Genomic DNA, 57418 nt, shown 5'->3' with positions numbered 1-57418 from the left:
TCATGCATAGCAAGGGCAGAAATGCGAAACGAGCGATCGCCCGACTGACATCAGCTTACCCTGTTCCCACAGGAGAAACGGAGTCCTGCCCAAAATCTCTCTCACAATGCTGTTATCTCCAGCAAAATATAGGCGAAGAGCTGATCGCTATCGCCTGGATCGAGGATGCAGATTGACCTAAGACAAAAACGCTTAGAAGCGCAGACCGACTCCGCCCTGGAGAGATGCAGCTGTGCCACCGCCTTCTTCATAGGCGTCAAACGCAATGATGGCATTACCAAAAAGCACTAAGCGGCTATAGGGCAAGCTGTAGTCTACGCCGGGCTGAATCACGAAGGCAGTTTGGTTGCCAATAGGGGATGTATCGCCATCGCTGCCGCCATCTTGGAAGGCAATGCCTGCACCAATATAGGCATCGGTCTGCCAGTTGAGGGGTATATCGTAGGAAACCGTCGGCACAATAGCGGTTGTGCTACCAAGGGTCAGCACCTGCCCGCGCACGGAGATGGGCAGCTCCAAAATGTTGTAGCGCACTGCAATCACGGCTGCCGATTCACGGCTCTCGTCAAAGACCGTAGTGTCGCCGTCCGTAAGACCAAAGGAGCCGCCAATACCCACGTAGCTGCCATAGGCAGGCTGGGCAGATGCTGGCTCAGCCATACCAATGGTCACCGCGATCGCCGCCGCACCAAGGGCGATCGCCCCTCCACGAGTTATCCCAGCTAGTTGTCTATTCATCCCCAATCCTCCTGTCGGTGTTGATCACCACCCCAGAGCATGACATCCAAGGGGTAGACCCATGGTCAAAAATTCTTCGTGCCTGTAATCCTAAACATTGATTGCCAAAACGACAACCTGATCGACTGTGCAACCAAGGACTAAATTCCTATAGTCCCCATCCACCATAGGCCCATACAAACATTGCCCGCCCTGACACAGATGTCGGGGCGGGTCATGATACTTGAGCACATTGATGCATCTAGGTTAACGTTAGCCTCCGTCCACATGGAGCATGGGCACCGGGTGAACCGCCAGGGTTCTACAAATTCAGAGGCTTAGTCCCTAGAACCGAGATTGACGGCGACGTTGCTTACGACGGGCCAGCGCCTTCCGCTTACGCTTTTCGATCGGTGTTTCAAAGTGACGATTCTTCCGCATATCTGGAAAAATGCCCGCTTGAGAAACCTTACGCTTGAAGCGTCGTAGCCCTGACTCTATACCTTCATTTTCGCCCAGAATTACTTGGGTCATACTATTTCCTCAATCAATACATCAACATCAAAGGTGCCAACCTGACGACCTATTGCAGGCTGCCAGATCGACCTAACTATACTTTAACGGTAGTCCACAACTGCAACCCATGCACTCCTAAATGGATTGGCTGAAAGACTCATCTGCTCTCACCAACCTGCGCATTTTTGTGAACTGACTTGCTTTGCAAACGTCTTGGAGTAACCGGCGTATAGCTCAGTGATGGGGAGCTATACTCGCCGCGTCTATCTAAACCCAAACCAAACTCACTGAATCAGACTAAACGTGAGAGCGCAGGGTAAAGTGTTGTGCTCTTGACCCTGCTGCTCATCACGATCAACGAATACTAGAGATTGCTTGTTGGCAATTCAGATGCGATTAGTAGCTACGGCTGTTGTTCCAGCCACCACGGCTTCCACCGCCGCCGCCACCACTGCGGTTATTTTCACGGGGCTTCGCCTTGTTGACCCGCAGATCGCGGTTCATCCATTCAGCGCCGTCCAAGTCTTCGATAGCAGCGTTTTCTTCTTCGTCTGTTCCCAGCTCGACAAAAGCAAAACCTCTAGGACGACCTGTCTCACGGTCGGTGGGCAGATGAACGCGCTTCACCGTCCCATATTCTGCAAAAATTTCAGACAGGTCTTCCTGTGTAACATCATAAGAGAGGTTACCAACGTAAATTGACATTCAGCATCTCCAAATCAAAGGTGTTTGTAGAGAATTAGATTCGGAGACAACAGCACGTAAACCAATGAGTTATACCCGAAAATAATTACCAAATTAACCCTAGCACACAACCCCCAAATCATGGTGATCTTTAGATCAATTACGCTGTTGGCATGACGTCAGAGGCGTGATCGATCCAAGACGGAACAGTGGTCAGCCTGAGTTCAGCGCCCTATCCAACCCGGACAATCACCCTAGGCTTAAACCACACCTGATGAGCAGCCCATCTAATGGATAGCTTTGATGCGTTACGCTATCTCACGCATCAAAGCCTGGCGAGACGGTGCGTTACGGCTGCGCCTAACAGCACCCTACTGGTACAACACTGCGGAGAAGAGAAGGTTTTAGGATGAACTCCCGCACCTTTGACCCACGAGGGATTAGGACTTGGACAGCTTGCTCTGCAGGGCTTCAATATAGTTGTCAATTTTATGGTCTTTGAAGCGTCGAGATAGAAACTGCCAGCCAAACCGAGATCCTAAACGGTACTCATGGTCTGTATGAACGTAGCCTTGCCAGGGTCTGGGTAGGGCTGGCACCATGTCCATGCCGTAGATAAACCGATAGCTTTGGGGTACTCGACGACTGAAGGACTCTTGAAAGTTGCGGTTACCGACGCGGGGCGCACCAAAGCTGTAGAGTTCAATGCTGCTTATCTTACTTTCGAAGTTATATTGAATATCGACAGCACAGAGCGTTGCGATCGCTCCCCCTAGGCTATGCCCGGTCACAATAACTCGGGGTGGGGCGGCGGTGATGTGGTCGTTGAGGTATTGGTGTATGGCCGGTCGGATCTTCTCAGCCATATAAGCCTTCACAAACCCAGAGTGCATCATCGACCCCGATGAACTGCCTTCTGCATAGGGATAGGTCTTCTCCTGTTCCTCCACAATTTCCCCTTGAATCACCTCTTGCTTGAACTCAGCAACGGTGGGACTGAAGCTGCGGTTGATGTCCCAGTCTTTTTCATGGGAGCTGCCGCGAAACACGATATGGATGGTTGAAGCATCTGAATCAACGATCACGGCTCCTTGGGTATCGGTGCTTGGATCGTCTAATACATAGTAGGGGTGAGTTTTCTCAAATCCATTGAGACGCGGGCTAGCAAAGTCTTCATAAATGTCTCTGGATAAGAGCGCACAGGTGACGGCTTGGGCATAGTCTAGGTCTACCATAGTCTCTAGCTCTTGATAGGGGGACAGCATGGGTATCGATGCAGAAGAAGATCCCTGAGTAGTTGCAGAACGCCGGGGGCGATATTAATCTCTCGTCAGAAAATATCTGAAGATATCTTGAGTTTCAACAGGATGGGGCGAGATTCCGGATGGCATAGGCCATGACAGAACATTGGAGATAGGGTTTGTGTTTGATTCCATCATCTGTTTCCCTTGAGCCATCCAGTCTATGACTGTGCAGGAATTCACGTCTCGTAGCTTTGTCTTTACTGCTCGACCTTGGTTGCTATGGATCTTGAGTGGTGCTTGGGTCACCATGGGCTTGATCATCATGGTGCTGTTAGGGCAATCATCACGGCTGATGTGCGATCGCACGGAACAAGGGGATGGCTTTTGCGCACTCACCCAGGCCAACCTACTCCGCTCCAGCACGATCTACTTCCCCGTGGATCACCTGCAAACGGTGCAGCTTTATCCACCCCAGGCCGTCTCAACCCCCAGTCATGCCATTTGGCTGCATATGGGCGATCGCTACCTTCCCATCCAGATCTACGCTACGCTCAACGACCGAGAACGACTGGCGATCGCCGGACGCATCCAGCGATTTCTCTACAATCCAGACCTGCGATCTTTAGAATGGGTCAGCGATAACCGCTGGTTTGCCTATGGCGTTGGCTGGGCCCTGGCCCTGATGGGCATTTCCCTGAGTGTGCTCTATGGCAAGGTAGTGACCGGCACCTTTGATAAGCAAACTGGGCAGTTTACCTTGCGCCAGCAGGGCGTATGGCAGAAACAGCAGCAAACCTATCCCCTGGCGGCGATCGCCGCCGTCCAGCTTGAAACCTCCGATGGCAGTGCTGGTTCAGTCTATCGAGTCTGTCTACGCTTTAAGTCCCAAGACCTACCGCCCGATGTGCCCACCTACCTGCCCCTCACCCCCTACTACGGCATTGGGCGAGCTGAACATGAAGGCTTGATGCAGCAGATCCAATCTTTTTTGAACCGCTCCTATTGATGCGATCGCGTCCCATACATCAATAGGGATTTCTGATTAATACAACCTATGGATTGTTTAAGGATTCGATCAATCCAGACGTTGGATGTTCATCTAGGATCAAACCATTAAATATTGAGTTTCTTGAAGCGTTACCGATATTTTAGGCACAGACTTAGACCTAAAAACGTTAGATTTTGTTGAAAGATATTAACTTTTACAAGCGTTGAACGATCTCGTTTAGATCCTGGATAGATCTCTAATCCTAGCTTAAGCGATTAAGGACGCGATCGCCACCCTTTAATCGATAGCCAGATCACAGGCTCATCAACGGTTTAGACGCTAACCTAATCCATTAAGAAACATAACTAATTTTCCACTCGATTTAGGTTGCGTTAGGCTTTAGAAGCAATTCAAAAACTCTTAATCATTATCATTTTTGGAGCACACTATGATGAGAGTGGGGTGATTAAGGATTGAGTTTATTCCGCCTCAAAAGACAAGTCCACAATCATCTCATCATCTGTTGTTAATAGGCTGTTATAAAAGCCAGAGGAATACACTTATGGTTAACCTACCATTCGCATCAAGAAGTGATTCCGGACATACCAAAGACAATGCATTGATTCTTTGGTTTGAAGAGGTTGGCATTGCAGATATTCCGTATGTAGGCGGGAAAAATGCCTCCCTAGGAGAGATGATCCAGCAGCTCATGCCCAAAGGGGTGAGTGTTCCCACAGGCTTTGCCACGACAGCCTATGCCTTCCGCTACTTCATTGAAAAAGCTGGGCTGAAGGAACAACTGCGATCGCTCTTTTCTGATCTCGATGTGGAAAACATGCCCAACCTGCGGGAACGCGGTCAGCAAGCCCGAGGTTTGATCTTAAATACGCCCTTTCCAAAGGATCTCGAAGAAGCGATCGCCCTTGCCTACCTGCGCCTCTGTGAACGCTATGGCGTCAATGGTGAATTGTGCGATCGCTTTGAAGGAGAAGAACGGGAAGCCTGCCGACGCTACAGCAGCGATGTAGACGTAGCAGTACGCTCCAGCGCCACCGCCGAAGACTTGCCCGATGCTAGTTTTGCTGGACAGCAAGAAACCTATCTGAATGTCCATGGCGTCAAGGGCGTGCTGGAATCCTGCCACAAGTGCTTTGCCTCTCTGTTTACCGATCGCGCCATTTCCTATCGCACCATCAAGGGATTTGACCACTTTGAAGTGGCGCTCTCCGTGGGCGTGCAAAAAATGGTGCGGTCTGACCTAGCCTCCTCGGGCGTGATGTTCTCCATCGATACCGAAACAGGTTTCAAGGATGCCGCTCTGGTGACCGCAGCCTACGGTCTGGGCGAAAACGTGGTGCAGGGTGCTGTCAACCCTGACGAATACTTTGTCTTCAAGCCCACCCTCAAGCAAGGCTTTAGACCCATTCTTGAAAAACGCTTGGGCAGCAAAGAAATCAAGATGGTTTATGACACGGGCGGCTCGAAGCTCACCAAAAATGTGACGGTGTCAGACAGTGAACGCTGTAAATATGCGATCACCGATGATGAAATTCTCAAGCTGGCTGAATGGGCCTGCATCATCGAAGATCACTACTCCAACGTCCGCGGCATGTATACGCCCATGGACATTGAATGGGCGAAAGATGGGATTACCGGCGAGCTGTTCATCGTGCAGGCCCGTCCAGAAACCGTACAGTCGCAAAAAGCTGGCAATGTTCTCCGCAGCTATCGCCTCCAGGGTACCAGCGATGTGTTGATCACCGGGCGAGCCGTGGGCGAAATGATTGGCCAGGGCGATGCCCGAGTGATTTTGGATGTCCATGGCATCGACCAGTTCAAGCCCGGTGAAGTCTTGGTGACCAACAAGACCGATCCCGACTGGGAACCGATTATGAAACGCGCCAGTGCGATCGTCACCAACCAAGGCGGACGCACCTGCCACGCCGCGATTATTGCTCGGGAAATGGGTATTCCAGCGATCGTCGGCTGCGGTAATGCCACCGGCGTCCTCAAAACTGGGCAAGCCGTGACCGTCTCCTGCTCGGAAGGGGAGGAAGGTCGAGTCTATGCCGGTCTCGTGCCCTTTGAGGTGCAGGAAACCCAGTTGGATAACCTCCCGCGCACCCGCACTCAGATTTTGATGAATGTGGGCAACCCGGATGAAGCCTTTGGGTTATCGTCCATTCCCTGTGATGGCGTTGGTCTAGCCCGCTTCGAGTTCATCATTGCCAACCACATCAAGGCCCATCCCTTAGCCCTGCTGCACTTTGATACCCTGGAAGATGAGGCTGCCAAACGCGACATTGCTGAGCTGACGGCACTCTATGACCACAAACCTGACTTCTTTGTCGATAAGCTGGCTCACGGCATCGGCATGATTGCGGCAGCCTTCTATCCCAAGCCGGTGGTCGTTCGCATGTCTGACTTCAAGAGCAATGAATATGCCAACTTGCTCGGTGGGCGGCAGTTTGAACCGTCGGAAGAAAATCCGATGATTGGCTGGCGGGGCGCATCACGCTACTACGACCCTAGCTATGCCGAAGCCTATGGGCTGGAATGTAAGGCTCTCAAACGAGTCCGGGATGACATGGGATTAACCAACGTGATTCCCATGATTCCCTTCTGCCGCACCCCAGATGAGGGTCGTAAGGTGTTGGCAGAAATGGAAAAACATGGACTCAAGCGGGGTGACAACGGTCTGCAAGTCTATGTGATGTGCGAAATTCCCAGCAATGTCATCCTCGCGGATGCCTTCAGTCAGGTGTTTGATGGATTCTCCATTGGCTCCAATGACCTGACCCAACTCACCCTTGGTCTCGATCGCGATTCATCCTTGGTGGCGCACATCTTTGATGAACGCAACGAGGCGGTGAAGCACATGGTGCGAATGGTGATTGAGGCGGCTAAACGCAACCATCGCAAGATTGGCATCTGCGGCCAGGCTCCCAGTGACTATCCAGAATTTGCTGAATTCTTGGTTGAGCAAGGCATTGACTCCATTAGCCTCAACCCAGACTCGGTGATGAAGACCCTGTTGGCGATCGCTAAGGTTGAGGAAACTCAGTCCTAGGGCCAGCATCTGGGATGGGGGCGATCGCTCCCATCCCAACTCCCTCCTCATAACATTCACAGTGGGTAAACACTATGTTTCAAAAAATTCTTGTCGCGGTTGATTGCTCTGAAATGGGGCGACATGTCTTTAACCACGCCCTATCCCTAGCGAAGCCTATCCAAGCCGAGCTACTCCTGCTGCATGTTTTAACAGCGGAGGAATCGGGTAGCCCTGATATGTTTGTCAGCCCAGGACTCAGCTACTATCCCGTGGTCAACGATGCCATGCTGAAGGTGTATCGAGAGCAATGGCAAGAATTTGAGGAACGGGGGCTGAATATGCTGCGATCGCTCTCCGATGTGGCCCAATCCCACGGCGTCACCACCACCTACCGACAAATTCCAGGTAGCCCAGGCCGGATCATCTGCTCCATGGCCGAGGAGACCGGCGTTGATCTGGTGATCATGGGACGACGAGGGCTGTCTGCCATTCGAGAAATGCTCATGGGCAGCGTCAGCAACTATGTGCTGCATCACGCACCTTGCTCCACGCTAACCATTCAAGTTCCTGAAGATGGAGCCGCAAAGCCCAGTGATGCCCAAGAAACGGCGGCCTCACGGTAGCTCTGGCTCTAGCAATACCTCCCACGGCACCATCGGATCTCGGGCGATCGCCTCCGACACGAGCACGGCACCCACTTGGTTAATGTGACTCGGATCGGCAAATAGGTCATTGCGCTGAAAGTCGGGCTGGTTTAGGTCCACGAGCGTAAACCCTTGGGCGATCGCCAACTGCCGTAGGTGTAGCTGAAACTGCTGTTCATAGCTCTGGCGCACCGGGTCAAGATAGTCTTGGCTCAGGGGCAGGTTGACGAGCACGAGGGGAATTCCTTGCTGGCGGGCATAGTTGACGATCGCCACCGAGGCTTGGGTCTGTTCTCCCTGCAGTTGGAACGGTACATAGCTACCGTCATACTGGCCTGAAACCCGGGGAAAGTCTTGATAGTAGACGGCTGGGTCAAAGCGATCGGCAATGGGTAAAAAGCCTTGAGGCGTGAGGTCAGTGGCCAGGGTTGGAGGGGCCACCGCTGCGCACCAGTCGATCGATACTTGCCAAGCATAGATTGCCTCTGAAGCCTCTGCCCCAGGGGGACAGACTTGATCTGCTTGCTCTACCGATCGCCGCAATAAGCGTGGCGATGACGGCAGCACGACACTTTGAATAGGGCGATCGCCCTCGGTGATGAGCCGCGCATAGGCCGGCGAGGCCTTGAGCCGCTCATAGGTGGCATCGGGGCGGCCGCTGTTAAACGCACGGGAACCATCCCCCCAAATCACCAAGCGCGGCAGATGCTCTGGATCCAGTACCTGCCGAAAAATCACGTCTACAACCTTGGCTGTAGCGCCGTTGATGCTGAAGTTGTAGACCGATACCTCGCCCCAGCCTTCATCCTGCAGCGTCGCCGCCAACACTTGGGGGTCAATTCCCTGCAGCGATCGCGAACTGCCCAGAATCAACACATCGGGCGGGCCATGGTCTGCTAGATAAGCGGTGTATTGGGCCAGTTGTTCATCCAGTCGCTGACTGTGGAAGCTAGGAAAGTCGTAGATATAGACCGTGCGCTGGCGGCGATCGCGCTGATCTGGGCCATCAATCCCCGGCTCTTGCTCCAAGCCATCTTGATCCAAGTCATCTCGATCTAAGATAGACGGAGCCGTGGAGGCAAGCGGAGTATTGAACTGAGCCGACCTTGCCAACACAGGAACACGGCTGAGCCGACCTTCACTGCCCATCATCACCAGGGCAGCGATCGCGACTCCAGCCTTACCCATCCAATGTTGCCCAATATGCCACATAGCTCTATAACGTATACCCAAACGTATACCCAACCCTGTACCAACCATACCGACTGTTCGACGAACAGCCCGTTAAACCATGCTCTATCAGCAGCTTAACCTGTTGGACTGGTCTGGGCCATCCCCTGGATGGGGAAAGATTGCTGGCGTCGATGAAGTAGGACGCGGAGCCCTGTTTGGCCCAGTGGTTGCCGCTGCCGTCATGCTTCCTGAAGCTTGCTTCGACGACTTGATTCAGCAAGGCGTCACCGATAGTAAGCAGCTTTCTGCCTCCCAGCGCACCGCCTTGGATACCCAGATTCGCCGTGTGGCAATCGCCTGTACCGTGGGTCTAGCGTCGGTTCAGGAAATCGATCGCCTGAATATTCTCCAGGCCTCCCTGCTGGCCATGCAGCGGGCCATTATGCGCCTGTCCCCCACCCCTGAGCTATGCCTGATTGACGGCAACCGTAAAATTTCCACCCTCACCCTGCCGCAGCACACGATCATTCAAGGCGATCGCACCTGTCTAGCGATCGCCGCCGCTAGCATTGTCGCCAAAGTATGGCGAGATCAGCTGATCACCCGCCTTGACGCTCGATATCCAGGCTATGGTCTCGCCGCTCACAAAGGCTACGGCACCGCCAAGCATCGCCAAGCTATCCAGACCCTGGGCATTTCTCCCCAACACCGTCGATCCTTCCGCCCCTGCCAACCGCTCTCATCAGATGCTGGTTCTACATCGGGTCATCTAGAACCCAGCAGTAACCCATTAGAGATACTGCCGCCAAACCCCAACTAAAACACCCTGCAACTGTACAGCATCGGCGGGTACATGAATGGGCTTGTAGTTGTCGTTCGCTGCTTCTAGGGTGACGTGGTTATCGCGGCGATAAAAATGCTTGAGAGTGTTGCCAAAGCCTTCTACCCGAGCGGCCACAATGGTGCCATCTTTGATGCGATCGGGTTCAAACACTGGGCGCATGATCACGATATCTCCATCGGCGATCATGGCGTTGATCATACTGTCGCCCGTGACCCGCAGAGCGTAGTCTTTATGCTTGAGCTGAACGCCGGAAATGTCGAGATGTTCTGCTTCTGCGTCGTCGGTAACGGGTTCAATCAAGCCCCCAGCGGCGATCTCACCCATAATCGGCACGCCAGGATTCAGCGACTTGAGGATGCGAATTGTGCGGGCTTTGCCCTCCGTCCAGTCGATGTACCCTTTGTTGCGCAGGTGCTCTAGACGACTCTGGATAGGAGCGGGCGATCGCAGCCCCATGGCTCGCATCATCTGACGGATGGATGGGGAATGCTGGTTCTCGCGGATGTAGTCGATCAGCCAGTCGTATAACTGTTGTTGGACTTCTGTCAGGGCTTCCATGACCTTCTCAGCCTCTCAAAGGAATAGGGCGGACACTATGATCCATAAGAACAACTGTACCAACAAAACACCCGTATTGTCTAGGATTTTTCCTGAGGGCGAGGGAAGAAAGGGTTAGACGCAGGCACTGAGAAAGGTGGAATCGGCGGATGGGCTAAGGTCTCGGCAGATCGGAGCGACATCGTTTCAGAGCTGGGGTTAGCCGGTGGTGCAGATGGCGTCACAGATGGCGTCACAGATGGCGTCACAGGCGGTGTCACAGATGGCGTCACGGATGAAGACGAGGACAGCGTTGACCTGCGCTGGATATTGGAGGCGATCGCCAACAAAATGCCCCCAGCGATCGCCAACGGCAGCGGCAGCGAGACCTCTTTCACCATTTGGTACACCTGGGTAGCCAGGAAAAATATCAGAAAACAAACCGTCCAAATTTGCATGGAATTAACGAGGTAAGGCGAGCAACAGGTCTAGGAAACTGCCCGTGATGATACTGCAAGATCCATGAAATGTCTTCTCAGAACCCAGTCTTCTCGAAACGATGGGTTTCCAGACATCTGCTCAACTGCCTTGTCTAGCGGCCAACGTCCCGTTCATCTCAAGCTAATGCCTCCCGAGCCGCGATCGCTTCCCCAGGAGCATCACTAAACACAGCATCCACACCCAGCCGAAAAAACTGCTGATACTCCTGGCGAGGAGTGGCGTAGGCCGGATGGAGAAACTGCGGCTCGTTGCGAAAGGTGTAGGGATGAACCCAGAGGCCGCAGGCATGGGCGCGGTTTACGACGTCTGTGGGCGACAGCAGTTGACCAGCATCCGTGGGATGGCTGGGCACAATCCAGCGTTTATCGGGGCCAATCCCCTGGGCATACTGGGCGATCGCGGCCAATCCCTCCGGGGTCAGCAGGTCAGCATAGGGGCGATCGCTGTCTACCTGGATCTCCGTCGCTTGGCCAATGAGCTGAATCAGCGGCAACGCCGTCAGCGATCGCAGATCCTGTAAATTCTGGGTTTCAAAGGACTGAATGCAGATGCGATCGTCAGGATGTCCATAGCCATAGTGGGTCAGCCCTTGGAGGAGCGGAGCTTCGATAGGCAGACCCATGGATTGAAAATAGCTGGGATGCTTGGTTTCGGGATAGATGCCGATGGTGCGCCCGGTCGTTTGCTCTGCTTGGCGCACTAAGATTAGGATCTCCTCCCAGGTGGGAATCTGAAACTGATCGTTAAAGCTCTGATCCCGAAACGGGAGTCGTTCCCGCACCCGCAGGGTTTTCAGTTCCGCCAGGGTGAAATCTTCGGTGAACCAGCCCGAGCAGGTCTGGCCATCGATCTGTTTAGTGGTGTAGCGATCGCTAAACTCAGGGCGATCGCCAACGTCGGTGGTATCAATCAGGTTATTTTCATGGCGAGCCACCAACACCCCATCGCGGGTAGGCACCAGATCCGGCTCTACGTAATCTGCCCCCAGAGCGATCGCCAGCTCATAGGCCGCTAAGGTATGTTCGGGGCGATCGCCACTCGCACCTCGGTGGGCAATCACCAGCGGCGGTGTTCCGTTTAGGGTCATCCAAGCAGCCATGACAGACCTGACATCAACCTTGAGTCGTGGAAATCTACTAGAAATCTATCCCATCGGTGCAAAACTGGGGCATGATTCCGCTATGATTAAGTCTCAGCGCTAGACGTTAATTTAGCGTTAAGCTCAGGACAGCGATCGCCTTCCAACTTTGTCATTTCTTAGTCACAACTTTTATTTGACAAATGAGTTTGGAATCGGCATAATCAAGATCGCCCTTAAGAAAGAGCGACCCATATAGGGGACTGTAGTTCAATTGGTTAGAGCACCGCCCTGTCACGGCGGAAGTTGCGGGTTCGAGCCCCGTCAGTCCCGTTAAACTGAAGAAGAAAACCAAGAGAGCTAATTCTGGCTCTCTTCTTTATTGGTATATGAGAATTGGTATATGAGATCATCAGGGATCTTGAGAAAGATCTTGGGTGGGCTGCCGCTCAGCCCCTACTCCTGCTGATCTCTTGGGGGTGGGGATGGGCCAGCCGACGGTGTCTCCTGAGCGTTGAACGCGACGGTTCAACGCTGCGATCGCCCCCATATGGTATGAATTCAATGTTGTTCCACAAGTGGTTGGTGTATGACAGTTCGCGTTCGTATTGCCCCTAGTCCTACGGGAAATTTGCATATTGGTACGGCTCGCACGGCCGTTTTTAACTGGCTCTTTGCCCGCCACCACGGGGGGCAGTTCATCCTGCGTATTGAAGACACTGACCTAGAGCGATCGCGACCCGAATTTACCGAGAATATTCTGGAGGGTCTCGCCTGGCTAGGGATGACCTGGGATGAAGGCCCCTTTTACCAAAGCCAGCGGCTGGATCTCTACCGTCAAGCCATCCACAGCTTGTTAGACCAGGGATTGGCCTACCGCTGCTATTGCACCCCGGACGAACTCGATGAGATGCGGGCTAAGCAAAAGGCCCGAGGCGATGCCCCTCGCTACGATAACCGCCATCGCCACCTCACGCCTGAGCAGGAAGCAGCCTTCCTGGCCGAGGGTCGCCAGCCAGTGATTCGCTTCAAAATTGACGACGATCGCGAGATTGCCTGGACAGACTTGGTGCGGGGCACAGTGACCTGGAAAGGACGTGACCTCGGCGGCGATATGGTGATTGCCCGCGCGGCCTCCCAAGACGATATTGGTCAACCGCTGTACAACCTAGTAGTGGTGCTCGATGACATCGACATGGGCATCACCCACGTGATTCGCGGAGAAGACCACATTGGCAACACGCCCAAGCAAATTTTGCTCTACGAAGCCCTCGGCGCTACCGTGCCGGAGTTTGGCCATACACCCCTAATCTTGAACCAAGCGGGGGCAAAACTATCGAAGCGGGATGGCGTTACGTCTATCTCCGATTTTCAGGCCATGGGCTACACCGCCGAAGCCTTGGTGAACTACATGACCCTGCTCGGCTGGTCGCCGCCGGATGCCACCCAGGAACAGTTTCTCCTGGCAGAGGCCGCTCAGCAGTTTAGTTTTGACCGGGTCAACAAGGCCGGCGCAAAGTTTGACTGGGATAAGCTCAACTGGCTGAACAGTCAATATCTCCACGCCATGCCCAGTGAAGACTTGGTGCAGGGTTTGGTGCCCTACTGGCAACAGGCAGGCTACGCCGTTGATCTGGCAGGCGATCGCCCTTGGTTGGAGCAAGTCGCCACCCTAGTAGGGCAAAGCCTCGTCCGCCTCAGCGACGCCACCGACATGACCCGCTATCTGTTTGATGCCGACCTGCCCCACGACGAGGAAGCGATCGCCCAGCTCCAGCAGGCAGGCGTGGCCGATCTGCTAGCAGCGGTGCAAACCTTGCTGGCAGAGCAAACCGTACCCCTCACCGAAGACAGCGCCAAAGATATCGTCAAGCAAGCCACCAAGGCCGCTGGGGTGAAAAAAGGATTGGTGATGCGATCGCTGCGGGCGGCCCTCACCTGCGCCATGCATGGCCCCGACCTGATCCAGTCTTGGGTCTTGCTCCATGCCAAGGGTGTCGATCAAGCTCGGTTAACCGCAGCCCTAGGGATCGCCCAGGCTGGGTAGTCTAACGTCCACCTGCGGGTTGGCTAAGATAGCGGCATGGAACATTTCGGCAGGTCTGACCATCGTGGTCAAGGAGCCTCGTTCCAGCCCGTCGTCATTCTCCACCCGCCTATGCACCCCCGCCCTATCCTCACCTTCGGCGCGATCGCTGCCCTCATGCCCCTGTGGGTATCCTCAGGAGCGATCGCCCAAGCTCGCCCTAATCCTGTGGTCTACAGTTCCGGCGTCACCCTGTTTGAAGACATCACCCTCACCCCCAATTTCACCCCCAACCCCGCCACCGTTCGGGGGCTGAGCGGCGGTAATCAGGCCGCCAGTGATATGGTTCAAAGTACCCAAAGCTCCACGGGTCTATGCAACGGCTTCATCAACGACCAGCCCGACCACACCATGGTGCTCACCCAGCCATTTCCCTACCTCAGCCTGCAAGTGCAGAGCCGGCAAGACACGACCCTGATCGTCCGTGATCAAGATGGCAATACCTGGTGCAACGATAATTACCAAACCTTCAGCCCCGCCATCATTGGCGAATGGGCGGCAGGCACCTATCGCATCTGGGTAGGCGGCATCTCACCCCGTCAGTCTGCTCCCTACGTGATTACCTTGAGCGAAACACCGGAAACCGCCGCCAATCCTGTGAGCCCTTCCACGATCCCGCAACTCCAGCGCTAATCCCTACCGTCTTCCCGATGCTCACCTGCGGGTAACCTGAGTTCGGGATAAGCTGAAAGCCTTATTCTCTCGTGGACTGAGAGCTTGATTCTTTCGTCCAACAAGCTGGAAAATCCCCTTAACCCGAATTGACGTTGCGGGTAGAGCGCTGCTGCAAACACTCAAATCTGGCTGCCCAGCACCATCCCCGCCAGCAGCCAAAATCCCAGTCCCACATTTTGGCGGAACACCTGACCATAGAGGGACGGGTGGGGCTTCGTGCGGCGCAGTTCCCAATAGTGCCAAGCCCAAACCGGCAGGGTCAACACCCAGGTGATCCAGAACAGAATACCCAAAGACAGCATCCAGCCCGTGATCCCCAGCAGTATAGCCGCGCCAGCAAAAAAGATGCCCACCGCTGCCGCCGCCCGCGATCCAAAAAATAGGGCACTCGATCGCACCCCAATGCGCCGATCATCCTCCCGATCCGCCATGGCATAAACCGTATCAAAGCCCAGCGTCCACAGCACCGTAGCGCCCCAGAGCGGCCACACCGCTGGCTCTAGCCCCGCCGTCACCGCACTCCAGCTAATCAACACCGCAAAGCCCCAGGCAATGGACAACACCAATTGGGGAATAGGAAACACTCGCTTGGCGGAGGGGTAGAACAAAATGACCGGCACCGCCGCCACACAAAGCCAAAAGCTAAACGGATTGAGGTATAGCGATAGGCCCCAAGCGCAGACAAGCGACACCAGCAAGACCCCGATGCCGGTTTGAATCGACAGGGCACGGGACGCTAGGGGGCGATCGCGCGTTCGGCTCACCTTCGGGTCAATATTGCGATCCCAGAGATCATTGACCACACAGCCCGCCGCGCTGGTGGCCAAGCTACCTAGAATAATCACCCCCACCAAGGGCCAAGGCGGTAACTGTCCTGGAACTTGGCGATGGGCTGCCAGCACCACCGCCCACAGGGCAGGGATCATTAAGATCAAGCGGCCGGTGGGTTTATCCCAGCGCAGCAGCCGAAGGATGGCTTTCCACGTGGATTTATTCGACGGAGGTTGGTGGGGTTGCTGGGGTTGCTCGGTCAGCATAGGAGTTGATACAGGAACAATGGTGAATGATGCGGCCCGATCGAAAGGTCAAGGCAGCCAGCCCTACATTCCAGGGAGCGATCGCCCCCTAGGATATACGTTTAGGCTCACTGTCTAGCATATCGCTGCGTTCAAATCCTGTCTTGCCACCCTAAAATATTGCTGCTTAGGATACATTTTAGCTATTCCATCTATGTGAAATTATGGAAAAAACCAGCGATCGCCCCAGGCGAGTTGAGTAGAATGAGGGAGACTCCGGCTCAAGCAGTATAGACGGGTGTCACGGTGCAGGGGGTCGCGATCGCCAGATAGTCTTACCATCTAGGCTTCAAGAACCGGGTTAACCGTTGTTGTACAACAGGCAGCCCCAACCCCAGTGGTCATCCATACACATCATCGTCCAGCATGAGTCACCCAACAAACGCTGGCACGCCCGCCTTCAGATCTAGCTTTAGCACCTAAGCTACCCTTGAAACACTACAGAGGTAGCTAGGGTTGCGCCGCGTCCTCTTACGAAAACGCTTCCTCCTTGTGTTCTCTACCGAACGTTTCATTCTCAGCGTCGTACCATCCATCGGTCTTACTTGACTCTTGACGCGCAGCATTCCACCTGCTGGCATTAACTGATCCTGAGTCTGGCAACCTTGCTGACAATAAGAATGATTCCGCCTTCAGGTCTGCTGGCATGAGTGCTCATGCATCATCATGATCCAGCTATCTGAACCCATCATTCAGGGTGACCAACGTTTCTACATGTATTTGAACTATGGACGAAGCTAGGGGTCTTGCATCTTCGTGTTTTCAAACCCACCTTTATCACGAAAGCATTCCAGTGTTACCGCCAGTTGTCAACGAAGGGAAAATCTTCCCTTTCAAGTTTTGGTTTAACAGCACCGTTCAAGATGGCATGTACCATCAAAACGAGCTGTTCTATCGATTACACACCACGCCGCTCCATCTACGAGCCCAGCTCTATCACTATGCTTGTAGGTTAGGGCAGCGGGATAATGTCATGGTTACCGCATCCGATACCCATTGCAGTATTTGGGTGAGTTTGCGCAGCCCTAGCGTCACCGCGCTGACCCTGCGGCGGCAACCGTTACCAGCCTTCCTGCAGCCCGATAGCCAGCTAGACAGTTCATCCGAACGCATGGTCTAGTTCCTCTGGTCTACTTCCTCCAGCGTTTCTTGCTTCAAGAAGAGTACCTAGGATGTATCTTGCAATTCTTAAGCGTCTGCTTTAGTGTCAATTATGTTCGAATCCTTAGGAAACATGACCCTCGTCATTAGGTGAGTAGTTTGCTCCTGCCTGGTATATGCTCTAGCCAACATCGTTGAGTCTGGTGTTTTGAGGTGTCATGATGGATTTTGACGTTACACAAAAAGATAGGAGCTTGGAGACTATGGTGGAAGAAACAGAACAAACGACCGTTGATGTTGATGTTGACATCAATGGTGAGCAGTCGGGTGATTTGGCTCAGCTTACTGCTTCGGCGTCTAATGAGTCTCAAGAACAGTGGCAAGACATCGTTGACAAGGTGTCGGCATTTCTCGCAGATTTGCCCGCCTATTTGAGCGAATTTTTTGGGGAATACAAGCGCCCCATTATTACCGTAGGCATCATCACTGGCTCGATCGTTTCGGTCAAGCTGGTTCTAGCTGTGCTAGGTGCCATTAATGATATTCCTTTACTCTCCCCACTTTTTGAGTTGGTCGGGTTGGGATATTCCGCTTGGTTCGTCTACCGTTATTTGCTACAAGCCTCCAGCCGCAAAGAATTGGCGGAGGATTTCACCAGCTTAAAAGAGCAGGTGCTAGGACAAACCTCAATGAAGTGAGGGTGTCGAGATTGAATCCATGAGTTGCCTGCGTCGAGGGAAACAACTTCAGACAGGTAGCTCATCGTTTAACCATAATCGTTCAACAATCGTTCAACCCAAAAAGAGGGGTGTTGCAATGTAAGCAACATCCCTCTTTCCATGAGCAGATCCTACGAGCCAATATCCCATCGGCTAGAACATGTTGCCGGGGATCCGAGCATCTTCCGCTGTCACCATCGATGGGTACGCCGCCGGGAAGAGGACAAGGACGGCCTTGGCGATGATAAGAGCATGATCGGTAGCTGTTCTTCTAGGATGGCGATCGCCCCTAGTTGAACCTTTCTCATCAACCGCCGCTTTTTTTGGCGCGATAGCCTAGCTTACTCAAGGCCTGCAGCAGCATATCCCCATGATCCCCCTGGATTTCCAGGGTATTGTCTTTCACCGTTCCCCCCGCACCACATTGAGACTTCAGGGTTTTGAGCAGAGTGGCGAGGGTAGCAGGGCTGGATTGAAAGCCGCTGACGATGGTGACCGTTTTGCCCTTGCGGCCTTTGCGCGAAGCTTGGATGCGCAGATCTTGCTGCTGAGGGGGCAGATCGGGAACGGCGCGTTCCGTGGCGGCGGTGTATTGGCGATCGCCAAAATCGGAATAGACCAAGCGATCGCCCTTCGCGTTGATTGGAGTATTTTTTTGCTTGCCCATCGAAAACCTTGCCTATGACGACGCCTGTCCCTATCTAGATTAGCGCGTTGCCCATCCAGTTCAACCTCTCTTGATCAGCCCAGACCCGTTAGCGTTGCCAATGGATCTGTTTAGGGATCTGAATGGATTCCCTCGATGATGACCGACGGCAATACCTATCCCTATCTGGGTTAGCGCGTCACCAATCCTAATCATGCAACCTCTCGTGAATAGACCAAATCCGTCAGCGTTGCCAATGAGTCTGTTTAGGGATTCGAATTGATCTCCTAGGTCATTCAGGGGCGATCGCCGCTATGGTAGGGCTAGGGGGCAGCGATCGCCCCTTATGAAAGAGTCTTCCCAAGGTTAGAAAAACTTATGTTTAGGATCACTATAACTAATGTGACAAACTTTGTCGCATCATAGACATAGGTAAAAACTCTTATTCAAACCCTTAATGACAAGCTAGGAGGTTACAGATGGTCGCTGTAGTAAACCCAGTTCAAAAACGATTGACCACCCAGACCGCAGAGATTGCGCCCGATACCGTGACGATTCGCTCCTTAGACTGGGATCGCGATCGCTTTGATATTGAGTTTGGCTTACAAAACGGCACCACCTACAACTCATTCATCATCTACGGTGACAAGACCGCCCTGGTCGATACCTCCCACGAAAAGTTTCGGGATCTCTACCTCGATACCCTCAAGGGAGCTGTCGATCCATCCACCCTTGACTACCTGATTATTAGCCACACCGAGCCCGATCATAGCGGTTTGGTGCCCGATATTTTGGCCCTCGCCCCCGACATTACCGTGGTGGGTTCTAAGGTAGCGCTACAGTTTTTAGAAGGTCTGACCCATACACCGTTTAAGCAAAAGATTGTCAAAAACGGCGATACCCTAGACTTGGGTAAGGGGCATGAACTGCAGTTCGTTATGGCTCCCAACCTACACTGGCCCGACACCATCTTTACCTACGATGGCGGCACCCAAACGCTGTTCACCTGCGATGCCTTTGGGATGCATTTCTGCAGCGATGCTACCTATGACGAAAATCTAGCCACCATCGAAGCCGATTACCGGTTCTACTACGAATGCCTGATGGCCCCCAATGCTCGCTCGGTGCTGTCGGCGATGAAGCGCATGGCGGATCTGGGCGAGATTAAGCAAATTGCCACGGGGCACGGCCCGCTGCTCTACCACAACGTGCAGGAACTCACCCGTCGCTACAAGGAATGGAGCCAGGCCAAAACCAAGGCGGAGACCACCGCAGCGGTCTTCTACGTATCGGACTATGGCTATAGCGATCGCCTCTCCCAAGCGATCGCCCGGGGGATTACCAAAACCGGCGTGGCCGTAGACATGATGGATCTACGGGTAGCCGATCCCCAGGAAGTGAACGAGTTGGTGAGTATGGCATCTGCCTTGGTGATTGCCGCACCGCCTAGCTCTGGGCCCATGAGCGCCGTGGCCCGGGCGGCTATCAGCACCATCTTGGCGGCAGTTCACGATAAGCAAGTGGTGGGTTTGTTTGAATCCTACGGCGGTGATGACGAACCCGTGGATCCGCTCCTCAGCCGCTTTAAGGAACTGAATCTCACCGAGGCCTTCCCCGCCATTCGGGTGAAAGACGTGCCCTCCGAGCAAATCTACCAGCTCTGTGATGAAGCCGGTACTGACCTCGGACAGCTCCTCAGCCGCGATCGCAAAATCAAGAAAGTGAAAGCGATCGACAATGAGCTAGAAAAAGCCCTCGGTCGCATCAGCACCGGGCTATACATCATCACCGCCAGCAAGAGCGAAGTCAACGGGGCGATGCTGGCCTCCTGGGTCTCCCAAGCTAGCTTCCAACCCCTAGGCTTTACGGTGGCGGTCGCCAAGGATCGGGCGATTGAATCTCTGATGCAGGTGGGCGATCGCTTTGTGCTCAATATCTTGGCGGAAGACAACTACCAGGCGCTGATGAAGCACTTCCTCAAGCGATTTCCCCCCGGTGCCGATCGCTTTGCTGGTGTCAAAACCCGCACGGCGGAGAACGGTTCGCCGATCCTTGCCGATTCCCTAGCCTACCTGGAATGTGAAGTCTCCAGCCGCATGGAATGTAGCGACCACTGGATTGTCTACAGCACCGTTAATGCAGGCAAGGTGGCCACCCCCGATGCCCAAACCGCTGTTCACCATCGCAAAATTGGTAACTATTACTAAACCCTGCCCAGTCGGTAGTCGGTGGACATCCATCCATGGGCATCCACCGACTACAACCAACCACGACCCAGCCAACGGCCTAGACCAATCACGGGAGCTAGCTTATGCCTGAAACGGTATCTCAATCTGCGATCGCCACCCATCCGCCTCGGGATGTCCAAGTGTTGGCGATCGCTGATCACACCAAAGTGATGCGATCGCGCAGTTGGAGCCGTCTGCGCTTTGAAATTGAATACGCCCTAGAACGGGGCACCACGGCCAATTCCTACTTGATCACCGCCGACCAAAGCGCCTTGATCGATCCACCGGGAGAGTCGTTTACGGCCACCTTCCTTGATGCGTTGGAGCAACGGTTTGATCTACGCCAACTCGACTACATCATCCTTGGTCACATCAACCCCAACCGAGCCGCCACCCTCAAAGTGCTGCTAGAGCGCGCTCCCCAAGCCACTCTGGTTTGTTCTAATCCAGCCGCCGTAGCTCTGAAAAATCTGCTCAGCGACACACCCCCCAACCTGCGGGTGATCAAGGGCAATGTCGATGAGGTGCTAGACCTAGGACAAGGGCATCGCCTGCAGTTTGCGCCCATTCCCACGCCGCGCTACCCCGACGGGCTCTGCATGTACGATCCCCAAACCAAGATTCACTACACCGATAAGTTCTTCGGAGCCCACATCTGCGGTGACCAAATCTTTGATGAAGGTTGGACGGCCTTTTTAGAGGATCGGCGCTACTACTTCGACTGCCTCATGGCTCCCCATGCCCGTCAGGTGACCACCGCCCTCGACAAAATGGAAGCCCTCGCGCCGATGACCTTCTATGCACCGGCCCATGGCCCCTTGGTGCGCTATAGCGCGACGGAATTGCTGCAGTCCTATCGCCAGTGGCTAACCCAGCAGCGCAGCCAAGAGATGATGGTGGCGTTGCTCTATGCCTCCGCCTATGGCAACACAGCCACCGTAGCCCAAGCGATCGCCCGAGGCATGACCAAGGCGGGCGTAGCGGTGGAATCGGTGAACTGCGAAAGCACAGAACCGGATGAAATCAAAACCATCCTAGAAAAGTGCGATGGCTTTGTGATTGGCTCACCCACCCTCGGCGGCCATGCACCCACCCAGATCCAAACGGCGCTGGGGGTGGCCCTATCCACCGTTCCCAAGGATAAGCTCACCGGCGTCTTTGGCTCCTTTGGCTGGAGTGGAGAAGCCATTGATCTCCTAGAAAACAAACTACGGGATGCGGGCTATAGCTTTGGATTTGAAACCATGCGGGTGAAGTTCAAACCCACGGATGTGGTGATCAAAACCTGTGAAGAAGCCGGCACTGACTTTGTCCAAGCGCTGAAAAAGGCTAAAAAGCGGCGATCGCCCAAGGTCTCTGCCCTGCAAAGCAGCTCCACCGTCACCCCCACAGAGCAAGCCATGGGCCGGATGGTGGGCTCCCTCTGCGTCGTTACCACCCGCCAAGGCGACCTGTCCAGCGCCATGCTGGCCTCCTGGGTGGCCCAAGCCACCTTCAGCCCCCCAGGCTTTACCGTAGCTGTGGCCAAAGACCGAGCGATCGAGTCCTTGCTCTACCCCGATCGCCCCTTCGTCCTAAATATTTTGGCCGAGAACAACTACCTAGGGCTGATGAAGCATTTCCTCAAGCCCTTCTCGCCGGGCGAAGATCGGTTCAACTCCGTTGACATCACCGAATCAGACCATGGCTGCCCCATCTTAAAAGACGCCCTGGCCTACCTAGAATGCCGGGTCGCTAGCCGGATGGAATGCGGCGACCATTGGGTGGTCTATGCCGTTGTGGAGCAAGGGCAGGTGATGAATCCGGACGTGAAAACAGCCGTACACCACCGCAAATCTGGCAACCACTACTAGTCATAACGAGGCCAGGGAATATCCTGAGCCAAGTATCCCGAAAGCACCCAGGAGAGGACGAGACGACAGTCTACGCACCCCTCCTGGGTTTCGGTTTAGGCTTTGGGCTTCATAAAGACAATGGCATGACGGTAGATCACCGTCTGTTGGTTATAGTGGTCAACCAGACATACACAGTGGGGATCTTGCCAAAGAATTTTGCCCACCAATAGGTCATCGGTGACCATTTTCAGCTCAACTTCGCTGGAATCTTTAATAAGAGATTGAATTAGACGAATGCTGGGTAGGCCCGTATCCAGTTCGGTACTCATAGGTATAGAAAGAAAGTATCCATGATCAATGCAGCAGTCATGCTCGTCTACCCTAACACGGCATTGGGAAGACAGCGTTAAGACACCATGCTACTCCTACTAGGCAGGCTTAGGAGTGCTGGTTGATCGGCTCAGACCAACACCATGGCCCCTGCGGAACAGCCCCGGGGGCGATCGCAATTATTTCCGTAGTTATAGTTTGCGATCGCTTCTCCACATTTTGACCAGACAAGCCGTAAAATTTAATGTTTAGGCTGTCAAGTTGGGCGGCGTTGTCTTCCTTCATGTTCCATCCCGCATGTGAACTCTCGTTTCAGGTGGTCAAATGCGTTTCTCTTGCTCTTTCTGTGCCTCTTTAATGAGTAGGTAACCATGAATCAAACTCTGACCTAGCTACGCCCTAACATACGCTACAACTAGCTCAACGATTTAGCATACCTACACCATCGATAGCGCTATCTCGTTTATCTTCGACCTCTATCGCGGGTAAGTAAGCCTTTGCTTCATACCTACATGGCATAACCTCAAGATCAAGCATGCTCATGCTTTCAAGTCATGGCTAGAGCCAGACACAGCTCTTGATGCAAGCTTGTCGAACCATAGAGATTACGCCCTAATCCTACTCTACTTTCATCAATAAACCTCTAGGAACAACCTAGCGAGATGTGACTTGTCTATTGAACCTTTTTTACCTTACGCGTTCTATCCCATTGTTATGCCCACACTTCCTCCCTTCCGCAACATGCTTCTGTTCCAACAAGCCATGACCCACCGCTCCTATGTCAACGAGCATCCATCGGCAGGCTCCCATAATGAACGTCTAGAATTTTTGGGGGATGCCGTGCTCAACTTTCTGAGCGGCGACTTTTTGTATAAGCGCTATCCCGATAAGCCCGAAGGTGACTTGACCGCCCTCCGATCGGCGCTTGTCGATGAAACTCAGCTTGCACGGTTTGCCCTGGCTTTGGGGATGGATCAACCCAACATGATGCGGTTGGGGCGCGGGGCGGAACGAGATGGAGGGCGCAACAATCCCAACCTGCTGAGCAGCGCCTTTGAAGCCATGATTGGGGCCTATTTTATAGATTGTGATTCCAATGTTGAGGCAGTGCGGGCCTATCTTGAACCGTTATTTGCCGCTGAAGTGGAAGATTTAGCGATCGCTGCTCCCATGGGCAACATGAAAAGCCGCTTCCAGGAATGGGCCTTGGCGGAATATGGCAAAAATCCCAAATACACCATCGTGCATCAGTCTGGTCCCGACCACGCCCGGGAGTTCACCGCTGTGGTGCAGGTGGGCAGCCGCACCTTTGGGGAAGGCAAAGGACGGCGCAAGCAAGATGCCGAGAAAGCAGCAGCAGCAGCAGCCCTGCAACAACTGGGTCTGCTGCAAAAGGCCGGGGAATGAAGATATCCCTTCAGAGAGGAATCTAAGGAATCTAGGCAGCACCACCCATCCTGGCAGCTATCAAGCCATGTAGATCTAACCCAGCATAGTTGAGCAACAGGCTTGACGGGCCCAAGCCGATTGCACCAAAGACACCATCACGTCCCCATTCAGAGGTTTCACCAAAAATCCATCAAAGCCTGGATTTTCTTCCTGGGGCAACCAGCTAGGTGCATTGCAGTCAGTTAAGGCCACAATGGTGATGCTGCACTGTTGATGAATGCGCCGAAGATCGTTGACCAAATGCTCGGGCCAGGTCTGATGACTGCCCGCCAAAATGATCAAATAGGGTGGCGTTTCTAGCGCAGTGGCGATCGCCTGTTCGACTGATCGAACAATCACAACTGGGCATCTTAATCGTTTGAGAATCGAGCGTAACTGCTGGACATCATCCCGTTGATGATCCAGCACTAGAACATAGCTTTGTGAGAATTTCATGATCAACCCAGAATTCCAGCCGGAACTATTATCGTGTCGTCTTAAAGCTGGTTTGGTGAGTACAAGTCCCAGAGCAAGCGACTTTTTCGCTTCCTCAAAAGTAAGGCCTTTTTCCCGTTAAAAAGCTGAGACTTCACTCTTTCTTAGGTTTCATCAGCAAGGTGTTTCGCAATGTTTCTAGGAAGCGATCGCATTCACACCACCATGAAGCAGTTCAACGCATAAGTTGAAGAAAGTTCATTGAATACTAAAGACTTTCAAAATATAAAATGTCCAAGTATTACGCGATCGCTCTCCTGGCTCTTCGGATCGCAAGATAGACGAACAAAGACAGAAAAACGAAACGGAAGTCCAGGACGCATAAGGGTTTCCGCCTTAGGAAATCGGCGGGTTACGTCCGCATCAGAATACTGGCTACCGAACCAACCTCGAAGACCCTCCCCCCAGCCCCATCTTCCGGGGCGATCTATTAGTCCAAATGCTGGGGAGACAAGCCCTACAATTCTTGCCTAGTCTCCTTTCAGACATCGGTTAAATCCTTAATCAATCTAGCCGATGGAGAACCGCTAACGAAACATCAAGACCTTAGGGCATACAGATATGCAACCCGATCTTGTGCTCTGGATTGCTCCCGAATGGTCAGAAATTCGCCATCATAGAAACAGTGTGATTTAGTGGTGTGCGAGGTAGCAGCATGGCTGAGTTTCGGGTAACAGCTCCCTTTGAACCAACCGGTGATCAACCGAAAGCGATCGCTCAACTGGTGCAAGGGATTCAGGCAGGACATCGCTACCAAACCCTTCTGGGCGCAACGGGCACGGGCAAAACCCACACCATGGCCCGAGTAATCGAGCAACTGGGACGTCCAACCCTAGTGCTCGCCCACAACAAAACCCTCGCCGCCCAGCTTTGCAACGAGCTGCGAGACTTTTTCCCGGACAATGCCGTGGAATATTTCATTAGCTACTACGACTATTACCAACCCGAAGCCTACATTCCCGTCACCGATACCTACATCGCCAAAACAGCCTCCATCAACGAAGAAATTGATATGCTGCGCCACTCCGCAACGCGATCGCTCTTTGAGCGGCGGGATGTGATTGTCGTAGCCTCCATTAGCTGTATCTATGGTTTGGGTATTCCGTCGGAATATTTGAATGCCGCCCTACCATTTCGCGTGGGCATGGAGGTCAATCAACGGCAGATCCTACGGGATCTCGCTTCGGTGCAGTATGAGCGCAATGACTTAGATGTGGGGCGCGGTCGCTTTCGGGTGAAGGGCGATGTGCTGGAAATTGGCCCGGCCTACGAAGATCGGTTGATTCGCATTGAGTTCTTTGGCGACGAAATTGACGCCATTCGCTACATTGATCCACTCACGGGCGAAACCCTGCAGAGCTTGGAGTCTCTGAACGTCTACCCAGCTCGCCACTTTGTCACGCCTGACGATCGCCTCGATGAAGCCTGTGATGCCATTGAGCAAGAGCTTAAGATGCGGCTGGCGGAGCTAGAGTCTGAGAATAAGCTCCTAGAAGCCCAGCGCCTCGAACAGCGCACCCGCTATGACCTAGAAATGCTGCGAGAGGTGGGCTACTGCAACGGCGTGGAAAACTATGCCCGGCACCTAGCCGGCCGCATTGCCGGATCACCACCGGAATGTTTAATCGACTATTTTCCAGACGACTGGCTGTTGGTGATTGATGAGTCCCATGTGTCTATTCCCCAGATCCGAGGCATGTACAATGGCGATCGCTCTCGGAAAATGACCCTGGTAGACCATGGCTTCCGGCTGCCCAGCGCAGCGGATAACCGTCCTCTGAAGGCCGAGGAATTCTGGGACAAAGCCAAGCAATGTGTGTTTGTCTCAGCAACCCCAGGGGATTGGGAACTAGAAATCTCCGAGGGTCAGGTGGTGGAGCAAATTATCCGCCCCACTGGCGTCCTGGATCCAGAAATTTTTGTGCGCCCCACCGAAGGGCAGGTCGATGACCTTCTGGGAGAAATTCGGCTACGGGTGGAGCGACAGGAACGCACGCTGATCACCACGTTGACCAAACGTATGGCAGAAGACCTGACAGACTACTTTCAAGAGCGCGCCGTGCGGGTACGATACCTCCATTCAGAAATTAATTCTATTGAGCGCATTGAAATTCTTCAGGATTTACGCAACGGTCAGTTTGATGTATTAATCGGCGTCAACCTCCTGCGGGAAGGGCTGGATTTACCAGAAGTATCCCTAGTTGCCATTCTCGATGCAGATAAAGAAGGTTTCCTCAGAGCAGCGCGATCGCTCATCCAAACCATCGGTCGGGCAGCACGACATATTGACGGCAAAGCTATTCTCTACGCCGATAACTTAACCGATAGCATGGCCTATGCCATCAGCGAAACAGAACGCCGCCGCGCCATCCAACAAGCCTACAACGAAAAACACGGAATTACGCCCAAACCTATTATCAAAAAGCAAGGCAATTCTATCTTATCGTTCCTAGAAGTATCTCGACGCATCAACGCTCAAGACTTAGAAGAACTCTATGAGCAAGCCCATGATCTACCCCTAGAAGATATTCCCAGCCTCATTGTCAAACTAGAAACACAGATGAAAGAAGCAGCTAAAAATCTTGAGTTTGAAGAAGCAGCCAAGTTCCGCGATCGCATCCGTCAACTGCGAGATAAGCTAGTAGGACGGCGATCGCCCACCCAAGACTAAACCCCTCAGCCAGGAGACATCTCCCCCAGTCGGTAGCCTTTACCATAGACTGTATGAATAAGCTGTGGTTCACCATCATGCTCTATCTTGCGGCGCAGCAGACGAATTTGGGCAGCCAGGGCATTACTGCTCGGACGTTCATCGGCAGACCAAAGGTGTTGCTGAATCTGTTCATGGGTCAATACATCATTAGCATGACGCATGAGGTAGGCTAGAAGCTGACTTTCTTTTTCAGATAAATCAATAGAGCGATCGCCTCGATGAGCAACCTGGTTGGCTAGATTCAGCACCAGATCATCCACCTGCAACCGGGATGTAGGACTGGGCTCAAGGGTAGGCGGGCGGCGCAGCAGGGCCCGCACCCGCGCCAACAGTTCCCGCAGCTCAAAGGGCTTCACCAGATAGTCATCCGCCCCAGCATCCAACCCCTCCACCCGATCATCCAAGGTATCTTTCGCCGTCAGAAACAGCACCGGCGTCGTATCACCCTGCGCCCGCAACTGCTGACAAAGCTCCAAACCACTCAGGGCCGGAAGCATCCAGTCAAGAATCAGGACATCATAGCCACCGGACTGGGCAAGCTGACTCCCCTCCAAACCATCGTGGGTGATATCCACCTGGTAGCCCTCCCGCGTCAGCACGCGACTGAGAGGGCCCGTCAAAGCTGGCTCATCATCAACCAACAAAATTCGCATCGTCCCACCTCACAGCAAGCTCAGGCATCATCGTCAGCATTTGGTTCTTTCAGTGTACGCTACCCATCCACAGTCGTACTTGTATGGATTAAGTCTCAATCTTTTGATTCAAAAAGCTCAACCCTGATTTTCACCGTTGAATGAAATCGCTAAGCAGAAATCTCTATTTTTGTAGGATGCATTACGCTATCGCTAATGCATTTCAGCGTTTCAAGGCAGTGCGTTACGGCTTCGCCTAACAGCACGCTACCACACACTTTACTTGGAGCGAACCATAAATCATGGGAACTATCAAACTGGCAAAAGTCTGAGCGTTTCAGAGAAATTCACTGTACAATCTCAGTGCTGCCACCGTCTGAAATAATCCCTGTTGTTCATAAGCTGCGAGCAATGTATCAACACTTTGAGGCGGGTTTTTCAAGCTCATGCGCTGTCGTCTAGCAGCATCACAGATTGCTACTGGAGCCAAATCCATTAAATAGGTAATAAACCTATCAGGATGTTGAGCCTCAATGCCATACTGCCTAAGGGTATTGGCTGGAAAATCGGATAAATTGTAAGTAACAATAACATCAGCACCAGAATAAATTGCAGCCGCTAGAACATGGCGATCGCTCTGATCAGGCAAGGTCAGAGATGGAATCAGCTCTTCATAGCCAAACACTAGACAGTCGCGCACATGACTGTTCATTAGATTTCTAGTGCGTTGAAGGCGCTCCTGCGTGAGATCGGCTCTGTTCTTCAGTAAATTTCGAATCCACTCATCATGAATCTCGTCAGTCCATTTTGCACGAAATAGATCGGTTAGTGCCAAGTGCATCAAAAAGTCGCGAAGAGGAGCTGGATAGAGAACACATGCATCGAATAAGGCGATGAGACTGCCCACCATCAATAGCCCATGTCAAGCTCTTGGGCCTCGCGTGCAAGCTCTTCAAGCGTTTGAAGTCGTGCTTGATCAATGGACTGCTTATACGTCATGAGATCATCAAAGCGTATCCGACGATGGGTTCCGACGTTTCGATACGGAATCTTGTCATTCTCAATCAAACTAATTAAAAATGGGCGAGATACATTTAGCAGATCTGCTGCCTGTTGAGTAGACAATTCAGCATGTACAGGAATCAACGTGACCGCATTACCACAAGCCATCTGCGCCAGAATATCCGTCAAAAGGCGAAAGGCAGAAGCTGGAATAACAACCACCTCTTCTGGTTCATTATCTGCTTGCACAAGCAGACGGACGTCTGGCACTTGGCTACCAACCAGAGAATATTTATCTAGAAATTTTGACAGTTGACGGCTTGACTCACGCGCAAGCGCTGTATCGGCGGCAGTTGGCGCAATCATTGCTTGAGCATTAGTGATGTTTTTAGCCATAGTACCCTTCCAGCTTTGCATCTCTTGTCCAACAGTATAGCTCGCCAAACGCAATAATCGAAGCAATCGAAGCAATCGAAAAACTTTTGCAGCACGTTGCATTCACCGGCAGAAATGCCGTAGAGTCTGCCATAGTTGTGACGTCATTAACCTTGTGTTATTCACGACACAAGCACCACTAGCAGAAACATCTGAGGGTGAGGAAACTCCCCACCCTCAGATGTTCAAGGTTGACGCTTAACCGTTGAGTCTACGCGCCACCCCGTAGCTTATCGAGCACCGAGCGATCTTCTAGGGTTGACGTATCTCCAGACACTTCTTGCCCAGAAGCAATCGATCGCAATAAACGACGCATGATCTTACCCGATCGCGTCTTGGGTAAGGCATCACTGAAGCGAATATCACCCGGACGAGCGATCGCTCCAATTTCTTGCCCAACGTGTTTTTTCAGCGCCTTAGCTAATTCCTCAGTAGGTTCTTGATCGCTCTCTAAGGTGACGAAGGCAACAATTTCATTCCCCTTCACCTCATCAGGACGCCCCACGACAGCGGCTTCCGCCACGGCAGGGTGGGACACTAAGGCAGATTCAATCTCCATGGTGCCCAGACGATGCCCCGCGACGTTGATCACATCATCCACGCGCCCCATCACCCAGAAGTAGCCATCTTCATCCCGCCGGGCTCCATCCCCGGCAAAGTAGAGATACCGACCATCTTTGGGGGGAATATGCTCCCAATAGGTACGCCGGAAGCGATCGGGGTCGCCGTAGACCGTGCGCATCATTCCTGGCCAAGGATGGCGAACCACTAGATAGCCGCCCTCGTTATCTGGTACTGAGTTACCATCTAGGTCAACCACATCTGCCAAAATGCCCGGTAACGGTCGAGTAGCTGAGCCTGGCTTGGTAGGCGTTGCTCCCGGCAGCGGCGTAATCATCACACCACCAGTCTCCGTTTGCCACCAGGTATCCACAATAGGACAGCGTTCCTTGCCAATCACCGTGTGATACCACATCCAGGCTTCTGGGTTAATGGGTTCGCCCACAGTACCCAGCAGGCGCAGGGAGGACAGGTCACGAGCTTGGGGTAAGTCTGACCCCATTTTGATAAAAGCCCGAATTGCGGTGGGAGCAGTGTAGAAAATGGTGACGCCATATTTTTCTACCACATCCCAGAAACAACCGGGATTGGAGGGACGGGGTGCGCCTTCATACATGACGCTGGTGGCCCCATTCGAGAGCGGGCCATAGACGATGTAGCTATGTCCGGTAATCCAGCCCACATCTGCTGTACACCAGTAGACATCGGTATCCTGGAGATCGAAGATCCACTTGGTGGTCATGTGGGCGTAGAGGTTGTAGCCCGCCGTGGTATGCACCACACCCTTGGGTTTGCCGGTGCTGCCGGAGGTGTAGAGCACGAACAGCACGTCTTCACTGTCCATGGGTTCTGCCGGGCAATCTGCCGACACGGTGGGCTGGAGATCGTGCCACCAATGGTCGCGCCCTGGCTGCATGTCAATGTCCTGCCCGGTGCGCCGCACTACCAGCACGTTCTCCACGGTCGGCACCGCACCATCCGCGATCGCTCGATCCACCTGGGTTTTCAGGGGCACGATGGCATCTTTCCGCCATCCGCCATCCGCCGTCACCACCAACTTAGCCTTACCATCGGCTAGGCGATCGCGTACGGCCTCCGCACTGAAGCCGCCGAACACTACACTGTGGGGCGCACCGATCCGAGCACAGGCCAACATGGCGATCGCTGCTTCCGGGATCATTGGCATATAAATGCCCACCACATCCCCCTTGCCCACGCCCAACTGCTTGAGCGCATTGGCAAATTGGCACACCTCCCGATGAAGCTGAGCATAGGTGAGGGTGCGGGAGTCGCCGGGTTCGCCTTCCCAGATCAGCGCCGCTTTATTCCGCCGCCAAGTGGTGAGATGGCGATCCAAGCAGTTGTACGAAACATTGGTCTGCCCTCCCACAAACCACTGTGCAAAGGGAGGTTGCCAGTCCAAAACGGTATGCCAAGGCTGGAACCAATGCAGTTCTTGCTCAGCCAACTCGGCCCAAAATGTTTGCGGATCTGCCTGAGCGCGATCATAGAGTTGCTGATACTCATCGAGGCTCTTCACCTGCGCCTGGGACGAAAACTCAGCCGAGGGATAGAAAACCCGCTTCTCCTGTAAACCCGACTCAATTGTAGATTCTGACATAGCTTAAGGTTCCCAATGCGTAAGGTATGTTGTGCTCCGCACCATAGAGGCGTAGGCTACAGCACAACCCGTCTCATTAAAAACCATACGGTGTTTTTAGGGCCGGTAGATCGCGATCGCCCTTTTTCTTAACCGTTTGGCACAGTTAGACACAGTTGAGGACGGGCTCAGGGGTGAATCCTAGGGATCAACCTTTGTCCTCAACCCATCCGTCACGCAGCCCCCATGCAAACGGCGCGCCATCAAGTTGGATACTTGAGACGCGCCGTGATGGTTTTAGCCTAGGACACATACTGGCCCTCCCCAATGATGGCGATCGCTCACGCTGGGCCCCGCGCTGGGGCGCAGATGACATCGAAGTCCTAGGAGGCTAATGGGGGTGGATGGCAAAGAGGAGAGGTTGGGTTAACCCGGCTGCATTAATGGTCAGCGTATAGGTTTGCCCTGGTGTAATATCAAACAACTCCACGCCCAGACGGCCTTCGCTAGACCGTTGAGCCGTCGCTTGGGCATCTCCCCCCTGCAACGTCAGGCTACCCTGACAAGGCAACTGCCCTTGGATACGGATCTGTTCCATATCCGCCTGATAGGTCGTCGTCAGGGTGAGCACGCCCATGGGGGTGAGCCACTGACGGGTAGCGGTGGGCTGGCTAGCCGACACATCTAAGGTCAACAGGCTCAAAATTTCCCGCGCTGCCAACAGCGACAGGGCCATCTGCTGGGGCTGGGTCGCCGCTTCATAGCTTTTCGGCAATCCAGTTTGATTGACCAAGGTCATGGACTCAGACCGGGTGGGAGGCGCTAACACCAAGCCAGCCAGTTGATTGAGGGTTCGGGCTTCGCCGGGAAACAGCATTTCTACAGCCTGCACCAGCTTGGCACCTTCCCGCAGCGAGAGTTGCACCACCGCTTGGCATTGGCTGAGCAGGGTAGCCAGCACTCCCTCGGGCAGGGCTACGGGACTATTGAGACGGTCTTTGAGCTGAGCCTCCCAAAACCCAGTGGGAACTAGGGCTGGAGTAGCTAAGTCTACAGGCTCAGCGGCATAATCACAGAGTTCGGACTCCCAGGGGAACAGGGGGGGGTTCTGTTCAATTTCTGACTGGAGCCGACGCTTTAACAGAGCATGGAAACGGTCTTGCACGACAGGTATATCTCCCAGTTCAAAGGATGTTTGCTCAAACAAACGGCGGCTCGATTCACTAAGGATTTCTAGCGTGGGGTCTATATCCTCAGAATCGAGGGGGTCTAAATGATTTGAAGACTGTGCATCCAAACTCCCAGATGGGTCAGAGCCAACCCCATGGCTCACATTCATCTCAGACGGGTTCATTGCGCTTAGGCTTGGTTCTTGCAACAGCCATGCAAGTAGATGTTTTATCGCTTCTGGGTCTTTATTCATGGGTTGATCCCGTTGCTCCGGATACTGCATCAGCGATCGCACGAGTAATTTTCAGGCAGACGATCCAGCGATCGCCCAACGCCTTACAGCAGACCAGCTCCGTACCGCCTCAAGGGCTAGCTGTTGCGAATTTCCCAGGCCAGTTCTAGCAGTTTTGACCATTGTTTGTGAAGTTGCGTGAGGGTACAGCCGAGGATCTGAGCGATCGCCCCATCCTCCACCTTGTCTTGCTTCAACTGCAAGAGTTCTGCCTGCTTCGGCGTAATCTGCTCTTGCAGGCGAGCCCACTGGTGAGGCGTCAGACCAAAGTTGCGCTCTAGGTCCGCCTCCAGCCACTGATGCACCAGTTCCCAATGATGGGATAGGGCAAAGCGAATTAAATGATATTTAAACCGCTGCTGTAAATAGTCGCGCTGGCGTGGCGTTAGTCCTAAGATAGCCTCAATCTCGCTGGCTGGCAGATCTTTCAACCGCAGAGAAAAATAGTTGGCACAGTCTTCCTGCTGCCGTTCTTCTAGGTAGGCCATTAGCTCTTGAATAACCGTGCGCCGCAGGGAACTTTCATCCGTGTCGGGCTCCCGCGCCACCATTTGTTCGCGCACCTGCTGCAGGGGTGCCGTACTCCAACTGCGATCGCCATCAGGACTACTGCCCTCCGCCGCCTGCTCCATATCCACCATGGTTTCGGGAGGCTGCTGCTGGGAAAAGGTCTGAGCCCGCAGAATAATCAACTGCTGACTGCGTCGCCCCGGCAGCGGAATGCGCCGTTTGCCATAGCGTTCGGTAAACGCCATATATTCCGACAGCTCCAGCAAGCTACGCGGCCGATAATCGCTGGGCACCTGGTTTTCCCGACGAAAGGCATTGAGCGACTCGATGTAAAAGCCCTGCAGGAAATCTTCAATCAGCGTCAGCCGAGCCTGGTAGCTAGACTGCACCTGGGGTGGCGTAATGTAGCGATAGATCACAGCGCTGAGGGTGCTGTGTAGCTCAACCCGTCCCCGCCGCGACCCCAAACGGTTGTACTTCAGGCATTGATTCAGCCGGTGCCGGGCCAGCGTCACCATCCAGGTGTCTACTTCCCCAGAACGCTGAATACGCTGGCTCTCGGTACAAATGCGACTCACTTCATGAGCTAAACGAAGTGACACCTCTCGACAGTTCTGAGCAGAGGCTTGGGTAGCATCCCGGAATTCTTGAAATAGCAGTTCAGAAATCGACCCCACGCTTTAGATGGTCTCCCCTGATTAGTGACCGTTTACTGTATACCCACTCCCAAGACCCGCTCCAAGGACAACCGAGCTGATCTACCCTGCCCATCCCATCGATAGCCCCACCGAGGAGCCACCGGGACATAGGCTAGAACCTAGCTGAATCAGAGATGATCTGGAGTGAGTCACTCATCGACAGAGATCTAGACCAGTGTCGCTGATGATTGAATCTAGCCTGGTTCTCACCAATCCGCTATCCTTCCATAGCTAAACTACATCTGCCCGCATCGATCCATCCCATCTTGCTGCGATGGATCGATGCGGCAATGTATCTCTGCAATGTATTCCTGCAATCTATCCATGATCCAGTCTGCCCAGATCGGCATTCATTTTGCCCATCCAGCATAAAACACTATTCGACGAAACGCCCGTATGGGTGATATGGAGTGTGACAAAACCCATGGCGATCGCCCTCCTAGCCTTGGACGACCCAAATCCAGCACCATCGACAGCCAGCTAAGCGGCTGAAACCATCCAGACAAAAGCCCCATTCCTGCCCCCATCACGGGCTTGAGATGAATTAACCACGCTTAACCCATCCAAACCTTGGTGAAAAACACGCCAGTCGTCTAGCGCTTTCTGCACCACTTGGCTGGGAGATTAGCCCCAAATGGTGGCAATATAAGCGGAACGACGAGGGAACAACGGTTTAGACTAGGGAAACGGTGCTCTTGTTAGATGCTGTTGCGGATAGGCCGTTAAACGTTTATGGATTTAGACCAACAAATTCAAACACTAGTTGACCAAGCTCCTAAGGATGGTCAGACACCTGCTGTGGTAGAGGCGATCGCGCCTGTACTGAAGCAGCTTGCTCAACGACTCAAGCGACCTGAGTATTACGTATTGCAGACCCTGGATCAAAATTGGGTTATCACAACCCTAAGTAGTCGAAATGAACCCACTGTGGAAAAAAAGGTGATTTACGCATTCCCAACGTTGAATGATGCTGCGAATGCCCCATTTGCCTTTAAAAATCCACAATTGATGGCATTTCCCACTCCTGTTATCCATATTCTGTTCCAAGTTGCATCAATGAAAACCGTAGATAGCACAGTTTTTTTTGAAGAGCCTGGCAACCTCTCGACCGGTACAGAGATCCACCAATCGGATCTACAAACCCTGGTTCAGGCACAATTGCAGCGATGGAAAAATGCCCAAGCCATACCGCCGGATCTGGCTTGAAATCTAGGTTAGAGGACGTTGACCAACAGCAATCGGGTAGGCTAACTGTGGCCATCAGCGCAAGCTAAGGGCAGGGAACTAGAGTAGTACACCCCATCTTAGCTATGTAGCCATATCATCTCAATTCACCGTAGAACTACGGACATCTCCGTAAAACTACGGCGAAAGTTGCAGCGATCGCTCTCTTGAACGGGGATGGATTAGATCATCAGCGACCCCGCACCGCAAGCATGGCTATCTGGGTGCCATCATCGCCTTAATAGAGCCGTCGCAATACATAATCTCCCAAGCTCATCAGGGCCTGACGTTCATCGGAAGCCGGCAGGCATTCTAAATGCTGGACTGCGGTTTGGGCATGGTGGGCGGCCAAGTCTCGCGATCGCTGAATACCTTCACTAGCCACTACCAGGGCGATCGCTTGATCGAGATCGCCCTCCTGAGCAAACTCACGTTCGATCAGCGTTTCTAAATAGGGTTTTTCTTCAAGGGCATAGAGCACCGGAGCCGTTAGGTTGCCACTCTTCAAGTCGGAGCCAGCCGGCTTGCCGAGGGAATCTGCAGAGCCGGTAAAGTCGAGAATGTCATCCACAATTTGGAACGCTAGTCCCAAATGACGACCATAGTTATAGAAGTCATCGGCCCAAGCTGCAGACACCTCGCTCAGCACCGCCGCCGCCTTGGCGCTGTTGGCAATCAACGACGCGGTTTTGTAATAGCTCTTTTCTAAATAAGCGTCGAGGGAGAGATCGACCTCAAAGCGATTCAGCCCTTGACGAATTTCGCCCTCCGCCAAATCCATAATCACCTGGGAGAGCAGCTTCACCACCTCAAGGTTGTCTAGGTTCGCCAAATACCAAGAAGACTGGGCAAACAAGAAGTCTCCAGCCAACACCGCTACGCGATTACCAAAACTGCTGTGTACCGTGGGAATCCCGCGCCGCACCTCCGATTCATCCACCACGTCATCATGCACCAAGCTGGCGGTGTGAATCATCTCGGTGATTTCGGCAAGGCGGCGGTGGCGAGGGGTGATGCATCCATCCGCCGCAGAGGCCCGCGAGAGCAGCAGAACAATGGCAGGCCTCACACGCTTCCCAGATGCCCCAAATAAATGCTCTGCGGCCGCGTACAAAATTGGATGACGCGCACCAACCAACTGCTTCAAGTTCTCAGAAAGCAAACTCAGATCGGCTTCGACGGGGGAAAAGAGAGAAAGCGCTGAGGTCATGGGTAGGCTGAACCTGACTTTAGGTTACGAAATTTTACATATTCTATCCTCATTCTAAGTCAACGCTCCGGGTTGTAAATGATCTAGCTGCGATCGCACCCCTTCAGGGATCGCTGAAGAGATTACCAGGCAAGGTTTTTCCGTGAGCTACGATGTCCAAGTTGTCCTATGGGATCCCTGACTGTCTCCCAGCACCCAACGAATGCTGTCCCTTAGATCGTTCGATAGATCGTTCGAGAATGCAGATTCAGGTGCTAGCGATCGCCCAGCCCCATCGTCTTAAACAGCGATCGCTCCCCCGATCCAGATCCTCCCAATCTCCAGAGCGATCGCCTCCGCCTAGTCCCGCCCTAGGTCACTCTCGCCCGCCCCACAAGCACCTCCTTCAGCGCTGACCCAGCATGTAGCGACATTAGTACTTTAGTACTAAAATACTCATCTGGCACACCTCCGTATTTATACGCATCTTTCCAAGGATCTCATCACTTGTAGACCCCTGTGCAAAATCGACAAGATCCCGAACAGATGTCTTGTTCGAGGTTTGTATCTTTTTGTAAAGTGAGATGAAAAAGAGTCCTGGATCAACGGAGATCCTGTGTTAACCTAATAAGTAAGGATTCAAAAGCTTTATACCAGTGTTAGGTCGAGCTACCCAAAACTTATGGGACTGATAAATTGCTGAAGACATTTGTCTAGCAGTTTGTTTGTACCGATGCAGTTCCGTTGTAGCTTTGATGGCTGGAGCCTCAAAAAGATGAAGAAGACGCATACTCTCCCTGGCATGAGCTGGTGAGCCGTGTTTGCGCAGGTTTCGACCCACTTTATCGGTCTGGGCGATCGCCTAGGTACTGGATATACATAGCATTAAGAACCTTGGGCGTTGTTGCTGTTGATCAGTCCACGCCTGCTTTTGCATATTCGTAAAACCTATTTTCCACCTATGTCTTCTGGGCGTGGGTTGCTTTCCTGCTTCTGAACTCCTCTGACGCTACCGGGCTACTGCTATGACTTACAACACTGTTCCTCTGATCATCCCTGCCTTGGCAGCGGGGTATCTTTTGGCTATCTATTTGCTCTTGCGTTTGGTCAGCCGCCTTCGCGCTTAGGTTGCGCCGAGAGCGATCGCTCTTCCTCCGCTATGTCATCTCAAAGATTTGCAACCTCAGGCATTCACGGATTATGTCTAGTCATCATCCGGTGCTCCATAGGTCAAACTTTTAGTGCTCTAACCACATTCACCCTGGCTATCCCAAGCAACCCAGGCGAATGACGGTTTGCGCATCGATAGATCGGTAGTTCGCGCAATGCACTCAGTGCTTTCTCATTAAAAACTCATGCGTCTGGCTGCAGGCGATGGCAGGCTAAGGCTAGGGAAACGAACACAAGGGAACCACAATCCCGGGTGTACAGATACTGTCCTGACTTAGCTTGTATTCAGCAGCGGACTCTCAGATGCAGCCAAAGGGTAGGTTAGTAAAGCTGATCATAGTTTTGATCGGAGTTGGTGTCGGTCTTGGGCTAGTGCTCCACACACCACTTGGGGCTTTGCTAGACTACCACGCCTTGGTGCATGGGTTGAATCATCTAGGCCCTTGGGCAGTTTTACTCTTTATTGCAGGACATATTCTCGCGGCGGTACTCTCCATTCCAGGAACCGTCCTGGTTATTGCCGGTGGGGCCATGTTTGGTGTGCTGTGGGGCACGGTATGGTCTGTGATGGGCGCAACCTTGGGGGCGATCGCTGCCTTTTGGGTTGCGCGCTATCTGCTACGGGATAGCCTGATGCGACGAGTCGGTCAGCACAAGCTGCTCACCTGGTTTGATCGACTCAGCGATCGCCAGGCCCTCTCCTGCGTTCTAGCCCTGCGCCTCACGCCGATTTCTCCCTTTTGCCTGGTCAACTTTCTTCTGGGGTTAACGCCACTATCCCTCAAACCCTACGCCTTCGGCACCCTGATTGGCATCATCCCCGGCACCCTCGCCTACACCTGGCTGGGCGTGACAGGACATACCGCCTTAGAGGGTGGCAGTTTACGACCCTTCATCGCCGCCTTAGTAGCCCTAGCCGGTCTATCCCTGTTGCCCCTCTGGATGCAGCGCCGAGGTTCTGCACCCCGCTGAGGCAAGCTACCCCCACTCTGTCTTACAATGCCCATTGGGTGATCGCATCACGGCACAGTCACGGCATAGTCACGGCATAGTCTAGAACTGTGCGAGCAATCTCCACTGTTGTGTTTGGGTAGAGGCATTCAGCAATGACCGTACAAGCTCCAATTCCCGTAATCGTAAATGGCGCAGCCGGCAAAATGGGGCGCGAAGTCATTAAGGCGATCGCCCAGGCCGACGACATGACCCTCATCGGTGCCATTGACCGCAATCCCAGCCTCACAGGGCAAGATGTCGGCGAGGTCGCAGGCTGCGGTGCGCTAGAAATTCCCATCCTGCCCGATATGGAAGCCACCTGTGCCATGGCAGCTCAGGAAAAGCAGCTGCCGGTGATGGTCGATTTCACCCATCCCAAGTCGGTATATGAGAATGTGCGGGCAGCGATCGCCTACGGAGTGCGGCCCGTGGTGGGCACAACGGGACTATCGGATCAGCAGTTGCAGGATCTAGCCGACTTTGCCGACAAGGCCAGCACCGGCTGCTTGGTGATTCCCAACTTTTCTATTGGCATGGTGCTGCTGCAACAGGCCGCCATCCAAGCCTCAAAGTATTTTGACCACGTCGAGATTTTAGAACTCCACCACGACCAAAAAGCCGATGCCCCCAGTGGCACAGCTATTAAAACCGCTCAAATGCTGGCCGAGTTAGGAAAATCTTTTAATCCTCCTAAGGTCACCGAAACTGAAACCATTGCTGGCGCACGGGGCGGTCTTGCCGACGAAAATATTCGCATTCACAGCATTCGCCTACCGGGTTTAATTGCTCACCAAGAAGTCATGTTTGGCGCACCAGGGCAAGTTTATACCCTACGTCACGACACCAGCGATCGCGTCTGTTATATGCCCGGTGTCTTGCTCGCCATTCGTGCCGTCATCCAGCTTAAATCCCTGGTTTATGGGTTAGAAAAAATCCTTTAACGCCATGATGAATGGGCGGTCAATTTATCCTAAATGCAGCTTCATTCCATCACAATCGATAGCCATAGACCGATCATCAAACAAAAAAAATGCCTGACCTCATAAGCCCCCAAGGTCAGGCATGAATTGAATTAGAGAAGCTTTCCAGTTGAGTTGCAATAACCTAAATGCCCCCTGGTTATTGCTTCGCTTGGTGCGTTCTCCAGATTTGAATCTATTCTCTATCGAATAGAGGTGAAAAGCGTCCCAACTTCTACCGAACTTCAGGCTTCTAAACGTCTAAATCTGACCTATAAACCCGTATATTCACTCTGTTTTCCCCACAAATGTTGAGAGATCAAAAAAACTCTCACCAAAGAAAAAAGACAGGAGCGATCGCTCCCAAAAAGCGTCAGCAGATCGGAGGTCATAAGAGGTCACAAGAACACAGCATCCACAACAGGCCCACCCATAGACAACATCTCAGAGCCTAAGCTGGCGGATCCAGTCCAGCCCGATTGGACAAAGCCCTGGTGAACCGCTTCAAGATGGCGGCAACTCATACTGGTCAACAATGCGCTTGGCATAGTCTGGCACGTGGGCCTCCAATTTCTCAGGATGCTGGCGCTTGGTGTAGAGATAGTTGCGGGTGAAGTGGGAATCGATGGAAAAGCGGGCATATTCCAACCCCTTCGGGCCAATCCGCTCAATCACCACGCCCATCAGCTTCGCCGCCCACATGGGCAAGGTGACGCCCTTATCGTAGGCGGGGATACTTTGCTGCACTGCAGCGCGACGATCGCCCTGGGACATCACCGGCTGGGTTTGTAACTGATCTTGCACCACGTCTAGCAATTCCTGGCCGCGCTCATTGCGCACCACAATCCACTGCCAGCCAAAGGGCGCACCCATATAGCCCACCACCAGATCGGCAAGGGAGTTCACATAATCAAAGCAGCTCATGCAGGAGGGAGCAAACACATCCTTAAGCTGATTGGTTTTGAGCCCAAAGAAAGGCACGGTTTCTTCCGAACCGTCCTCATGCTTAAAATGCACCCGGAAGTCTTGCATAAACTCGTAATGCACCACCGTATCCGGCGAGCGGCTGGTGGTGTCTAAAAACTTCTGCAGGCCAGCGCGGGTGACGTTATCTACGCAGGGAGTACCCAGCACATAGAGTTTTTCTAAGCCAAGCTGTTTCTCCACCGCCCGCAGGGCCTGGATCTGGCAACCCACGCCAATCACCAGCAGCCGCTTCATCCCCGATTGCTCGACCTGCTCTAGAATCGACAGGTTAGGCGATAGGGTCGGTTTATTCACCCGAGCTGCCAGAATATCTTCCGGCGTGCGGGCAATCACCGGCATGGGCTGGAAGCGATCCTCGGCTGTATTTTGTACACAGACCACCCCCTCCACCAGGCCGCGATTGAGCATCTCGATGGCGATGGAGCTGACGATACCTGTCCATTGCGCCCCTTCGATCGGCTCAGTCTTGCGTGCCGCCATCATGTCTTGGCGCACCCCAAAGTACCAATCATCCGGCTCGTCTAGATTGCGACTACGCCCATGGGTTTGCTGCTCTAGGTCAGCAATTTGCTGGTTAATAAACGCACAGGCCTCTTTCACATAGTGAACGTAGTAGGTGTCGCATAGGCCACATTCACTACAGAGTTCCTTGGCCGGACGGCGGCTCGTGGGTTTGAGGGCCCTGGCTTTTTGGTGGGGTTTTTGGGGAGATACCGAGGTCATACTAAAGCAGCTTTCAATTCAGGTACAGCAGTGTTGGCACTTTGATTACCATACCGCAAGGGTTTTCGCCCTTGGGCAAGGAGGGAGCAGGAACGCAACCTTTCTCAACATTTGGGGATGGCAAGCGATCGCTACAGAGGTAGAGAAACACCACGAATCGCATAGTCCAGCAGACGAATGGGGTGGAAGAGCGGCATGGCGATGCCTTGGTGTTCCAGATGTTTCTGGATTTGCAGAGAGCAGCCAGGATTGGATGAGGCAATCAACTGCGCGCCGGTGTTGATCAAATTCTCCACCTTTTGCTGCCCTAATTCTTCAGCGATCTCAGGCTGCAGCATGTTATACACCCCGGCACTGCCACAGCAGAGGGCCGCGTCCACCGGCTCCCGCAGCGTGACACCGGGAATACTCAGCAACAGTTGGCGGGGCGGCGCGCTAATTTTCTGCCCATGCAGCAGGTGGCAGGCATCTTGGTAGACAATGGTCAGCGGTTCAGGGCTGAGGGGCGATAGGGGCGCGGTCAGCCCAATATCCACCAAAAATTCCTGCACGTCTTTCACCTTTTGGGAGAAGGCGATCGCCCGTTCACGATACTCAGGGTCATCCTTGAGCAAATGCCCATACTCCTTCAGGGTATGACCACAGCCCGCCGCGTTGATAATGATGGCATCGACGCCCGTATCCTCAAAGCTGTCGATCATCCGCCGGGCCAGATCCCGAGCCGCTTCTTCCTGGCCTTGGTGATGGGGCAGGGCCGCGCAACAGCCTTGCATCTTGGGCACCACCACCTCACAGCCGTTGGCGCTCAGCACCCGCGCCGTGGATTCATTCACATCACTGAAGAAGAGGCGCTGCACACAGCCCAAAATCATCCCGACTCGATAGCGGGTGTCGCCCTGGGCGGGAATCACCTCAGGAATCGTATCTTGAAACGATTGGGCGGTCACGGTTGGCAATAGAGATTCCATGGCAGCCAAGCGCGGCGAGATCCGCTTCAGCAATCCCGTTGCTTTCACCAGCTTGCCCAATCCCAAGGCTTGGTATAGGTACAGCGGCGGCAGCAGCATCCGCAGGCGATCGGGGTGGGGGAAGAGGGTGAAAATTAACTGTCGGAAGAGGCGATCGCTGAGGGTGCGGGGCACATTGCGCTCCACTTGGGGGCGGGTGGCCGCAATCAGCTTATCGTATTGCACACCGGAGGGGCAGGCGGTGGTGCAGGCCAAGCAGCCCAGGCAGGTATCGAAATGTTGGGAGGTGGCTGTGGCCAGGGGAGCATCCTGCTTATTAATCGCATCCATTAAATAGATGCGGCCACGGGGCGAGTCGGTCTCTTTGCCAATCACCCGATAGCTAGGGCAGGTGGTCAGGCAAAAACCGCAATGCACACAGGCATCGATCAGGGATTGCTCGGGCGGATCCTGAGCATCAAAACCGGGGAAGCTGGTATCAAGCTTCAGAGCAGGGCGATCGGTGGAGGAGGGGGTGGCGGTCATGGCGAACACTCACGAGTTGGGCAGGGCGGCTACAGGCCACCCACAAAGCGACCGGGGTTGAGTAAATGGTGGGGGTCAAACTGAGCCTTGATGGCTTGCATCTGGGGTAGGGCATTGCCGGCATAGCCCCAGCGATCGAGGCCTGTCCAGCTTGGCGGTGCCGACAGCAGGGAGAGAAAGCCACCGTGGGCGACGCAGTGCGATCGCACCTGGGTCATTCCCGTGGCGGTGATGCTGTCTATCTCACCACTCAACCAACCCAGACCACTACCAGCATGGATGAGTCCTAGACTGGCTGGCCACATCTGAGCGATCGCATCCAAGCTAGCCACCCCATGGGCCGGTAATACTCCTATTTTGCAGGCGATCGCCGATGCAGCGGCGGCTCCGTCCCATTTTTCTTGTAATCGTTGCCATAGACTGACGTCGTCCTGGTTCTGAAAGCGATCGCTGCTTAAACCCGCCGCTTGGGCTAACGCTGTCACCTGGGCCATCTGTTGGGACACACTCACAGGAATACTCTGGAAGCGAGCCACTAACCCCGTTCCCTGGCCCAAGCCTAAGGCGCTAACGTAGGACGGGGATAGGACATCCAACGCCACGGGGCTGAGGGAGGATTGGCGGATCTGATGCAGCACCGTGGCGATCGCCGCCGAGTCGCCCACCAACACCACCGTTTCCGAGGTCTCTGGCAAGGGATAGAGACGAAAAGTCATCTGGGTGAGGATGCCCAGGGTACCGTAGGCACCGGTCATCAGTTTCATCAGGTCGTAACCGGCTACGTTTTTAACCACCCGTCCCCCGGCCTTAGCCACCTGGCCATCCGCCCGCACAAAAGAAATGCCGATGAGCATATCCCGCACGCCGCCGTAGCGCTGGCGCAGAGATCCGGTATCCGCCGTGGCCACGATGCCGCCGAGGGTCGCCGATGCGCTGTAGTGGGGGGCGATCGCTAGAAACTGCCGCGATTGAGCCAACTGTTGCTGTAGATCGGCAAGCTTGACGCCGGCCTGGGCCGTTACGGTTAAATCCCCCGCTGCATGGTCAATCACCTGGTTGAGCTTCGCCGTACTGATGGCGATCGCCTCCCCCTGCAGCGGCGGCCCCCAATGGAGCTTCGTACCCTGGCCCATGGGCAGCATCGCCCAGCGATGGTGATGGGCATAGGCCACGAGATCACGAAGAGCCTCAAGGGTAGGCGGGTAGGCGATCGCCGCAACGTTAGGGGCAGCGATCTGACGTTGAGCCTGCAGAGTCGGGTCGAGGGACTCCCACGGCACCACATGCTCTGCTCCAATCTGCTGCGCTACTTGAAGGGCGATCGCACTCATGATCCAGCTATCCAAAGGGTTTCTTTGATCCTACGACGATACGGCACTACGACAAACGCAGAACCCCAAGGGATTCTGCGCTGTAGTTGATTCTGAAGGGTGTGTCTAGAAAGCAGCGATCGCTAGTTGAGGACTTCTGCGCCCGCCACCACTTCTAGAATTTCCTGGGTAATGGCTGCCTGACGCGCCTTGTTGTAGGACAAGGACAAGGAGGTAATCAACTGCTTAGCGTTGTCGCTGGCGTTGTTCATCGCCGTCATCCGGGCAGCTAGCTCACTGGCCGCAGACTCTTGCAGAGCGCGCAGGAGCTGGTTGTTTAGATAGAGGGGCAGGAGGGCGTCTAGAATTTGCACCGGATCCTGCTCAAAAATCATGTCTTGGGGCAGGGGTGTTTGGGGAGCTGCCTCCACCTTTTGCCGCTCGACTTGGAATTCACCGGCGCGAGTCGTCAACCGGAAGATCTCATCATCGGCTGCTTCCAAGCCCTGAGGATCGAGGGGCAGCAAGGTTTGAGTTACCGGACGAGAGCTAATCAACGACACAAATTTGGTGTAGATCAACTCCACCCGATCCACTGAATCGGAGAGAAACAGCGAGAGCAGTTCATCAGCGATCGCCGAGGCCTCTGATGCCGTAGGCACCTGCTCTAGATTGGTGAACGACTTGCTAATCGGCTGTTCTCGGCGGGTAAAATACTGATTCGCTTTACGCCCAACGATCACCAGCTTATAGTCCAGCCCTTCAGCCTTAAGTTCCTTGATGCGCAATTCAGCCCGCTTAATCACGTTGGCGTTATAGCCACCGCACAGACCGCGATCGCCCGACACCACCAACAGACCCACGGTTTTCACATCCCGCTTTTTCAGCAGCGGCAAATCCGCTTCCTCAAACTGCAGGCGAGACTGTAGACCGTACAGCACCTGCGCCAAGCGATCGGCAAAGGGACGGGTCGCCGTCACCTGCTCTTGGGCACGCCGCACCTTGGCTGCTGCGACGAGCCGCATCGCTTCCGTAATTTTCTTAGTATTTTTGACCGACTTAATTCGATCCCGAATCGCTTTGAGATTTGGCATAGCTAAAACCCGAAGATTGGAGGAGACAAAACCATATCAACAAGGAGGGGCAGATCAGTGCGATCCTCAGCCCCTCCCGTTCGACTCTGTTACGCCATCGCCATGAAGGTTTGCTTGTATTCAGCGATCGCTTCTTTCAGGATGGTTTCTGCCTCATCGGTCAGCTTCTTCTCAGCCCGAACAATCTCACTAAACTTGGGCTTGCTGTTGGCTAAATAATCCCGGAAACCCTTCACAAAGCTGGTTACCTTATCCAGATCCAGGTCATCCATGTAGCCATTAATGCCAGCATAGATCACAGCCACTTGGTCAGCCACCGGTAGGGGCGAGTATTGGGGCTGCTTCAGCAGTTCGCGCAAGCGCTGTCCCCGAGCCAACTGCTGTTGGGTGGCTTTATCCAAGTCCGATGCAAACTGGGAGAAAGCTTCTAGTTCAGCAAACTGAGCTAGCTCTAGCTTCACCTTACCAGCCACCTGCTTCATCGCCTTAATCTGAGCCGCCGAACCTACCCGAGATACGGAGATACCAGCGTTAATCGCAGGGCGTAGACCGGAGTTGAACAGGTCAGAGGAGAGGAAGATCTGACCATCGGTGATGGAAATCACGTTGGTGGGAATGTAGGCGGAGACGTCACCGGCTTGGGTTTCGATGATCGGCAACGCGGTCATGCTGCCTTCACCTAGCTCAGGGCTCAGCTTCGCAGCCCGCTCTAGCAAGCGAGAGTGGAGGTAAAACACATCGCCAGGGTAGGCTTCCCGTCCGGGCGGACGACGCAGCAGCAAGGACATCTGACGGTAGGCTTGAGCTTGCTTGGACAAGTCATCATAGACCACCAAGGTTGCCTTGCCTTTATACATAAAGTATTCCGCCAAGGTCGCACCGGTGTAGGGCGCTAGGTATTGCAGGGTTGCCGGAGCATTAGCGTTAGCAGCAACCACAATGGTGTAGTCTAAAGCACCGCGCTGACGCAGCACTTCCACCACCTGAGCCACGGTAGATGCCTTTTGACCAATAGCAACGTACACGCAGATCACATCTTCACCCTTTTGGTTGAGGATGGTGTCTACCGCCACGGAGGTCTTACCGGTTTGGCGATCGCCAATGATCAACTCCCGCTGGCCGCGGCCGATGGGCACCATGGAGTCAATCGCCGTAATTCCGGTTTGCATCGGTTCATACACCGACTTCCGATCAATAATCCCAGGAGCCATGGATTCGATCAGGCGGGTTTCGGTGGTACTGATGTCGCCTTTGCCGTCGATGGGGCGCGCTAGGGCATCCACCACCCGACCAACCATGGCCTCACCCACCGGCACTTCCGCAATCCGGCCGGTGGAGGTCACGGTGCTGCCTTCTTGGATGGAGCGACCATTGCCCATCAACACAGCACCAACGTTGTCTTCTTCTAGGTTCAGCGCGATACCCACCGTGCCATCTTCAAACTCTAGAAGTTCACCAGCCATGGTTCCTTCCAAACCATAGATGCGGGCAATGCCATCACCCACCTGAAGCACGGTACCAACGTTAGAGACCTTAACGTCTTGGTCGTATTGCTCAATCTGCTGACGAATAATGTTGCTAATTTCGTCGGGTCTGATACTTACCATAGGGATTTTCTCTCAACGAACGGTGTCTAATTGGGTTTAGTACTGACAAATTCACTCACCCGCAGCCAGATGAGTTCATCGAAGGCTAGCTGATGACGCTGAGTTTAAGACCGATGCGTCGCAACTGTCCGCTAAGGCTCGCATCAATCACTTGAGAGCCAACTCGGATCACAACGCCACCGATCAAGTCCGGATTCTGCGATAGTTCAAGCTCAACTTGCTGCGCACCTGTAAGGCTTAGAACCTGCGCACGAACAGCATCCTGTTGAGATTCCGATAGGGGCACGGCCGACGTAACCTCAGCCAGCACCGTCTTCTTCAACTCTCGAACCAGGGATTGATATTTTCTGCAAATCCCTTCAATGAACGAGATGCGTCGGCGATCCACCAACAGCAGCAAGAAATTCATCATGTAGGGATGAACTTGATCAGTCAGAGCTTGACGTAGGACTGCCTTTTTTTGAGGGATGCCCACAATGGGGCTCGACAAAAATTGCCCTAGGTCAGGCGACTCTTTCAAAAGCTCCAACAGACCAGCGGCATCATCACTCAACGGATCAACGAGGTCGTTCCCCTGAGCCAGTGACATCAAGGCCTGAGCATAGGGCTCTAGAATCTCAGCCGTGACTAAACTATCGTTCATGACTTGCCTCCCAACATAGCAATGCTACGGTCTACCAGCTGTTGCTGCTTGGCATCATCCATCTGATTGCGAAGTTGAGATTCTGCTTGCTGCATCGCCATCGCGACAACTTGATTACGAACCTCTCGCATGATGCGTTCTTGCTGAGAGGTCAAGTCTTGAGCTGCAGCTTCTCGCAGACGAGAAATATCCCGCTCCGCCTCCGCCAAGATCGAGTCACGAGCAGCCTGAGCAGAGGTCTCCGCAGCGCTGAGCATTTTTGCTGCTTCAGCCTTCGCTTGAGCCAGCTTTTGCTGCTGTTCAGCTAAAGCCGACGCGGCTGATTTCTTGCGTTCCTCAGCCTCACGAATCTCAGATTCAATGCGCGATCGCCGCTCTGAAAGAGACTTACCCAGGAAGCCCCGTCCAAAATAGATCAAAACCCCAATGATAATGATCAGATTAATTAGATTTGTGTCTAAAAGATCAAGATTGATGCCAAACCCGGCTTCTTCAATCTCTGGCGCTTTCAGAACCACTGTTCCAGTTCGCTCAGCTAGCCAATACAAAGTTCCCATGATCCCTAAATCGTCGTTGATCTACTCAACCCAGCCTTAACCTTGCACACTCCTAGTCACCTAGGCAAACCAATAGACTGCCTAAGCCATGATCTACCAGTGCGGCTCCCCTCAAACATGCGCGGCCTATCGAATGGACGTTAAGCCTGTGCTCCTAGGAGCTTATCCAAAATTTGTTCACTCAATGCACCCACTTGAGACTCCAGCGAAGCTAGCGCCTCTGTCTTTTGCTGATCCAGCTCACGCTGAACCTGCTCACGCTGAGCCTGAGCTTCTTGTTGAGCCTGAGCAATTTGCTCTGCAGCAATTTTTTGAGCAGCAGCTTGAGCTTCAGCAATCACGGTTTGAGACTGACGACGCGTAGACGCCAGTTCGGTCTCGTATTGCTGGGTTAAGCGCTTGGTTTGCTCCAATCGCTCCTTCGCCTCGGCTTGGGTGGTGCGAATATAGTTATCTCGATCGTCGATGCTCTTGCCCAGGGGTTTATAAAACACTGCATTCAAGATCACCATTAGCAGCAAAAACTGAATGGCCATCAAGGGCAATGTGGCATCTAAGTCAAAAAGTCCACCCCCTCCCTCTGAAGCAGCGGCCTCAGCGGCAAGTAGAACTGTCCAGTGAATCATAATCCTCTCACCCCATCATACATTGGGGAAAACGACAGCACACAGTCAACCTGTGCAACCTAACAACACAAGCTTGAGCCGGAGTTGCCATCGGGTAGGGGTTAACAAACGACCTACCCAATGACCATTAGATGACTTAGGCGAAAGGATTGGCGAACAAAAGAACGAGGGCAACCACCAAACCGTAGATGGTTAGTGCTTCCATAAATGCCAAGCTGAGCAGAAGAGTACCACGAATCTTACCTTCTGCTTCTGGCTGACGAGCAATACCTTCAACAGCCTGACCAGCTGCATTACCTTGACCAATACCAGGGCCGATCGCGGCTAGACCCACAGCAAGGGCAGCAGCAATAACAGAAGCGGCGGCAACAATTGGATTCATGATTATGTTTCCCTAACTTAAGAGTACAAACAGACAACGATCAAACAGTACATCAGCGATGGAGTGGTGCAGCAGAGCTACTAAACTCACATCGAAACCTGCTGCTGAGGTCAGGCCCCAGACAACCAGCCTACGTAACCAACTGAGCGGGCAAGGGGCCCTTACTCATGCTCTTCCCCGTGTTCTTCCATGGCTTCCCCGATGTAGGCGGCGGCCAACGTAGCGAAGATCAACGCCTGAATTGCACTGGTGAACAACCCAAGCGCCATCACTGGCAGCGGCACAAACAACGGCACCAGAAGAACCAGCACCCCAACCACGAGCTCATCCGCCAAGATGTTGCCAAATAGACGGAAGCTCAGGGAAAGGGGCTTGGTGAAATCTTCAATAATTTTGAACGGCAACATAAATGCTACCGGCTGCACATAGTTACCAAAGTAGCCCAGTCCTTTCTTGCTAAAGCCTGCGTAGAAGTAGGCCAAGGAGGTGAGGAGCGCTAGGGCAACGGTGGTGTTAATGTCACTGGTGGGGGCAGCCAACTCGCCTTCAGGCAGAGCAACTAGCTTCCAAGGAATCAGGGCTCCTCCCCAGTTGGAGACAAAGATGAACAAAAACAGGGTGCCAATGAACGGTACCCATGGGCGATAGTCTTTTTCGCCGATTTGCCCCTTTGCCAAGTCTCGAATGAATTCGAGGGCGTATTCCATCAAGTTTTGGACACCTGACGGCACCATCTGAACGTTACGAGTGGCTAAGACTGAAATGGTAACGAGGGCCGCAATCACAAACCAAGAGGTGAGGAATACTTGCCCATGAAGCTTGAGACTGCCAATTTGCCAGTACAAATGATGGCCGACTTCCAGTTCTGCCAGGGGGAAGTGTTGAATTGTAATCAAATCATTCAGCATGTCCATTCGTTGAAGTTCCCCAAAGAGTCTGTCAGACACGACGTGTCGAGGTTAATCGAGGCTAGGTGCGAAGCTAGTCCAGAGGACGTAGGTAATCAAGGCCACTTTGTAGGTTAGGAATCCTAAAAAAATAGGCATGATTTGCAGTTGGTTCCACTGAGACGCCACTAGGATGAGGGCTATGAGCAGGGCTAACCGAGCACTACCTAGCTTTTGCCGCTGCCGACCGAGTTCCTCGACGTTTTTGGCCAACATCCTCAAATAAACTACACCCACGCAGGCACCCAGTAAATAGTTCAGTGCGATCGCCACGGTGTAAAACACCCAAACACTCACAAAAATTACGCCTGCCATCACAAGAGTGGTGATGAGCAAATTTTGTTGAAGTTGGTAAAACTCCGCCATGGAGGAGTCTGGCTCAGGTGTCAGTTGCGCGGGAGCGGCCACTGCCTGCGAAGCATTTTGTTCTGGTAATCCGTCTGGCGAGTTCACAGAGCTTAGCCACTAGAAAACTGAGCGGTTCGCAGTCTTGCAAACCACAGGTGATCATATCACGCAGAGGTAACACACCCGACGATTTTTTGTGGGTTATGCCCCAGAAAAATTGACTGAAGATTTCTAACAAAATGTCCTCAGGAACAGATTGAAGACCTGTTTTAGAGATGTTGTCTGGGAAGGCGATCGCCCTCTCTAGCCCCCATAGGTAATCTCCCTAGCCCATGGATGCCTGAGCCGTCTGACAGGTCGTACAGAGCCCGAAAAATTCTAGGGTATGGTAGTAGATTTTGAACTGATAGGCATCATGCAGGCGTTCCTGCAGCTCATGCACGGGACATTCATCAATGGCAATTGACAGGCCGCACTGCAAGCAGGTCAAGTGGTGGCGATCTTCTTGAATCAGGCTGTACAGAGCTTCTCCGCTAGGCACCGTCCGCACCTGCACCACACCCTCTAGCTTTAGGGAGTCAAGGGCTCGGTACACCGTGGCCAATCCCATACCCTGGCTGCGATCGCGGAGTTCGACAAATAAATCCTGTGCCGAGGTACCCCGCCCCAAGGCTCGCAGCACAGACAATACTTTCTCTTGGTTGCGGGTACGTTTTGGCGACATGACAGATCGGGCTTGGGTGGGCGAAATAACGTTCTTCTAGCCTAGATCAAACTGAGACCGTTGTCGGCTTTTAGGTCGGGATCTGAGGGAGCGATCGCCCCATAAAAAAGTCCACCCAACACCCCATGAAAAATCCGCCGCATCCTGGATAGGACAACGGCGGATTCAAGGGCAATCGTACCCTACAAGTACAAGCAGGCTAGAGCACAGGGCGAACTCGATACGGAACGACCAAGCGACCAACCAACTCTACTCAAGCAGCTCTTAGAGCTGAGGGACGTACTGCTCTTTCTCAGGAACTTCGGCATACTCCGAGACAATTTGCCGGAACTCGTCGCCATCAATGGTTTCTTTCTCGATCAGCAAATCTACCAAGCGATCGATCACCAAGCGATTTTCGCGGATGATCCGACAGGCTTCTTCGTAGCAATGCTCGACGATCGCCCGCACTTGAGCATCAATGCGCGAGGCAATTTCTTCCGAATATTCCGAGCGCGTCATCAGATCTCGACCCAGGAAGACCTCTCCCTGCTGAGTTTCCAAGGACAGCGGCCCCAAGTCAGACATACCGAAGCGGGTCACCATTTGTCGGGCCATGCCAGTGACTTGCTGTAGGTCATTGCCGGCACCAGTGGTCACTTCGGCATCGCCAAAGATCACCTGTTCCGCAGCCCGTCCACCCAGAGCGCCGGTGATCCGAGCCCGTAGCTGGGCGCGGGAAATCAACCCTTGCTCTTCATTGGGCGTGAACCAGGTCAACCCCTGGGCCTGTCCACGGGGAATCAGGGTCACTTTTTGCACAGGGTCATGGGCTTTGATCAGGGTACCGACGATGGCATGACCGAGCTCGTGGTAAGCAATCAAGCGCTTGCTCTTGCTATCCACCAACGGCGTGCCTTCCATGCCGGCCACCACCCGATCCACCGCATCGTCGATTTCTCGCATGGTGATCGCATCTTTGCGACGACGGGCGGTCAAAATCGCCGCTTCATTCAGCAGGTTGGCCAAATCAGCGCCGGTAAACCCAGGCGTCCGACGGGCGATCGCTTCCAACGACACTTCTTGAGCCAGCTTCTTGTTGCGGGAATGGACTTCCAGCACTTCCAAGCGACCCTTCACATCGGGGGCATCCACCGTGACCTGACGGTCAAAACGACCGGGGCGCAGCAGAGCCGAATCCAACACATCAGGACGGTTCGTCGCCGCAATGATGATGATGCCGGTGTTGCCTTCAAAACCATCCATCTCGGTGAGCAACTGGTTGAGGGTTTGCTCCCGCTCATCGTTACCGCCGCCAATGCCAGCGCCCCGCTGCCGACCTACGGCGTCAATTTCATCAATGAAGATGATACAAGGCGCATTTTCCTTCGCTTTCTTGAAGAGGTCGCGCACCCGAGAGGCACCCACCCCAACAAACATTTCTACAAATTCTGACCCAGAGATACTGAAGAACGGCACACCCGCCTCACCAGCGATCGCCTTGGCCAACAGAGTTTTCCCGGTTCCAGGAGGGCCCACGAGCAGCACACCCTTAGGAATGCGAGCACCCACAGCGGTGAAGCGTTCTGGCTTCTTCAAGAAAGTCACGACTTCCTGAAGTTCTTCCTTGGCTTCTTCAATACCCGCCACGTCATCAAACATGACACCAGTCTTGGCTTCCATTTGGAAACGGGCGCGGGACTTACCAAAGTTCATGGCTTGGCCGGGGCCACCGGGGGCATTGCTAGAACGGCGGAACAAAAAGAAGAGTCCACCAATCAGAAGAACAGGAAAGACCAAGTTCCCCAACAGACCCCAGATAGCACCGTCGTTGCGAGGCGGATGGGAGTCGAAGTTGACATTTCTGGCGCGCAGTTTAGAGACAATTTCCGGGGTGTTACCAGGTAGGTCAACCCGGAGCCGCTGCATTCGGTTGTCTAGCTCAGGATCGGTCGCTTCTACGATCGCCGTCCGTCCGCCTTCATAGAGATCAACGCTGGTGACCCGTCCAGAATCCAAATATTCCAAAAAGCGACCATAGGTCATCCGGGTGTTGGCTGCATTCCGCCCCCCCATATCCACCTGCGACGAAAAGGCACCTTGCCAAAAGATGAACCCAATCACCAGGGCAGGTATCGTCCACAGAAGAATAACTCTCCAGGAAAGTTTCATAATCTAAATAGCCTCTAACTTTAATGAGTATGCGTTTTGCAATCAGATTCAATGGGTGATTGTGATCTGTACGTCAACAGTTGCTATAGGGTTGCTTCAGCACATGCCTCTACATCAACACCACCGGAGACAGGAGCAAGCCGCCCACCGATCGATAACCGCATCCCCACTGGGTGACGTAGGAACAACCGGTTACCCCTTGGGCTTAGGTCGGCTCTACATGTCCCCGCACCTGCATCTAGCCTGGCTGACGAGCGAGGTCTGACAGAACGCTTAGACGAAACATTCAGACATCACTGCATGGGGGTGTGGAATTACCAGCTTAACAAGGTTGATGAGAAGCGGTCTTAACTAAATTTAACGTAATGCGGAGAAGTGGGGCAACTCAAGCTGGGGAGATTTGCCTTGAACCACCGACTTTAGACCAGCCAGATCCGCCCAAAACCTTTATCCATCAAGAACTTCAGGCAATCTAAGCCAGATCTTGCCGCCGATCGCGATCGCCCCTCAACCAGGCCGCTTTTTCTCAGAAATCCCAGGAAGCAGGCAACCTTGACCTTGGCGATCGCCCCAGCATAGTACAATAGTACTGAATCGCCAGGTCAAACCAGGCCAAAAAAGATGGATTGAGCGATCGCCCTGCCCCTGGGCGAAATTGATTCATCATTTCCACCGTTGTATGTATTAATCTGACAGTGTCAGGCGTTGCCCGTGCCGGTGTGGTAACAGTGCCGGTATGGTAGCAAGCAAGACTGACGTACCGCCCTGAAGCATTCAATGATGTCAGGGGCGATCGCCGACAGCGAGATGAACGATCTCGTCGGCTATAGTCCAGGTTTGAGTACATATCTAGTTCTCGCGTATTTGAAGAGGTTGTAGATCTCAATGACTGGCAAACCCTCCACGGTTCCAAGTACGGTACTCAGTGTTGATCTAGGGCGGACATCCACCAAAGCCTGCATCAGCCGCAATGCCGATGATGTTGTCCTCATTCAAGCCAATGTCGCCCATCTCACAGTAGAACAAGTTCGCCGGGGGCAGTTTGAAGGGCAACCCACCGACCCCTTGCTGGATATCTGGCTAGAGTTTCAAGGACGCGGCTATGCCAGCGGTCAACTGGCCGCAGACTTTGGGGCCGACCTGGGTATCGGCCAATCCAAAATTGATGATGCCTTGATCAAAGTACTAGCCTGCGCTGGATATTTTGGTCTGCAGGGCGAATTGGGCGTGGTGCTAGGCTTGCCCTACTATTCCCAAGAACAATTCGATCGCGAGAAAGAGCACATTCTCAGTCTGGTGCGATCGCCCCATGTGATGATCTATCGCGGTCAAGAGGTGCGCCTGGACATTACCCATGTGTGGGTGATGCCTGAGGGGTACGGCAGCTTGATCTGGAGCGAAGCCCAAGATAAACGCGCCGCCAGCCCAGACTTCCCCAACCTTTCCGTTGCGGTGGTGGATATTGGTCACCAAACCACCGACTTTCTGATGGTGGATCGTTTCCGGTTTGCCCGAGGCAGTTCGGAAAGTGTGGGCTTTGCCATGAGCCAGTTTTATGACCAAGTCGCTGCCCAAATTCAGGGAGCCGACAGTCAATCGCTCTCGCTGATTGAAGCGGTGAACCATCCAGAGGGCGATCGCTTCTATCGTCCCAAGGGGGTCACCAAACCCACCAATCTCGACGACATTTTGCCCAGCCTTAAGAAGAGCTTTGCGCGAGAACTGTCCGATCGCTTGGTCACTTGGCTGCCGGAACGGGTGACCGACGTGATTATCAGCGGCGGTGGCGGCGAGTTTTTCTGGAGCGACCTGCGGCCGCTGTTGAAAGAAGCCAAACTCAAGGGACATTTGGCCAAACCCTCCCGCACCGCCAACGCCCTCGGACAATATATCTACGGCGAGCTGCAGATCATGTCTCTGTCGAAGCAATTGGTATCCGGCCGGCCATGACAGCCCCAGCCCCCGACTACCAGGTCACCTTCAAGCGCAGCAAGGCAGACCAAGCCCTGCTGAAGGCTGTTAAGCAAGTCTTGGCCGATGACCCCAGTCTGTCCTTTAGTGACCTTTGCAAGCAAGGGCTACAGCGCTGGCTAGTGGCCAGCGAGACGTCAGCGGCGGTGCTGGTGTTGATGGAGCTGCAGCAGCAGGTGACCAGGCTACAGCAGCAGATGGCCTCGGTGGAGCAGCAGGTGTTGCAGGACGATACCGGGGCGATCGCCCGCCTCGATAGTCGCCTAGATGAACTAGCTGCCCGCCTGGAACAGATGGAGCCCGGCGTGACCCACGGAGAGGTGCCGATCAGCGACGAAGCGATCGCCATTCCCGATGATGAGATCCCGGAAGCGGAGCCCGAACCCGATCCCCTACTCAGCCGTTTGGGCGGATTACTGGAAGAGTTCTAATCCAACAGAGACTGATACACCTGCACGAGGCGCTGGGCGCGGTGCTGCCAGGTGTAGTGGTTTTGCACAAACTCCCGCGCCCGATCGCCGAGGGCTTGGGCCGCGGCTCGATCGTTGAGAAGATGGCGCAGGGCACTGGTCAAGGCCGGTTGCTCGGGCTCCACCGTCACCACGGCTTGGGCGATCGCTGCTTCGGGAAAATTACAGCCCGTGGTAATCACACAGGGCAATCCTGCCGCCATGGCTTCCAGGATCGCCAAACTAAAGCCCTCCGAGTAGGACGGATAGACAAAGAGATCCGCCGCCCGGAGGGCCGCCCATTTGCGATCGCCGGAGAGCATCCCGGTAAAGGTGATGGCCGTCCCGCAACCCAGGGTGCGGGCTTGACGCTGGAGGGCATCGCGGTAGCCGAGGGCATCGGGGCCGGCCAAAATGAGGTGAACTTGGGGGCGATCGCGATACAGAGCCGCGAAGGCCGTGATCAGCTGATCCAGTCCTTTTTTCGGATCAATGCGCCCGAGATAGAGAAGTCGAGTGCGATCGCCAATCAGGGGAAAGGCATCATCAAAGACGGCGGGCGATACGTCGGGGGGCAGGGTAACGCCATTGGGCACGATGGCCACCGGCGTGGATAGCCGCAGCGCTGCAACTTGATCTGCCTCCCGCTGACTGAGCACCTGAATAGTTCCGGCCTTGGCCAGGGCCGGACGTTCGACCCAGGCCATATACAGCTTCTTCTTCCAGGCCTTGTGCCCTAGGGCCCAGGGTTCTAACATGCCGTGGGGGGTCATCAGGTAGGGCAACCGCTGCCAGCGGCAGATCCCATGGGCGATCGCCAGCATGGGGGCAAAGAGGGTATGGCTATGCACCAGGTCGTAGTCTTGACCATGGCGGGCTAGCCAAAGCAGCAGCGCACTGCTCCAGACGAAATCACCCCGGTGCCAACAGGGACAATACCGCACTCGATAGCCCGCTTGGGATTGCCAGCCGGATAGCGGCACCGCCAGCACCTTGTCCCCCGCCGCCACCGTAGTCACCACATCCACATCCACGCCCTGCTGAGCCAAGGCGGCCGCCAGTTCTGGCACCACATGGGCCGTGCCGCCATAGACCGGTGCTAGGTAGGGAATGAGCATTAAAAGTTTCATAGTCGTTCAGGGCGGCGATCGCCCAGGACAAAGAGCACGCAGTCTGAGAGGGCGATCGCCCAATGGTCGGGAGTGTAGTGGGCAATTAAACGCTGGGAGGCTTGCCCCATCTGCTGGCGCTGGGAGGGCGATCGCTGACTGAAGCGCAGCAATACATCTGCCAATTGCCCCACATCCCAGGGAGAGAACAGCGCCCCGTTGATGCCGGGAAACACCAAATCCGGCACGCAGCCACATTGGGTTGAGGCCAGAATCGGCAACCCCGCCGCCATGGCTTCGTTGACCACCAGCCCCCAGGGTTCGCTGAGGCTGGGCAATACCAAAGCCGCAGCAGCCTGGTAGTAGGCGGGCAAGTCCGCCAGTTGTTGAAACCCCGCCCAGTGAACCGTCAGATCCAACTGCTGCGCCAGGGTCTGCAGCTCCGCCTCTTGGGGGCCACTGCCCACCATGACTAGATCCCAAGCGATCGCCCCTGCCTGCTGACGATAGCGATCATAGGCCTGGAGGAAACGCCGCAGATTTTTCTCCGGC

54 protein-coding genes and 1 tRNA gene (2 of these 55 cut by a window edge) are annotated in these 57418 nt (G+C 53.9%); 19 read left to right on the top strand and 36 right to left on the bottom strand.

What is annotated here, in order from left to right; all coding sequences use genetic code 11:
- The 5 genes from JUJ53_RS21570 to JUJ53_RS21550 form a co-directional block, all read right to left on the bottom strand.
- Positions 1 to 8: the beginning of a hypothetical protein gene (locus JUJ53_RS21570; protein ID WP_204154082.1), read on the bottom strand. It extends 1735 nt beyond the left edge of the window; only the first 8 of its 1743 coding nucleotides appear in the window; the start codon lies at positions 6 to 8; the stop codon falls past the left edge of the window.
- Between the two features lie 184 nt (positions 9 to 192).
- On the bottom strand, positions 193 to 738 hold the full coding sequence (locus tag JUJ53_RS21565; protein ID WP_204154081.1) for a hypothetical protein: 546 nt from the start codon (positions 736 to 738) through the stop codon (positions 193 to 195).
- Between the two features lie 324 nt (positions 739 to 1062).
- Positions 1063 to 1251 (bottom strand): 30S ribosomal protein S21, encoded by a 189-nt coding sequence (gene rpsU, locus JUJ53_RS21560; RefSeq protein ID WP_204154080.1) that lies wholly within the window; start codon positions 1249 to 1251, stop codon positions 1063 to 1065.
- Between the two features lie 378 nt (positions 1252 to 1629).
- A complete protein-coding gene (locus JUJ53_RS21555; RefSeq protein ID WP_204154079.1) occupies positions 1630 to 1938 on the bottom strand; it encodes an RNA-binding protein in 309 nt (102 codons plus the stop codon).
- Positions 1939 to 2357: 419 nt separating this feature from the next.
- A complete protein-coding gene (locus JUJ53_RS21550; RefSeq protein WP_204154078.1) occupies positions 2358 to 3182 on the bottom strand; it encodes a lipase family protein in 825 nt (274 codons plus the stop codon).
- Between the two features lie 199 nt (positions 3183 to 3381).
- Here JUJ53_RS21550 and JUJ53_RS21545 point away from each other — a divergent pair, with 199 nt between their 5' ends.
- The 3 genes from JUJ53_RS21545 to JUJ53_RS21535 all read left to right on the top strand — a co-directional run bounded on the left by JUJ53_RS21545 (position 3382) and on the right by JUJ53_RS21535 (position 7824).
- Complete coding sequence (locus tag JUJ53_RS21545) at positions 3382 to 4167, top strand: hypothetical protein (protein ID WP_204154077.1); 786 nt, start codon at positions 3382 to 3384, stop codon at positions 4165 to 4167.
- A gap of 544 nt (positions 4168 to 4711) precedes the next feature.
- Positions 4712 to 7219: a phosphoenolpyruvate synthase gene (gene ppsA, locus JUJ53_RS21540; RefSeq protein WP_204154076.1), complete on the top strand. Its 2508-nt coding sequence runs from the start codon at positions 4712 to 4714 to the stop codon at positions 7217 to 7219.
- 74 nt (positions 7220 to 7293) lie between these two features.
- Positions 7294 to 7824 carry a universal stress protein gene (locus tag JUJ53_RS21535; RefSeq protein ID WP_204154075.1) on the top strand — a complete coding sequence of 177 codons (531 nt, stop codon included), beginning with the start codon at positions 7294 to 7296 and terminating at the stop codon, positions 7822 to 7824.
- Here the strand turns inward: JUJ53_RS21535 and JUJ53_RS21530 are convergent.
- Positions 7816 to 9057, bottom strand: coding sequence for a hypothetical protein (locus JUJ53_RS21530; protein WP_204154074.1), 1242 nt, complete (start codon positions 9055 to 9057; stop codon positions 7816 to 7818). The genes JUJ53_RS21535 and JUJ53_RS21530 overlap by 9 nt on opposite strands.
- 79 nt (positions 9058 to 9136) lie before the next feature.
- Between JUJ53_RS21530 and JUJ53_RS21525 the strand changes: the two genes are divergently transcribed.
- Entirely contained in the window at positions 9137 to 9838 is a 702-nt protein-coding gene (locus tag JUJ53_RS21525; protein ID WP_204154073.1) for a ribonuclease HII, read from the top strand.
- Here JUJ53_RS21525 and lexA read toward each other — a convergent pair.
- The 3 genes from lexA to JUJ53_RS21510 form a co-directional block, all read right to left on the bottom strand.
- A complete protein-coding gene (lexA, locus tag JUJ53_RS21520) occupies positions 9809 to 10420 on the bottom strand; it encodes a transcriptional repressor LexA (protein WP_204154072.1) in 612 nt (203 codons plus the stop codon). The genes JUJ53_RS21525 and lexA overlap by 30 nt on opposite strands.
- A gap of 80 nt (positions 10421 to 10500) precedes the next feature.
- The gene (locus JUJ53_RS21515; RefSeq protein WP_204154071.1) at positions 10501 to 10857 is read right to left on the bottom strand and encodes a hypothetical protein; all 357 of its coding nucleotides are present in this window, start codon (positions 10855 to 10857) and stop codon (positions 10501 to 10503) included.
- A 158-nt stretch (positions 10858 to 11015) separates the two neighbouring features.
- A complete protein-coding gene (locus JUJ53_RS21510) occupies positions 11016 to 11999 on the bottom strand; it encodes a glycerophosphodiester phosphodiesterase (RefSeq protein WP_204154070.1) in 984 nt (327 codons plus the stop codon).
- Positions 12000 to 12237: 238 nt separating this feature from the next.
- On the opposite strand from JUJ53_RS21510, the gene JUJ53_RS21505 reads away from it, so the two are divergent.
- From JUJ53_RS21505 to JUJ53_RS21495, 3 genes are all read left to right on the top strand, one after another.
- Positions 12238 to 12311 (top strand) — tRNA-Asp (locus JUJ53_RS21505).
- 256 nt (positions 12312 to 12567) lie between these two features.
- Positions 12568 to 14025, top strand: coding sequence for a glutamate--tRNA ligase (gene gltX / locus JUJ53_RS21500; RefSeq protein ID WP_204154069.1), 1458 nt, complete (start codon positions 12568 to 12570; stop codon positions 14023 to 14025).
- A gap of 36 nt (positions 14026 to 14061) precedes the next feature.
- A complete protein-coding gene (locus JUJ53_RS21495) occupies positions 14062 to 14697 on the top strand; it encodes a hypothetical protein (RefSeq protein WP_204154068.1) in 636 nt (211 codons plus the stop codon).
- Between the two features lie 161 nt (positions 14698 to 14858).
- Here JUJ53_RS21495 and JUJ53_RS21490 read toward each other — a convergent pair whose 3' ends face one another.
- Positions 14859 to 15776 (bottom strand): 4-hydroxybenzoate solanesyltransferase, encoded by a 918-nt coding sequence (locus JUJ53_RS21490; RefSeq protein WP_204154067.1) that lies wholly within the window; start codon positions 15774 to 15776, stop codon positions 14859 to 14861.
- 832 nt (positions 15777 to 16608) lie between these two features.
- Between JUJ53_RS21490 and JUJ53_RS21485 the strand changes: the two genes are divergently transcribed.
- Positions 16609 to 16935 carry a hypothetical protein gene (locus JUJ53_RS21485; RefSeq protein WP_204154066.1) on the top strand — a complete coding sequence of 109 codons (327 nt, stop codon included), beginning with the start codon at positions 16609 to 16611 and terminating at the stop codon, positions 16933 to 16935.
- 202 nt (positions 16936 to 17137) lie between these two features.
- The gene (locus tag JUJ53_RS21480; protein WP_239125263.1) at positions 17138 to 17614 is read left to right on the top strand and encodes a CAAD domain-containing protein; all 477 of its coding nucleotides are present in this window, start codon (positions 17138 to 17140) and stop codon (positions 17612 to 17614) included.
- A gap of 328 nt (positions 17615 to 17942) precedes the next feature.
- On the opposite strand, the gene JUJ53_RS21475 is transcribed toward JUJ53_RS21480, so the two are convergent.
- Positions 17943 to 18302 (bottom strand): translation initiation factor, encoded by a 360-nt coding sequence (locus JUJ53_RS21475; RefSeq protein ID WP_204154065.1) that lies wholly within the window; start codon positions 18300 to 18302, stop codon positions 17943 to 17945.
- A 458-nt stretch (positions 18303 to 18760) separates the two neighbouring features.
- On the opposite strand from JUJ53_RS21475, the gene JUJ53_RS21470 reads away from it, so the two are divergent.
- Positions 18761 to 20488 carry a diflavin flavoprotein gene (locus JUJ53_RS21470; RefSeq protein ID WP_204154064.1) on the top strand — a complete coding sequence of 576 codons (1728 nt, stop codon included), beginning with the start codon at positions 18761 to 18763 and terminating at the stop codon, positions 20486 to 20488.
- Positions 20489 to 20592: 104 nt separating this feature from the next.
- Positions 20593 to 22362: a diflavin flavoprotein gene (locus JUJ53_RS21465; RefSeq protein WP_204154063.1), complete on the top strand. Its 1770-nt coding sequence runs from the start codon at positions 20593 to 20595 to the stop codon at positions 22360 to 22362.
- A gap of 95 nt (positions 22363 to 22457) precedes the next feature.
- On the opposite strand, the gene JUJ53_RS21460 is transcribed toward JUJ53_RS21465, so the two are convergent.
- Positions 22458 to 22673 carry an RNA chaperone Hfq gene (locus tag JUJ53_RS21460; protein ID WP_204154062.1) on the bottom strand — a complete coding sequence of 72 codons (216 nt, stop codon included), beginning with the start codon at positions 22671 to 22673 and terminating at the stop codon, positions 22458 to 22460.
- Between the two features lie 715 nt (positions 22674 to 23388).
- Here JUJ53_RS21460 and rnc point away from each other — a divergent pair.
- Positions 23389 to 24081: a ribonuclease III gene (gene rnc / locus JUJ53_RS21455; protein WP_204154061.1), complete on the top strand. Its 693-nt coding sequence runs from the start codon at positions 23389 to 23391 to the stop codon at positions 24079 to 24081.
- Between the two features lie 75 nt (positions 24082 to 24156).
- On the opposite strand, the gene JUJ53_RS21450 is transcribed toward rnc, so the two are convergent.
- On the bottom strand, positions 24157 to 24558 hold the full coding sequence (locus tag JUJ53_RS21450) for a response regulator (protein ID WP_204154060.1): 402 nt from the start codon (positions 24556 to 24558) through the stop codon (positions 24157 to 24159).
- A gap of 694 nt (positions 24559 to 25252) precedes the next feature.
- On the opposite strand from JUJ53_RS21450, the gene uvrB reads away from it, so the two are divergent.
- Complete coding sequence (gene uvrB, locus JUJ53_RS21445; protein ID WP_204154059.1) at positions 25253 to 27268, top strand: excinuclease ABC subunit UvrB; 2016 nt, start codon at positions 25253 to 25255, stop codon at positions 27266 to 27268.
- Positions 27269 to 27273: 5 nt separating this feature from the next.
- Here uvrB and rppA read toward each other — a convergent pair whose 3' ends face one another.
- The 6 genes from rppA to hetZ all read right to left on the bottom strand — a co-directional run bounded on the left by rppA (position 27274) and on the right by hetZ (position 34189).
- Positions 27274 to 27963 carry a two-component system response regulator RppA gene (rppA, locus tag JUJ53_RS21440; RefSeq protein WP_204154058.1) on the bottom strand — a complete coding sequence of 230 codons (690 nt, stop codon included), beginning with the start codon at positions 27961 to 27963 and terminating at the stop codon, positions 27274 to 27276.
- A 316-nt stretch (positions 27964 to 28279) separates the two neighbouring features.
- Positions 28280 to 28852: a PIN domain-containing protein gene (locus tag JUJ53_RS21435; RefSeq protein ID WP_204154057.1), complete on the bottom strand. Its 573-nt coding sequence runs from the start codon at positions 28850 to 28852 to the stop codon at positions 28280 to 28282.
- A complete protein-coding gene (locus JUJ53_RS21430; RefSeq protein ID WP_204154177.1) occupies positions 28852 to 29340 on the bottom strand; it encodes an excisionase family DNA-binding protein in 489 nt (162 codons plus the stop codon). Before JUJ53_RS21430 ends, JUJ53_RS21435 begins: the two co-directional genes overlap by 1 nt.
- A gap of 250 nt (positions 29341 to 29590) precedes the next feature.
- Positions 29591 to 31561, bottom strand: a complete 1971-nt coding sequence (gene acs, locus JUJ53_RS21425) for an acetate--CoA ligase (protein WP_204154056.1) — start codon at positions 31559 to 31561, stop codon at positions 29591 to 29593.
- A gap of 370 nt (positions 31562 to 31931) precedes the next feature.
- Positions 31932 to 32963, bottom strand: a complete 1032-nt coding sequence (locus tag JUJ53_RS21420) for a hypothetical protein (RefSeq protein WP_204154055.1) — start codon at positions 32961 to 32963, stop codon at positions 31932 to 31934.
- Between the two features lie 116 nt (positions 32964 to 33079).
- Positions 33080 to 34189 carry a heterocyst differentiation protein HetZ gene (hetZ, locus tag JUJ53_RS21415; RefSeq protein WP_204154054.1) on the bottom strand — a complete coding sequence of 370 codons (1110 nt, stop codon included), beginning with the start codon at positions 34187 to 34189 and terminating at the stop codon, positions 33080 to 33082.
- Positions 34190 to 34942: 753 nt separating this feature from the next.
- Here hetZ and JUJ53_RS21410 point away from each other — a divergent pair.
- Positions 34943 to 35416 (top strand): hypothetical protein, encoded by a 474-nt coding sequence (locus JUJ53_RS21410; RefSeq protein ID WP_204154053.1) that lies wholly within the window; start codon positions 34943 to 34945, stop codon positions 35414 to 35416.
- Positions 35417 to 35672: 256 nt separating this feature from the next.
- Here JUJ53_RS21410 and sds read toward each other — a convergent pair whose 3' ends face one another.
- Positions 35673 to 36644, bottom strand: a complete 972-nt coding sequence (gene sds, locus JUJ53_RS21405) for a solanesyl diphosphate synthase (protein WP_204154052.1) — start codon at positions 36642 to 36644, stop codon at positions 35673 to 35675.
- A gap of 239 nt (positions 36645 to 36883) precedes the next feature.
- Here sds and JUJ53_RS21400 point away from each other — a divergent pair, with 239 nt between their 5' ends.
- From JUJ53_RS21400 to dapB, 3 genes are all read left to right on the top strand, one after another.
- Positions 36884 to 37039, top strand: coding sequence for a hypothetical protein (locus tag JUJ53_RS21400; RefSeq protein WP_204154051.1), 156 nt, complete (start codon positions 36884 to 36886; stop codon positions 37037 to 37039).
- Positions 37040 to 38135: 1096 nt separating this feature from the next.
- Positions 38136 to 38765, top strand: coding sequence for a TVP38/TMEM64 family protein (locus JUJ53_RS21395; protein WP_204154050.1), 630 nt, complete (start codon positions 38136 to 38138; stop codon positions 38763 to 38765).
- Positions 38766 to 38899: 134 nt separating this feature from the next.
- Positions 38900 to 39727: a 4-hydroxy-tetrahydrodipicolinate reductase gene (dapB, locus tag JUJ53_RS21390; RefSeq protein ID WP_204154049.1), complete on the top strand. Its 828-nt coding sequence runs from the start codon at positions 38900 to 38902 to the stop codon at positions 39725 to 39727.
- A gap of 522 nt (positions 39728 to 40249) precedes the next feature.
- Here the strand turns inward: dapB and JUJ53_RS21385 are convergent.
- The 14 genes from JUJ53_RS21385 to JUJ53_RS21320 all read right to left on the bottom strand — a co-directional run bounded on the left by JUJ53_RS21385 (position 40250) and on the right by JUJ53_RS21320 (position 54184).
- Positions 40250 to 41455: a Coenzyme F420 hydrogenase/dehydrogenase, beta subunit C-terminal domain gene (locus JUJ53_RS21385; protein WP_204154048.1), complete on the bottom strand. Its 1206-nt coding sequence runs from the start codon at positions 41453 to 41455 to the stop codon at positions 40250 to 40252.
- 131 nt (positions 41456 to 41586) lie between these two features.
- The gene (locus JUJ53_RS21380) at positions 41587 to 42948 is read right to left on the bottom strand and encodes a heterodisulfide reductase-related iron-sulfur binding cluster (RefSeq protein ID WP_204154047.1); all 1362 of its coding nucleotides are present in this window, start codon (positions 42946 to 42948) and stop codon (positions 41587 to 41589) included.
- A gap of 29 nt (positions 42949 to 42977) precedes the next feature.
- Positions 42978 to 44294 (bottom strand): FAD-binding oxidoreductase, encoded by a 1317-nt coding sequence (locus JUJ53_RS21375; RefSeq protein ID WP_239125261.1) that lies wholly within the window; start codon positions 44292 to 44294, stop codon positions 42978 to 42980.
- A gap of 107 nt (positions 44295 to 44401) precedes the next feature.
- A complete protein-coding gene (locus JUJ53_RS21370; protein ID WP_204154046.1) occupies positions 44402 to 45352 on the bottom strand; it encodes a F0F1 ATP synthase subunit gamma in 951 nt (316 codons plus the stop codon).
- Positions 45353 to 45441: 89 nt separating this feature from the next.
- Positions 45442 to 46959, bottom strand: a complete 1518-nt coding sequence (gene atpA, locus JUJ53_RS21365) for a F0F1 ATP synthase subunit alpha (RefSeq protein ID WP_204154045.1) — start codon at positions 46957 to 46959, stop codon at positions 45442 to 45444.
- 85 nt (positions 46960 to 47044) lie between these two features.
- Positions 47045 to 47602 (bottom strand): ATP synthase F1 subunit delta, encoded by a 558-nt coding sequence (gene atpH / locus JUJ53_RS21360; RefSeq protein ID WP_204154044.1) that lies wholly within the window; start codon positions 47600 to 47602, stop codon positions 47045 to 47047.
- The gene (locus tag JUJ53_RS21355) at positions 47599 to 48159 is read right to left on the bottom strand and encodes a F0F1 ATP synthase subunit B (RefSeq protein ID WP_204154043.1); all 561 of its coding nucleotides are present in this window, start codon (positions 48157 to 48159) and stop codon (positions 47599 to 47601) included. Before JUJ53_RS21355 ends, atpH begins: the two co-directional genes overlap by 4 nt.
- 140 nt (positions 48160 to 48299) lie before the next feature.
- Positions 48300 to 48785, bottom strand: coding sequence for a F0F1 ATP synthase subunit B' (locus tag JUJ53_RS21350; RefSeq protein ID WP_204154042.1), 486 nt, complete (start codon positions 48783 to 48785; stop codon positions 48300 to 48302).
- Positions 48786 to 48921: 136 nt separating this feature from the next.
- Positions 48922 to 49167, bottom strand: coding sequence for an ATP synthase F0 subunit C (gene atpE / locus JUJ53_RS21345; protein ID WP_204154041.1), 246 nt, complete (start codon positions 49165 to 49167; stop codon positions 48922 to 48924).
- 161 nt (positions 49168 to 49328) lie between these two features.
- A complete protein-coding gene (gene atpB, locus JUJ53_RS21340; RefSeq protein WP_204154175.1) occupies positions 49329 to 50075 on the bottom strand; it encodes a F0F1 ATP synthase subunit A in 747 nt (248 codons plus the stop codon).
- 51 nt (positions 50076 to 50126) lie between these two features.
- Entirely contained in the window at positions 50127 to 50522 is a 396-nt protein-coding gene (locus tag JUJ53_RS21335; protein WP_343328011.1) for an ATP synthase subunit I, read from the bottom strand.
- Between the two features lie 265 nt (positions 50523 to 50787).
- Positions 50788 to 51186, bottom strand: coding sequence for a Fur family transcriptional regulator (locus tag JUJ53_RS21330; RefSeq protein ID WP_204154040.1), 399 nt, complete (start codon positions 51184 to 51186; stop codon positions 50788 to 50790).
- Positions 51187 to 51450: 264 nt separating this feature from the next.
- On the bottom strand, positions 51451 to 53337 hold the full coding sequence (gene ftsH2 / locus JUJ53_RS21325) for an ATP-dependent zinc metalloprotease FtsH2 (protein ID WP_204154039.1): 1887 nt from the start codon (positions 53335 to 53337) through the stop codon (positions 51451 to 51453).
- A 526-nt stretch (positions 53338 to 53863) separates the two neighbouring features.
- A complete protein-coding gene (locus tag JUJ53_RS21320; protein WP_204154038.1) occupies positions 53864 to 54184 on the bottom strand; it encodes a hypothetical protein in 321 nt (106 codons plus the stop codon).
- A 38-nt stretch (positions 54185 to 54222) separates the two neighbouring features.
- On the opposite strand from JUJ53_RS21320, the gene JUJ53_RS21315 reads away from it, so the two are divergent.
- Together JUJ53_RS21315 and JUJ53_RS21310 are read left to right on the top strand one after the other, a co-directional pair.
- Positions 54223 to 55287 carry a ParM/StbA family protein gene (locus tag JUJ53_RS21315; protein ID WP_204154037.1) on the top strand — a complete coding sequence of 355 codons (1065 nt, stop codon included), beginning with the start codon at positions 54223 to 54225 and terminating at the stop codon, positions 55285 to 55287.
- Positions 55284 to 55739 carry a hypothetical protein gene (locus JUJ53_RS21310; protein ID WP_204154036.1) on the top strand — a complete coding sequence of 152 codons (456 nt, stop codon included), beginning with the start codon at positions 55284 to 55286 and terminating at the stop codon, positions 55737 to 55739. The genes JUJ53_RS21315 and JUJ53_RS21310 overlap by 4 nt, the downstream gene beginning before the upstream one ends.
- Here JUJ53_RS21310 and JUJ53_RS21305 read toward each other — a convergent pair.
- Entirely contained in the window at positions 55736 to 56887 is a 1152-nt protein-coding gene (locus tag JUJ53_RS21305) for a glycosyltransferase (protein WP_204154035.1), read from the bottom strand. The genes JUJ53_RS21310 and JUJ53_RS21305 overlap by 4 nt on opposite strands.
- A protein-coding gene (locus JUJ53_RS21300) for a glycosyltransferase family 4 protein (protein ID WP_204154034.1) crosses the window boundary here: on the bottom strand, positions 56884 to 57418 show its 3' portion. The gene runs 581 nt beyond the window's last position; 535 of the gene's 1116 nt are visible here — the last part of the coding sequence; the start codon falls outside the window, past its right edge; its stop codon occupies positions 56884 to 56886. The genes JUJ53_RS21305 and JUJ53_RS21300 overlap by 4 nt, the downstream gene beginning before the upstream one ends.

It is taken from the genome of Leptolyngbya sp. CCY15150 (genome assembly GCF_016888135.1).
Lineage (GTDB): Bacteria > Cyanobacteriota > Cyanobacteriia > RECH01 > RECH01 > RECH01.
The sequence above is the reverse complement of the archived record's forward strand: the minus strand, read 5'-3'. Positions and strand labels throughout refer to the sequence as shown.

What these genes read in the sequence shown, in the direction of transcription:
- JUJ53_RS21565 (WP_204154081.1), bottom strand. Translation starts at nt 738, where the DNA reads ATGAATAGACAACTAGCTGGGATAACTCGTGGAGGGGCGATCGCCCTT.
- rpsU (WP_204154080.1), bottom strand. Translation starts at nt 1,251, where the DNA reads ATGACCCAAGTAATTCTGGGCGAAAATGAAGGTATAGAGTCAGGGCTA.
- JUJ53_RS21555 (WP_204154079.1), bottom strand. Translation starts at nt 1,938, where the DNA reads ATGTCAATTTACGTTGGTAACCTCTCTTATGATGTTACACAGGAAGAC.
- JUJ53_RS21550 (WP_204154078.1), bottom strand. Translation starts at nt 3,182, where the DNA reads ATGCTGTCCCCCTATCAAGAGCTAGAGACTATGGTAGACCTAGACTAT.
- JUJ53_RS21545 (WP_204154077.1), top strand. Translation starts at nt 3,382, where the DNA reads ATGACTGTGCAGGAATTCACGTCTCGTAGCTTTGTCTTTACTGCTCGA.
- ppsA (WP_204154076.1), top strand. Translation starts at nt 4,712, where the DNA reads ATGGTTAACCTACCATTCGCATCAAGAAGTGATTCCGGACATACCAAA.
- JUJ53_RS21535 (WP_204154075.1), top strand. Translation starts at nt 7,294, where the DNA reads ATGTTTCAAAAAATTCTTGTCGCGGTTGATTGCTCTGAAATGGGGCGA.
- JUJ53_RS21530 (WP_204154074.1), bottom strand. Translation starts at nt 9,057, where the DNA reads ATGTGGCATATTGGGCAACATTGGATGGGTAAGGCTGGAGTCGCGATC.
- JUJ53_RS21525 (WP_204154073.1), top strand. Translation starts at nt 9,137, where the DNA reads ATGCTCTATCAGCAGCTTAACCTGTTGGACTGGTCTGGGCCATCCCCT.
- lexA (WP_204154072.1), bottom strand. Translation starts at nt 10,420, where the DNA reads ATGGAAGCCCTGACAGAAGTCCAACAACAGTTATACGACTGGCTGATC.
- JUJ53_RS21515 (WP_204154071.1), bottom strand. Translation starts at nt 10,857, where the DNA reads ATGCAAATTTGGACGGTTTGTTTTCTGATATTTTTCCTGGCTACCCAG.
- JUJ53_RS21510 (WP_204154070.1), bottom strand. Translation starts at nt 11,999, where the DNA reads ATGGCTGCTTGGATGACCCTAAACGGAACACCGCCGCTGGTGATTGCC.
- gltX (WP_204154069.1), top strand. Translation starts at nt 12,568, where the DNA reads ATGACAGTTCGCGTTCGTATTGCCCCTAGTCCTACGGGAAATTTGCAT.
- JUJ53_RS21495 (WP_204154068.1), top strand. Translation starts at nt 14,062, where the DNA reads ATGGAACATTTCGGCAGGTCTGACCATCGTGGTCAAGGAGCCTCGTTC.
- JUJ53_RS21490 (WP_204154067.1), bottom strand. Translation starts at nt 15,776, where the DNA reads ATGCTGACCGAGCAACCCCAGCAACCCCACCAACCTCCGTCGAATAAA.
- JUJ53_RS21480 (WP_239125263.1), top strand. Translation starts at nt 17,138, where the DNA reads ATGGATTTTGACGTTACACAAAAAGATAGGAGCTTGGAGACTATGGTG.
- JUJ53_RS21475 (WP_204154065.1), bottom strand. Translation starts at nt 18,302, where the DNA reads ATGGGCAAGCAAAAAAATACTCCAATCAACGCGAAGGGCGATCGCTTG.
- JUJ53_RS21470 (WP_204154064.1), top strand. Translation starts at nt 18,761, where the DNA reads ATGGTCGCTGTAGTAAACCCAGTTCAAAAACGATTGACCACCCAGACC.
- JUJ53_RS21465 (WP_204154063.1), top strand. Translation starts at nt 20,593, where the DNA reads ATGCCTGAAACGGTATCTCAATCTGCGATCGCCACCCATCCGCCTCGG.
- JUJ53_RS21460 (WP_204154062.1), bottom strand. Translation starts at nt 22,673, where the DNA reads ATGAGTACCGAACTGGATACGGGCCTACCCAGCATTCGTCTAATTCAA.
- rnc (WP_204154061.1), top strand. Translation starts at nt 23,389, where the DNA reads ATGCCCACACTTCCTCCCTTCCGCAACATGCTTCTGTTCCAACAAGCC.
- JUJ53_RS21450 (WP_204154060.1), bottom strand. Translation starts at nt 24,558, where the DNA reads ATGAAATTCTCACAAAGCTATGTTCTAGTGCTGGATCATCAACGGGAT.
- uvrB (WP_204154059.1), top strand. Translation starts at nt 25,253, where the DNA reads ATGGCTGAGTTTCGGGTAACAGCTCCCTTTGAACCAACCGGTGATCAA.
- rppA (WP_204154058.1), bottom strand. Translation starts at nt 27,963, where the DNA reads ATGCGAATTTTGTTGGTTGATGATGAGCCAGCTTTGACGGGCCCTCTC.
- JUJ53_RS21435 (WP_204154057.1), bottom strand. Translation starts at nt 28,852, where the DNA reads ATGGTGGGCAGTCTCATCGCCTTATTCGATGCATGTGTTCTCTATCCA.
- JUJ53_RS21430 (WP_204154177.1), bottom strand. Translation starts at nt 29,340, where the DNA reads ATGGCTAAAAACATCACTAATGCTCAAGCAATGATTGCGCCAACTGCC.
- acs (WP_204154056.1), bottom strand. Translation starts at nt 31,561, where the DNA reads ATGTCAGAATCTACAATTGAGTCGGGTTTACAGGAGAAGCGGGTTTTC.
- JUJ53_RS21420 (WP_204154055.1), bottom strand. Translation starts at nt 32,963, where the DNA reads ATGAATAAAGACCCAGAAGCGATAAAACATCTACTTGCATGGCTGTTG.
- JUJ53_RS21410 (WP_204154053.1), top strand. Translation starts at nt 34,943, where the DNA reads ATGGATTTAGACCAACAAATTCAAACACTAGTTGACCAAGCTCCTAAG.
- sds (WP_204154052.1), bottom strand. Translation starts at nt 36,644, where the DNA reads ATGACCTCAGCGCTTTCTCTCTTTTCCCCCGTCGAAGCCGATCTGAGT.
- JUJ53_RS21400 (WP_204154051.1), top strand. Translation starts at nt 36,884, where the DNA reads ATGCAGATTCAGGTGCTAGCGATCGCCCAGCCCCATCGTCTTAAACAG.
- dapB (WP_204154049.1), top strand. Translation starts at nt 38,900, where the DNA reads ATGACCGTACAAGCTCCAATTCCCGTAATCGTAAATGGCGCAGCCGGC.
- JUJ53_RS21385 (WP_204154048.1), bottom strand. Translation starts at nt 41,455, where the DNA reads ATGACCTCGGTATCTCCCCAAAAACCCCACCAAAAAGCCAGGGCCCTC.
- JUJ53_RS21380 (WP_204154047.1), bottom strand. Translation starts at nt 42,948, where the DNA reads ATGACCGCCACCCCCTCCTCCACCGATCGCCCTGCTCTGAAGCTTGAT.
- JUJ53_RS21370 (WP_204154046.1), bottom strand. Translation starts at nt 45,352, where the DNA reads ATGCCAAATCTCAAAGCGATTCGGGATCGAATTAAGTCGGTCAAAAAT.
- atpA (WP_204154045.1), bottom strand. Translation starts at nt 46,959, where the DNA reads ATGGTAAGTATCAGACCCGACGAAATTAGCAACATTATTCGTCAGCAG.
- atpH (WP_204154044.1), bottom strand. Translation starts at nt 47,602, where the DNA reads ATGAACGATAGTTTAGTCACGGCTGAGATTCTAGAGCCCTATGCTCAG.
- JUJ53_RS21355 (WP_204154043.1), bottom strand. Translation starts at nt 48,159, where the DNA reads ATGGGAACTTTGTATTGGCTAGCTGAGCGAACTGGAACAGTGGTTCTG.
- JUJ53_RS21350 (WP_204154042.1), bottom strand. Translation starts at nt 48,785, where the DNA reads ATGATTCACTGGACAGTTCTACTTGCCGCTGAGGCCGCTGCTTCAGAG.
- atpE (WP_204154041.1), bottom strand. Translation starts at nt 49,167, where the DNA reads ATGAATCCAATTGTTGCCGCCGCTTCTGTTATTGCTGCTGCCCTTGCT.
- atpB (WP_204154175.1), bottom strand. Translation starts at nt 50,075, where the DNA reads ATGCTGAATGATTTGATTACAATTCAACACTTCCCCCTGGCAGAACTG.
- JUJ53_RS21330 (WP_204154040.1), bottom strand. Translation starts at nt 51,186, where the DNA reads ATGTCGCCAAAACGTACCCGCAACCAAGAGAAAGTATTGTCTGTGCTG.
- ftsH2 (WP_204154039.1), bottom strand. Translation starts at nt 53,337, where the DNA reads ATGAAACTTTCCTGGAGAGTTATTCTTCTGTGGACGATACCTGCCCTG.
- JUJ53_RS21320 (WP_204154038.1), bottom strand. Translation starts at nt 54,184, where the DNA reads ATGTACTCAAACCTGGACTATAGCCGACGAGATCGTTCATCTCGCTGT.
- JUJ53_RS21315 (WP_204154037.1), top strand. Translation starts at nt 54,223, where the DNA reads ATGACTGGCAAACCCTCCACGGTTCCAAGTACGGTACTCAGTGTTGAT.
- JUJ53_RS21310 (WP_204154036.1), top strand. Translation starts at nt 55,284, where the DNA reads ATGACAGCCCCAGCCCCCGACTACCAGGTCACCTTCAAGCGCAGCAAG.
- JUJ53_RS21305 (WP_204154035.1), bottom strand. Translation starts at nt 56,887, where the DNA reads ATGAAACTTTTAATGCTCATTCCCTACCTAGCACCGGTCTATGGCGGC.